Annotated in this window: 49 protein-coding genes and 1 pseudogene (1 of these 50 cut by a window edge); 21 read left to right on the forward strand and 29 right to left on the reverse strand. The window is 56.7% G+C overall.

Features of this window, described 5'->3' with window-relative positions; all coding sequences use genetic code 11:
- Together BLV81_RS09710 and BLV81_RS09715 are read left to right on the forward strand one after the other, a co-directional pair.
- Positions 1-282: the 3' portion of a c-type cytochrome gene (locus tag BLV81_RS09710; protein ID WP_218134270.1), read on the forward strand. 1,173 nt of this gene lie to the left of the window's left edge; the window shows 282 of its 1,455 coding nt (coding positions 1,174-1,455); its start codon lies off the left edge, out of view; its stop codon occupies positions 280-282.
- A gap of 40 nt (positions 283-322) precedes the next feature.
- Complete coding sequence (locus BLV81_RS09715; protein ID WP_092354886.1) at positions 323-808, forward strand: asparaginase domain-containing protein; 486 nt, start codon at positions 323-325, stop codon at positions 806-808.
- Between the two features lie 77 nt (positions 809-885).
- Here BLV81_RS09715 and BLV81_RS09720 read toward each other — a convergent pair whose 3' ends face one another.
- From BLV81_RS09720 to BLV81_RS09745, 6 genes are all read right to left on the reverse strand, one after another.
- Positions 886-3,087: a M3 family metallopeptidase gene (locus BLV81_RS09720; protein WP_255365085.1), complete on the reverse strand. Its 2,202-nt coding sequence runs from the start codon at positions 3,085-3,087 to the stop codon at positions 886-888.
- Positions 3,088-3,302: 215 nt separating this feature from the next.
- Positions 3,303-4,376 (reverse strand): porin, encoded by a 1,074-nt coding sequence (locus BLV81_RS09725; protein WP_092354889.1) that lies wholly within the window; start codon positions 4,374-4,376, stop codon positions 3,303-3,305.
- A gap of 165 nt (positions 4,377-4,541) precedes the next feature.
- A complete protein-coding gene (locus tag BLV81_RS09730) occupies positions 4,542-5,633 on the reverse strand; it encodes an ABC transporter ATP-binding protein (RefSeq protein ID WP_092354892.1) in 1,092 nt (363 codons plus the stop codon).
- A gap of 27 nt (positions 5,634-5,660) precedes the next feature.
- Entirely contained in the window at positions 5,661-7,481 is a 1,821-nt protein-coding gene (locus tag BLV81_RS09735; RefSeq protein WP_255365087.1) for an ABC transporter permease, read from the reverse strand.
- A gap of 73 nt (positions 7,482-7,554) precedes the next feature.
- A complete protein-coding gene (locus BLV81_RS09740; protein WP_092354895.1) occupies positions 7,555-8,655 on the reverse strand; it encodes an ABC transporter substrate-binding protein in 1,101 nt (366 codons plus the stop codon).
- Between the two features lie 157 nt (positions 8,656-8,812).
- Positions 8,813-9,784, reverse strand: a complete 972-nt coding sequence (locus tag BLV81_RS09745) for a tripartite tricarboxylate transporter substrate binding protein (protein ID WP_092354898.1) — start codon at positions 9,782-9,784, stop codon at positions 8,813-8,815.
- 197 nt (positions 9,785-9,981) lie between these two features.
- On the opposite strand from BLV81_RS09745, the gene BLV81_RS09750 reads away from it, so the two are divergent.
- The 7 genes from BLV81_RS09750 (at position 9,982) to BLV81_RS09780 (ending at position 16,118) form a co-directional block, all read left to right on the forward strand.
- A complete protein-coding gene (locus tag BLV81_RS09750) occupies positions 9,982-10,671 on the forward strand; it encodes a response regulator (protein WP_092354901.1) in 690 nt (229 codons plus the stop codon).
- On the forward strand, positions 10,668-12,182 hold the full coding sequence (locus BLV81_RS09755) for a sensor histidine kinase (protein ID WP_092354904.1): 1,515 nt from the start codon (positions 10,668-10,670) through the stop codon (positions 12,180-12,182). The genes BLV81_RS09750 and BLV81_RS09755 overlap by 4 nt, the downstream gene beginning before the upstream one ends.
- Positions 12,183-12,274: 92 nt before the next feature.
- A complete protein-coding gene (locus BLV81_RS09760; RefSeq protein WP_092355087.1) occupies positions 12,275-12,586 on the forward strand; it encodes a metal-sensitive transcriptional regulator in 312 nt (103 codons plus the stop codon).
- A 123-nt stretch (positions 12,587-12,709) separates the two neighbouring features.
- The gene (gene pilV / locus BLV81_RS09765; RefSeq protein WP_092354907.1) at positions 12,710-13,252 is read left to right on the forward strand and encodes a type IV pilus modification protein PilV; all 543 of its coding nucleotides are present in this window, start codon (positions 12,710-12,712) and stop codon (positions 13,250-13,252) included.
- The gene (locus BLV81_RS09770; protein ID WP_092354910.1) at positions 13,249-13,767 is read left to right on the forward strand and encodes a pilus assembly PilX family protein; all 519 of its coding nucleotides are present in this window, start codon (positions 13,249-13,251) and stop codon (positions 13,765-13,767) included. Before pilV ends, BLV81_RS09770 begins: the two co-directional genes overlap by 4 nt.
- Positions 13,768-13,815: 48 nt before the next feature.
- Complete coding sequence (locus tag BLV81_RS09775; protein ID WP_176992810.1) at positions 13,816-15,684, forward strand: pilus assembly protein; 1,869 nt, start codon at positions 13,816-13,818, stop codon at positions 15,682-15,684.
- 11 nt (positions 15,685-15,695) lie between these two features.
- Entirely contained in the window at positions 15,696-16,118 is a 423-nt protein-coding gene (locus BLV81_RS09780; protein WP_176992811.1) for a type IV pilin protein, read from the forward strand.
- Positions 16,119-16,173: 55 nt separating this feature from the next.
- Here the strand turns inward: BLV81_RS09780 and BLV81_RS09785 are convergent, their stop codons facing one another.
- Positions 16,174-16,491, reverse strand: coding sequence for a hypothetical protein (locus BLV81_RS09785; protein ID WP_092354916.1), 318 nt, complete (start codon positions 16,489-16,491; stop codon positions 16,174-16,176).
- Positions 16,492-16,744: 253 nt separating this feature from the next.
- Here BLV81_RS09785 and BLV81_RS09790 point away from each other — a divergent pair, with 253 nt between their 5' ends.
- From BLV81_RS09790 to BLV81_RS09800, 3 genes are all read left to right on the forward strand, one after another.
- Positions 16,745-17,320, forward strand: a complete 576-nt coding sequence (locus BLV81_RS09790; RefSeq protein ID WP_092354919.1) for a TMEM175 family protein — start codon at positions 16,745-16,747, stop codon at positions 17,318-17,320.
- A 163-nt stretch (positions 17,321-17,483) separates the two neighbouring features.
- Positions 17,484-17,921: a pilin gene (locus BLV81_RS24365; RefSeq protein ID WP_092354922.1), complete on the forward strand. Its 438-nt coding sequence runs from the start codon at positions 17,484-17,486 to the stop codon at positions 17,919-17,921.
- A 139-nt stretch (positions 17,922-18,060) separates the two neighbouring features.
- Positions 18,061-18,261: a hypothetical protein gene (locus BLV81_RS09800; protein WP_092355093.1), complete on the forward strand. Its 201-nt coding sequence runs from the start codon at positions 18,061-18,063 to the stop codon at positions 18,259-18,261.
- A 356-nt stretch (positions 18,262-18,617) separates the two neighbouring features.
- On the opposite strand, the gene BLV81_RS09805 is transcribed toward BLV81_RS09800, so the two are convergent.
- Positions 18,618-18,854, reverse strand: coding sequence for a hypothetical protein (locus BLV81_RS09805; RefSeq protein ID WP_092354925.1), 237 nt, complete (start codon positions 18,852-18,854; stop codon positions 18,618-18,620).
- Positions 18,855-18,955: 101 nt separating this feature from the next.
- Here BLV81_RS09805 and BLV81_RS09810 point away from each other — a divergent pair, with 101 nt between their 5' ends.
- Complete coding sequence (locus BLV81_RS09810; RefSeq protein WP_092354928.1) at positions 18,956-19,450, forward strand: AI-2E family transporter; 495 nt, start codon at positions 18,956-18,958, stop codon at positions 19,448-19,450.
- Positions 19,451-19,620: 170 nt separating this feature from the next.
- Here the strand turns inward: BLV81_RS09810 and BLV81_RS09815 are convergent, their stop codons facing one another.
- The 7 genes from BLV81_RS09815 to rpmH all read right to left on the reverse strand — a co-directional run bounded on the left by BLV81_RS09815 (position 19,621) and on the right by rpmH (position 25,663).
- A complete protein-coding gene (locus tag BLV81_RS09815; protein WP_092354931.1) occupies positions 19,621-19,839 on the reverse strand; it encodes a dodecin in 219 nt (72 codons plus the stop codon).
- 309 nt (positions 19,840-20,148) lie between these two features.
- Positions 20,149-21,351 carry an EpsG family protein gene (locus tag BLV81_RS09820; RefSeq protein ID WP_092354934.1) on the reverse strand — a complete coding sequence of 401 codons (1,203 nt, stop codon included), beginning with the start codon at positions 21,349-21,351 and terminating at the stop codon, positions 20,149-20,151.
- Positions 21,352-21,471: 120 nt separating this feature from the next.
- Complete coding sequence (mnmE, locus tag BLV81_RS09825; protein ID WP_092354937.1) at positions 21,472-22,869, reverse strand: tRNA uridine-5-carboxymethylaminomethyl(34) synthesis GTPase MnmE; 1,398 nt, start codon at positions 22,867-22,869, stop codon at positions 21,472-21,474.
- A gap of 113 nt (positions 22,870-22,982) precedes the next feature.
- A complete protein-coding gene (gene yidC, locus BLV81_RS09830) occupies positions 22,983-24,671 on the reverse strand; it encodes a membrane protein insertase YidC (RefSeq protein WP_092354940.1) in 1,689 nt (562 codons plus the stop codon).
- Positions 24,672-24,690: 19 nt separating this feature from the next.
- On the reverse strand, positions 24,691-24,975 hold the full coding sequence (gene yidD / locus BLV81_RS09835; RefSeq protein ID WP_092354943.1) for a membrane protein insertion efficiency factor YidD: 285 nt from the start codon (positions 24,973-24,975) through the stop codon (positions 24,691-24,693).
- 105 nt (positions 24,976-25,080) lie between these two features.
- Entirely contained in the window at positions 25,081-25,497 is a 417-nt protein-coding gene (rnpA, locus tag BLV81_RS09840) for a ribonuclease P protein component (protein ID WP_092354946.1), read from the reverse strand.
- 31 nt (positions 25,498-25,528) lie between these two features.
- Positions 25,529-25,663: a 50S ribosomal protein L34 gene (gene rpmH, locus BLV81_RS09845; protein ID WP_061535510.1), complete on the reverse strand. Its 135-nt coding sequence runs from the start codon at positions 25,661-25,663 to the stop codon at positions 25,529-25,531.
- Positions 25,664-26,261: 598 nt separating this feature from the next.
- On the opposite strand from rpmH, the gene dnaA reads away from it, so the two are divergent.
- From dnaA to gyrB, 3 genes are all read left to right on the forward strand, one after another.
- Positions 26,262-27,704, forward strand: coding sequence for a chromosomal replication initiator protein DnaA (gene dnaA / locus BLV81_RS09850; RefSeq protein WP_092354949.1), 1,443 nt, complete (start codon positions 26,262-26,264; stop codon positions 27,702-27,704).
- Positions 27,705-27,986: 282 nt separating this feature from the next.
- Positions 27,987-29,093 (forward strand): DNA polymerase III subunit beta, encoded by a 1,107-nt coding sequence (dnaN, locus tag BLV81_RS09855; RefSeq protein ID WP_038483788.1) that lies wholly within the window; start codon positions 27,987-27,989, stop codon positions 29,091-29,093.
- A gap of 165 nt (positions 29,094-29,258) precedes the next feature.
- Positions 29,259-31,742 (forward strand): DNA topoisomerase (ATP-hydrolyzing) subunit B, encoded by a 2,484-nt coding sequence (gyrB, locus tag BLV81_RS09860; RefSeq protein WP_092354952.1) that lies wholly within the window; start codon positions 29,259-29,261, stop codon positions 31,740-31,742.
- 59 nt (positions 31,743-31,801) lie between these two features.
- On the opposite strand, the gene BLV81_RS09865 is transcribed toward gyrB, so the two are convergent.
- A complete protein-coding gene (locus tag BLV81_RS09865; protein ID WP_092354955.1) occupies positions 31,802-32,296 on the reverse strand; it encodes a GNAT family N-acetyltransferase in 495 nt (164 codons plus the stop codon).
- A complete protein-coding gene (locus BLV81_RS09870; protein WP_092354958.1) occupies positions 32,293-32,565 on the reverse strand; it encodes a type II toxin-antitoxin system TacA family antitoxin in 273 nt (90 codons plus the stop codon). The genes BLV81_RS09865 and BLV81_RS09870 overlap by 4 nt, the downstream gene beginning before the upstream one ends.
- A gap of 198 nt (positions 32,566-32,763) precedes the next feature.
- Between BLV81_RS09870 and BLV81_RS09875 the strand changes: the two genes are divergently transcribed.
- Together BLV81_RS09875 and BLV81_RS09880 are read left to right on the forward strand one after the other, a co-directional pair.
- Complete coding sequence (locus tag BLV81_RS09875) at positions 32,764-33,288, forward strand: antitoxin Xre/MbcA/ParS toxin-binding domain-containing protein (RefSeq protein WP_092354961.1); 525 nt, start codon at positions 32,764-32,766, stop codon at positions 33,286-33,288.
- Positions 33,285-33,761 (forward strand): RES family NAD+ phosphorylase, encoded by a 477-nt coding sequence (locus BLV81_RS09880; RefSeq protein ID WP_255365091.1) that lies wholly within the window; start codon positions 33,285-33,287, stop codon positions 33,759-33,761. The genes BLV81_RS09875 and BLV81_RS09880 overlap by 4 nt, the downstream gene beginning before the upstream one ends.
- Positions 33,762-33,827: 66 nt before the next feature.
- Here BLV81_RS09880 and BLV81_RS09885 read toward each other — a convergent pair whose 3' ends face one another.
- The 8 genes from BLV81_RS09885 to BLV81_RS09920 form a co-directional block, all read right to left on the reverse strand.
- Positions 33,828-35,075: a type II toxin-antitoxin system HipA family toxin gene (locus BLV81_RS09885; RefSeq protein ID WP_092354967.1), complete on the reverse strand. Its 1,248-nt coding sequence runs from the start codon at positions 35,073-35,075 to the stop codon at positions 33,828-33,830.
- Positions 35,075-35,563: a helix-turn-helix domain-containing protein gene (locus BLV81_RS09890; protein WP_369823851.1), complete on the reverse strand. Its 489-nt coding sequence runs from the start codon at positions 35,561-35,563 to the stop codon at positions 35,075-35,077. Before BLV81_RS09890 ends, BLV81_RS09885 begins: the two co-directional genes overlap by 1 nt.
- 197 nt (positions 35,564-35,760) lie before the next feature.
- Entirely contained in the window at positions 35,761-36,315 is a 555-nt protein-coding gene (locus BLV81_RS09895; RefSeq protein WP_092354970.1) for a GNAT family N-acetyltransferase, read from the reverse strand.
- The gene (locus BLV81_RS09900) at positions 36,312-37,079 is read right to left on the reverse strand and encodes a cupin-like domain-containing protein (RefSeq protein ID WP_092354973.1); all 768 of its coding nucleotides are present in this window, start codon (positions 37,077-37,079) and stop codon (positions 36,312-36,314) included. The genes BLV81_RS09895 and BLV81_RS09900 overlap by 4 nt, the downstream gene beginning before the upstream one ends.
- Positions 37,076-38,065, reverse strand: coding sequence for a hypothetical protein (locus BLV81_RS09905; RefSeq protein ID WP_092354976.1), 990 nt, complete (start codon positions 38,063-38,065; stop codon positions 37,076-37,078). The genes BLV81_RS09900 and BLV81_RS09905 overlap by 4 nt, the downstream gene beginning before the upstream one ends.
- Positions 38,062-39,207: a JmjC domain-containing protein gene (locus tag BLV81_RS09910; protein WP_092354979.1), complete on the reverse strand. Its 1,146-nt coding sequence runs from the start codon at positions 39,205-39,207 to the stop codon at positions 38,062-38,064. The genes BLV81_RS09905 and BLV81_RS09910 overlap by 4 nt, the downstream gene beginning before the upstream one ends.
- The gene (locus BLV81_RS09915) at positions 39,204-40,133 is read right to left on the reverse strand and encodes an arginase family protein (RefSeq protein ID WP_092354982.1); all 930 of its coding nucleotides are present in this window, start codon (positions 40,131-40,133) and stop codon (positions 39,204-39,206) included. Before BLV81_RS09915 ends, BLV81_RS09910 begins: the two co-directional genes overlap by 4 nt.
- Positions 40,134-40,136: 3 nt before the next feature.
- Positions 40,137-40,331, reverse strand: a complete 195-nt coding sequence (locus tag BLV81_RS09920; RefSeq protein ID WP_092354985.1) for a hypothetical protein — start codon at positions 40,329-40,331, stop codon at positions 40,137-40,139.
- 564 nt (positions 40,332-40,895) lie between these two features.
- Here BLV81_RS09920 and BLV81_RS09925 point away from each other — a divergent pair.
- Positions 40,896-41,282, forward strand: a complete 387-nt coding sequence (locus tag BLV81_RS09925; RefSeq protein WP_092354988.1) for a hypothetical protein — start codon at positions 40,896-40,898, stop codon at positions 41,280-41,282.
- 845 nt (positions 41,283-42,127) lie between these two features.
- Here BLV81_RS09925 and BLV81_RS09930 read toward each other — a convergent pair.
- The 3 genes from BLV81_RS09930 to BLV81_RS09940 all read right to left on the reverse strand — a co-directional run bounded on the left by BLV81_RS09930 (position 42,128) and on the right by BLV81_RS09940 (position 45,042).
- Positions 42,128-42,619, reverse strand: coding sequence for a glycine zipper 2TM domain-containing protein (locus tag BLV81_RS09930; protein WP_255365092.1), 492 nt, complete (start codon positions 42,617-42,619; stop codon positions 42,128-42,130).
- Positions 42,620-43,445: 826 nt separating this feature from the next.
- Positions 43,446-44,438: an SLAC1 anion channel family protein gene (locus BLV81_RS09935; RefSeq protein ID WP_092354994.1), complete on the reverse strand. Its 993-nt coding sequence runs from the start codon at positions 44,436-44,438 to the stop codon at positions 43,446-43,448.
- Between the two features lie 67 nt (positions 44,439-44,505).
- On the reverse strand, positions 44,506-45,042 hold the full coding sequence (locus BLV81_RS09940) for a carboxymuconolactone decarboxylase family protein (protein WP_092354997.1): 537 nt from the start codon (positions 45,040-45,042) through the stop codon (positions 44,506-44,508).
- Positions 45,043-45,180: 138 nt separating this feature from the next.
- On the opposite strand from BLV81_RS09940, the gene BLV81_RS09945 reads away from it, so the two are divergent.
- The gene (locus tag BLV81_RS09945; protein ID WP_092355000.1) at positions 45,181-46,113 is read left to right on the forward strand and encodes an AraC family transcriptional regulator; all 933 of its coding nucleotides are present in this window, start codon (positions 45,181-45,183) and stop codon (positions 46,111-46,113) included.
- 744 nt (positions 46,114-46,857) lie between these two features.
- Entirely contained in the window at positions 46,858-47,271 is a 414-nt protein-coding gene (locus BLV81_RS09950; protein ID WP_176992812.1) for an NTF2-like N-terminal transpeptidase domain-containing protein, read from the forward strand.
- Between the two features lie 309 nt (positions 47,272-47,580).
- Here the strand turns inward: BLV81_RS09950 and BLV81_RS24080 are convergent.
- A pseudogene (locus BLV81_RS24080) lies at positions 47,581-47,731 on the reverse strand (IS5/IS1182 family transposase); the annotation flags it as partial.

Consider the following 47,731-nt stretch of genomic DNA (forward strand, 5'->3'; position numbering starts at 1 on the left):
AAGGATGACGAAGCTTTCATGCCCGGCTTCGCAGATCATCTGAACGACGTCCAGATTGCAACGCTGACCAACTACATTCTGAAGCAATACGGCCAAGCGGACGCGCCAGCCGTCACGCCTGCAATGGTCAAAACCCAGCGTCAAGGGGGACCGGTTTCCCCCATGCTATCTTTATTGCCCTGGGGGCTGGCGGCGGCAGCGCTGATCGTGGTATTTATACTGTTTTCGTTGTTCGCGCGTCGTCGCTCGGTTCCGCATACTCCGCGCAATCCGCCGAAATGACCGCGAGCAACCATAATTATTGAAAAGGAAACGGATTCCCATGGCTTTACGTATCATCGCCACCGGCGGCACATTCGACAAGCATTACGACGAGATCGCCGGCAAATTGACTTTTGCCGCCAGCCACCTGCCGCAAGTGATCCAGCGCGCGCGCATCACCACCGAGATCGCGCTGGAAGAATTGCCTTTGCTGGATTCGCTCGACATGCAGGACATAGACCGCCGCCGCGTGCTGGCCTCTTGCACGCATGCTGCGGAACAGTCGATAGTGATCATCCACGGCACCGACACCATGCGCGAGACCGCCGCCGTGCTGGGTGCTGCCGCGCTGGACAAGACGATCGTGGTGACCGGCGCGATGATTCCCTACGCCATCGCCAATTCCGACGCGCTGTTCAATTTCGGCTTTGCTTGCGGCGTTGCGCAAGCCTTGCCGCCTGGCGTGTATGTCGCGATGAACGGCAAGATTTTTGCGTGGGATAAAGTCGAGAAAAACCGGGCGGCGGGAGTGTTTGAACCGCTGTAATATCGCATCGTAATACCGATTCGCAAGACGAAAAAAAACGGGGCAGATTTTCTGCCCCGTTTTCATGTTCATTCAGATTATTTAGCGGCCTCCGTCAAACCGCGTGCCTCCAGCAACGGGCCGACTTCCGGCCCGCGTCCGTAGAAATCCTTGAACAAGGCGCTCGGATCGGCGCTGAAGCCGCGCGACAGCACCTTGGAGCGCAGCAGGTCGCCATTGGCGCGTTTCAAGCCGCCGTGGATATTCATCCAATGCTCGGTATCCTTGGCCAGCACATCGCTCCAGATATACGCGTAATAACCGGCCGAGTAACCGCTGGCGAAGATGTGCTGGAAATACGCTGTGTGGTAGCGCGGCGGCACTACATAACCGTCGCCGCCCGCTGCCGTCTGCAACGCCTTCGCTTCAAACGCCATTACGTCCTTGGCTGCGGGAGTCTGGTCAGCCGGCAGCTGGTGCCAGGCCTGGTCCAGCATCGACGCTGACAGATACTCGGAGCTTTCGAATCCGGCATTGAACTTACGTGCAGCCAGGACCTTGTTGACCAGCGCCTTCGGCATCGGCTTGCCGCTCTTGTAGTGCTTGGCATAGTGCGCCAGGACTTGCGGATTGTGCGACCACATTTCATTGAATTGCGACGGATATTCGACAAAATCAGGCGGCACTTCGGTACCTGCGAAACGCGGATACTGGACATTGGAGAACATGCCGTGCAAGGCATGGCCGAACTCGTGGAACATGGTGTTGACTTCGTCGAAACTGAGCAACACGGGTTTGCCGGCCGGCGGTTTGACGATGTTGATATTGTTGGCCACTACCGGTTTGGTCCCGAGCAGCCGCGATTGCGCGACATAGCTGTTCATCCAGGCGCCGCCCTGCTTGTTTTCGCGCGCGAAAGGATCGAACAGGAACAAGGCCAATGGCGAACCATCCTGGTTGAACACCTCGAACACGCGTACGTCTTGCTGGTAGACCGGCAGATCGGTGCGTTCCTTGAAGCTCAAGCCATATAGCTCGTGGGCCGCGTAGAACACGCCGTCCTGCAGCACATGGTTCAATTCGAAGTAAGGCTTGATCTGGGATTCGTCGAAGCTGTAGCGCGCCTTGCGCACCTGCTCAGCATAAAACGCCCAGTCCCACGGCTGCAACTTGAATGGCTTGGTATGGCTGGCTTTAGCCTGGCGGTCGATCAGCTGTTGCATCACTGCCGCTTCCTTACGGGCGTTGGCTGCCGCCGCCGGCGCCAGTTGCGCCAGCATGCGGTTGACGGCGTCGGGCGTGCCGGCGGTTTCGTCTTCCAGCACATAGGCTGCGTGGCTAGGGTAACCCAGCAATGCGGCACGCTGGGCGCGCAGTTTGACGATCTGGGCGACAGCCGCGACATTATCGTCGCTGCCGCCATTGGCACGGGTGATCGAGGCGGTATAGATGCGTTCGCGCAGCTGGCGGTTCTTGAGCTGGGCCAGCAGCGGCTGGTCGGTCGTGTTCTGCAGCGCGATCAGCCACTTGCCGTCGAGCTTGCGGCTGCTTGCGGCCTGTGCGGCGGCGGCGATGGACTCGGGCGACAAGCCGTCCAGATCGGCCAGTTGGTCGACCACCACCGCGCCGTCGTTAGTCGCTTTCAGCACGGTTTGCTGGAATTGCGTGGTGAGCGTGGAGATCTGTTGGTTCAGCTTGCGCAGCTGGTCCTTGTCGGCGGCCGACAAACGGGCGCCGGCGCGGACGAATTCGGTGCGATAGCGCTCCAGCAGCCGCAGCGCTTCGGGATCGAGGCCAAGGGTGTTGCGTTGCTGATATAGCTGTTCCACGCGGGTGAATAGCTGCGGATCCAGGAAGATGGCGTCTTTGTGCGCAGCCAGCTGCGGCGCAACATCTTGTTGGGTCTGGTCCAGCTCAGGGCTGGTATTGGCGCTGACCAGGTTGAAAAACACATCCGCGACGCGTGTCAGCATCTGGCCGGAACGCTCCAGCGCGAGGATCGTATTGTCGAAACTCGGCGCCGCCGGATTGGCTGCGATCGCGTTGACTTCCTGGCGTTGCTGCGCCATGCCGGCATCGAATGACGGTTTGTAGTCGGAGTCCTTGATCTTGTCGAACGGCGGCAGGTTGTAAGGCAGGGAACTGATCTGGGCGAAGGGCGAATTTGCAGCGAGCGCCGCAGCGGTGGCGGTTTGCGACGCCTTGGTTGGCGTATTGCCAACGGCAGTGCATCCCATCATTCCTGCAGCCGCGGTCAACATCAATCCGCATAGCGAGATACGTCGTGTAGAAATTTGCATCAATTCTCCTTATATATTGGTTCTGGGAATTATTTTTTTGACGAAACATTCTACGCCAGCATTCCGGGTCAGGGGAATGACGGATTTTTTTGATAAAAGCCGGAATCGTAAAAGCACGAAAGACATGGAAAAATACCCCCATGTCTTTCGTGAAAAAAAGCAGCGCAGCGAAGGCGCGATGTGTACTGCCCCTCGCCAGGCTTTAATAACGGTCTTTAGAAGCGGTGCTGAATCCCGCCGATGACGCCGGTCTGGCTGCCGCCGTAGGCAACATCGTCACGCGACACGCCAACCAGCTGCTGGTTCTTGGCTCTGGCGTAGGCCGCGCTCAGATACAGGTCGGTGCGTTTCGAGAGTGCGTACTTGCCGCGTACCGAATACATGATCGGATCGGCATCCTTGCCGCTGGCCACGTTCTTGATGTTCTGATAGTAGACAGCGCCGATCAGCGTCACTACCGGCGTCACCTTATAGCTGGCGCCGCCCCAGAAGAAATCGCTGCGCAAATCGGCCGCATTCGATGCCAGCGTCTTCTTGTAGTTGCGATAACCCAGGTTCAGATCCAGATTGCTGCCGATCTGGTAGTCGCCGGCCAGGTGGATGCTGGTGGCTTTGTCGTAAGCGCCGCCGGCGGCTGCCGCAGTGCCGTTGACCCGGTCAAATGTCGCTGCAACCCGGAACGGTCCGTTTTCGTAAGCGGCGCCCAGCGCGTATTTCGCCGTGTCGCCGGTGCTGCCGGCAACTTCACCGAAGCCGTAGGTTGCGCCCAGCTTGAAGCTGCCGAATTTCCCCGTGTACTTGAGCATGTTCGGCAGATTGGTCAGCATGCCGTCTTTGCGGCCGCCGGTAGCGCCGGCCGAAGTCACCCATGAATACTGGCCGGAATACCCCATAGGGTCGAACGGCAAGATGAAATCATAGGTGGTGGAATAGGAGCGGCCCGCAACGATGCGTCCGAAGCTGCCTTCCAGGCCCACATTGGCTTGGCGCCCGAACAGCAGGCCGGCGCTGTCGAATTCGCCGGTATCGGTCTTGAAGCCGTTCTCCAGCTGGAATACCGCCTTCAGCCCGCCGCCCAGATCCTCGACGCCGCGGAAGCCGATACGCGAGGTATTCATGGCCCCGGAACTCAAGCGGACTACGCCATCCTTGCTGGCATTGGCGTTATTCACATATTCGACGCCGGTATCGACGATACCGTAGACGGTGACGCTGGACTGGGCATAAGCGCCGGATGCCAGCAGGCCGAGTGCGGCGAGGGTTGCCGCCGCCAGGTGTTTTCTTTTCATTGTTGTGACTCCGTTGTGTAATATTTTTCTGTGGATTGCGTCTTCTTTGTTGACTGTGCGGTGATAGTTAAGCTGCACAAAGGCTGTTGTCGGATATCGATAGAGCTCCCCTTTTATAACTCCCCCCTTTCCTGTTTCTATATCTCTACATCTATACATCTCTGGCTAGAAGGCCCACAGCGAGACTTGCGGCAATTGCAGCCAGTACTCGCCCGGCGCCAGCCTTTGCCTTGCATAGGCGCGCAAGACGGTGCCGTCGGCGCCGCTTGCGGCGGTGTCGCGGAACACGCATTCCCAACGGTCACCCAGGTACATGCAGGCCGCCAGCGGCAGCTTGATGGCGTTGTCCACAGGCGTGTCCGAGATGTGGACTTGCTCGACGCGGATAATCGCGACCGCAGCCTTGCCGTCCTTATCGATGGCCTGGCCACGCAGCGTCGCCTTCACATTGCCGCCCTCGACCTGCAGCAAGGCTAGCTCGCCGTCGCGCTGCAGCACCTTGGCCCGCAGGCGGTTGTTGCTGCCCATGAACTCTGCTGTAAACAGCGTGTCCGGCGTTTCATACATGCGTTGCGGCGTGCCCTGCTGTTCTATCTTGCCGTTGTTGAGCAACAGGATGCGATCCGAAATCGCCATCGCCTCGGCCTGGTCGTGCGTCACCATCAACGCCGACAGACCTAGCCGCACGATCAGTTCACGCAGGAAGGCGCGCGCTTCTTCGCGCAGCTTGGCGTCCAGGTTGGATAAAGGTTCGTCCAGCAGGATTACCGGCGGGTTGTACACCAGCGCGCGGGCAATGGCGACGCGCTGTTGCTGGCCGCCGGATAACTGATGCGGGAAACGGTCGCCCAGATGGCCGAGGCCGAGCTGGTTCAACACCGTTTTGACGCGCTCGGCAATGTCGCTGCCGTTCATTTTCCGCAGCTTCAAACCGTAGCCGACATTGTCGAACACGGTCTTGTGCGGCCACAGCGCGTAGGACTGGAACACCAGGCCCAGATTGCGTTCTTCCGCCGGGATTTCCAGCTTGCGCTGGCCGTCAAACATGGCGCGTTCGCCGATTTGTATGTTGCCTGACTTCGGCGATTCCAGGCCGGCTACCGCGCGCAGCAAAGTGGTCTTGCCGCTGCCGGATGGCCCCAGCAGCGCAACCACTTCGCCGCGCTGCAAATCCATCGACACACCTTTGAGAATCGGATTGGCGCTGGCGCCGCTGCCGTAGTCGAGATGCAAGTTATTGACGCTTAATTCGCTCATGATGATTTCCTGATTGTGTGTTGCAGCTTAGTCGTGCAACTTGACGCCAAAGCGCAGTGCGATGCCAAGGCCGATGGCCACCAGCGTGATGTTGATAAAGGAGAGAGTGGCTACCAGATCGACCGAGCCCGAGGCCCACAGCGAAACGATCAGGGCGCCGATGACTTCAGTGCCGGGCGATAGCAGGTAGACGCCGGTCGAATATTCGCGTTCGAAAATCAGGAACACCATCAGCCACGCACCGAGTACGCCGTAGCGCACCAGCGGCAAGGTGACATCGCGCGTCACCTGCGAACGGCGCGCGCCGACCGCACGTGCCGCCTCTTCCAGTTCCGGACCGACCTGCAGCAGCGCCGTGGTGATCAGGCGCAGGCCGTATGCCAGCCACACCACCGAGTACGCCAGCCACACCGAGAAAATGGTGGAACGCAGTTCACGCAATTGCGGAATGAAATTCTGCACCAGCCATTGCGCCGCTACGTTGTCGTAACCCTTCAACATGCTGTCGAGGAAGGACGGCACGAACAGGAACACCCACAGGAACGACAGGCCGGCCAGCAAGCCAGGTACCGCACGCGGGATCAGCACGCTGTAATCGAGGAAACGGGTGATGCCATCCGATTTGCGATGCATGGCCAGCGCAATACAGCAATAGCAAGCCACCGCAAGCGCACCGCCGATGACGCCGATCATGACGGTGTTGACGATGCCGCGCACCAGCGCCGGCTGGTCCCAGATATCGCGGAAGTGCTGCAAGGTCAAGGTATCCAGCAGCGATACGCCGTATCCCCAATGCGAGACAAACGCACGCAAGGCGATGCCGGATAAGGGAATCGCGATTGTGAAAATCAGCCAGGCTGCGATCAGGCTGAACGCCAGCCATTTCCATTTACCCAGCGGCAGCGCTTTCTGGCGTGCGCCCTTGCCCTTGATCGATACATACTTGTTGGCCGAACGCAGCAGCCAGCGCTGGATCATCACCAGCGGCAAAGTGACCGCCACCAGGCACACCGCAACCGCAGCCATCAGATGATAGGAAGGCGTGCCAAGCTTGTTGGTCAGCTTGTACAAATAAGTCGGCAGCACCAGATGGCCTTCCGGATCGCCCAGCACCAGCACCAGGCCGAATACTTCGAAACCCAGGAAAAACACCAGCACGCCGGCATACGCCAGCGCCGGCATGATCATCGGCAGCGAGACATTCAGCGCTACTTGCAACGGCGAAGCGCCGGCCACGCGGGCAGCTTCTTCGACGTCGGCGCCCAGGCTCTTCAGCGCCGCCGAGGCGTACAGATAAACGTGCGGGACATGGGTCAGGCCGGCGATGACGATGATGCTGGGGAAAGCGTACACATTCCACGGCGTCGCTTCGATGCCGATCATCCGCAGCAGGTCTTGCACCCACACCGTATAGAAACCGACCGGGCCCATAGCTACCACATAGCCGAAAGCGATCACCATCGGCGATACGAAAATCGGCAGCAGCAGCATCGGCGCAATCCAGTTGCGGCCAGGCAGGTCGGTGCGCACCATCAGGAACGCCAGCGTGCCGCCTAGCGGTACGGCAATAAAGGCCAGGCCGCTGGCCAGCAGCAAGCCGTTAATGAAGGCCTGGCGGAAATCCGGATCGTCGAAGATGAAGCGATACGGTTCCAGGCTCAGGGTTTTGACCGGTGCGAAAAACGGCGCGGACAAAAAGCTTTGATAAAAAATCAGCGCCAGCGGCAGAAAAATGGCTATCGCCGCCAGCGTAACCACCAGTCCGCGCGGCCAGTTAAGGTGCGGCCGGCGCAGGCGCGCCAGCCGGGAACGGCCGGCCAGCGGATGGGGAGGAGAAATGGATGACATAGTTGTACCTTGCAGAAAACCCGGGTCTTGAAAATCCGTCCTCCCCCGCTTATGCGGGGAGGACGTTGTTGAGCTATTTTTTCCCTGCCGCGGCTTTCCATTGCTTCAGGAACGCCAGGCGCTTGGTCTGGTCCAGGTATTGCAGCAAGGCTGGTGTAATCGCGATTGGCTTGAGGGCGCCGCCGAGTTGGGCAGTCAGGCTCGCCAGCGTCGCATGGCCGCTGACGTCCGAACGCAATGAATACAATTGGGATTCATTCGAAATGATGCTCTGGCCGCGCTTGGACAGCAGATAGTCGATCCACAACTTGGCCGCATTCATGTTCTTTGCAGACTTGTTGATGAACGCCACGCGCGACAGCACCAGGTTGTAATCCTTGGTGAAAGCGACGCCGATCGACGGGTCCTTTGCAGCGCGGGCCTGGGCGTAAGAGCCGATCACGTTGTAGCCGATCAGGTTCTCGCCGGACGAAATTCTCTCCAGCATGGTGCCGGTGGACGATTGCACCCGGATGCCGACATCGCCGAAGGTCCTTGCCAGATCCCAGAATTGCGGATTGATTTGCGCATCTTCGGTAATGAAGGAAAAGCCGACGCCCGATTTTTCGATATCGTAGGTGGTGACCTTGTTGCGGAACTTGTCAGCCTTGGTGCTCAGCAGCTTGACCAGCTCGGCATGGCTTGCCGGCACTTCGTCGGCGCCGACCAGCCGTTTGTTATAGACGATTGCCAGCGGCTCGAAAGTTGTGCCGTACGCGCTATCCTTGTAATTGGCCCAGGCGGGAATCGCAGCGGCTTCCGGCGATTTGTACACCGCGCCATAACCTTCGCTGACCAGCTTGAATTGCAAATCCATCGCCGACGACCACAACACGTCGGCGGTGGCGCCGCCGGCAGCGGCTTCCGAGATGAAGCGGTTGTATACCTCGGTCGAATTCATGTCGTTGAATTCAACTTTAACGCCCGGATAAAGCGCGCTGAAATCCTTGATCAAAGGTTCTGCCGCCTTGGAATCGGTGGCGCTGTAAATCACCAGCTTGCCTTCCTTCCTGGCGCTGTCGACGATCTTGGCATAGTCGGCCGGGTAGCCGGCCGGCGTCTGCGCCGAAGCATTCAATGCCAAGCTCAAGGACAGGACGGCAAGTGCGCTTGCCAGAGTTTTTTTGATCAGCATGGGTGTCATTTCCTTGTAGTTATGAGTACTGCAAAAGGGTTGAGTAAAAAAGTCGGATCATTCAAAAGGCGCAGGCGAGCAGAAGCCAGCCATGTGATGGCTGTCATTTGGCATTGCTTGCGGGATTTTTTGCCGGACCTGTAAGCCGCGGCCGGATTTATCTAATCAAGCCGAGCTGGATCGATTGCCTGCGGTAGTCATCAACGGTTTTTCTGATATATGCAGTGAGCTTGTCGCCGCTCATCGCGAATGGATACAAGCCATTGCCGGCGCGCAGGCGGTCGAATTCGGGAGTCGCCGTCATTTTGTCGAAAGTGCCGACCCAGCGTTGATAGTCGGCATCGCTGACTTGCGGACCGACGTAGACGCCGCGTATGATCGGCCAGCTGACCGGCATGCCCTGCTCGCGCGCAGTCGGCACGTGGGCCAGCGCGCCCGGCAGGCGCTGATCGGATAACACCGCCAGCACGCGGATCTCACCGTCCAGAGAATGCAGGGTGGCTTCTGACGCATCGCCGGAAACCACTTGCACATGGCCAGCGTGCAGAGCCGTAAATGCCTCGCCGCCGCCTTCCAACGCCACAAAGCGCAGAATCTTGGGATCAATCCGCTTCTGTTTGACCAGCATGGAAATCTTCAACCAGTCCTGGCTGCCGACGGTGCCGGCAGCGCCGATGGTGATCTGGCCCGGATTTTTCTTGAGCGCGTCCAGCAAATCCTGCAAGGTTTTATACGGTGAATCGGCGCGCACCGCGATCATGCCGTAGTCGACGCCGACCGCCGCTACCCAGCGCACATTGCCGACATCGGCGTCGCCATATTTTCCTTGCGCCAGGTTCATCAGGGAGCCGCCGGAAAACACCACCAGCGTATCGGCTTCGGCACGCCGTTGCGTGACGATGGAATTCCAGGCCACGGCGCCTATGCCGCCCGGCAAGTAACTGATCTTGACGGGAGTATCCCGGGCCGCGCCCGCAGCCGGCAGTTGCAAGCCTTTCTGGATCAGCTTGCAAGTCAGGGCCATGCCGCCGCCGGGCTTGGCGGGAGCGATGCACTGCACCGGCGCTGCGTAAGCGCCGAGCGTGACACATGCACCGAGTGCACCAATCCAGTTGATAACGGAAGTCATTGTCTCCTACCCATTCTGTTGTTGTTTCAGCCGCCAGTGTGTCTGCGAGCGAATGCGAAACCAGGGCTTTATTCATTTTTTTACATCATAACGGCCGCAGTCTTTCATTTTCCTTTCACTCGGATTTTGCCAAGTGCGGCTTTCTGTGTGAGTATTGACGGCCGTTTTTGAATTTTAGCCACTACTCGCCTACAGCCATGCGGATTTTACTGATTGAAGACCATGTCGAGTTATCGCGCTGGCTGGCCAAGGCGCTGCGGGATGCGCATTGGTCGGTGGAGTGCGCCATGAACGGCGCCGATGCCGACAGTTTGCTGCACACCCAGCAATATGCCTTGGTGATACTGGACCTGAGCTTGCCGAAAATGGACGGACTGGAAGTCTTGAAGCGTCTGCGCGCCCGCGGCAGCAAAACGCCGGTACTGATCCTGACTGCGCGCGGCGGCTTGCAAGAGCGGGTGCAGGGCCTCAATCTCGGCGCCGACGATTACCTGGCCAAGCCGTTCGAGCTGGTTGAACTGGAGGCGCGCGTCAAGGCGTTGCTGCGCCGTGCGCAAGGCGGCGAGGCGCCGATCTATAGCTGTGGCGCCTTGCGGTTCGATACGGTATCGCGCATGTTCAGTTATGGCAATGCAGTACTGGCGCTGACGCCGCGCGAGCACGCGGTGCTGGAGGTGCTGATCAGCCGCAGCGGCCGTGTAGTATCCAAGGAAAAATTGTTCGACGAAGTATTTTCGCTGGTCGATGACGCCAATCCCGACGCGATTGAAATCTATATCCATCGATTGCGCAAGAAATTGCAGCGTACCGATACCGATACCGAAGCCGTCGCCATCACCACCCTGCGCGGCCTCGGTTATTTGCTGGAAGTTGTCGCGGAAAAATGACGGCGCCGCCAGTCCATCCAGCCGCAACCGAACTTAAGCCCAAGCTCAAGCCGGCAAGATCCTTGGGCAGCTTGCGCAGCCAGCTGTTGAGCTGGCTTCTGATTCCCTTGTTGCTGCTGGTAGCGCTGGATGCATTTTCCGTCTATCGCAACGCACTCGATGTCGCCGACCTGGCGTATGACCGCGCCCTGCTCGCGTCGACCCGGGCGCTTGCCGAGCGGGTCTCGGTGGTCGATGGCAAAGTGGTCGCCGATGTGCCATATGTGGCGCTGGACAGTTTCGAGACCGATACCCTGGGACGTATCTATTACAAGGTCACCGGCACCCACGGAGAATTTGTTTCAGGCTATGAGGATTTGCCGGCGTTGCCGCCGGACGTGCCGCGCTCGGAAATGTATCCGGCGCTGGTGCGCTTTTACCACGCCAGCTATCACCAGCAGCCGGTGCGCATCGCCGCCCTGTATCAACCGGTGTACGACGATTCGATGCGCGGCATCGCCCTGATCCAGGTCGGCGAAACCGTGGACGCACGCAGCGACCTGACCCGTAACATCCTCTTCAGCACCATGTGGCGCCAAGGTTTGCTGGTGACAGTGGCCGCTTTGCTGGTGTGGTTTGCGGTGCGCTTCGTATTGCGTCCGCTGATGCAATTGAAAGCAGCGGTGGAAGCACGCGCCACCACCGATCTGGTCGATTTCGAAGTCAACCAGGTACACCGGGAAGTGCGGCCGCTGGTGGTTGCCATGAACGGTTATATGGGACGGCTGCAGGCGCTGATCACCGGCCAGCGCCGTTTCATCGCCGATGCCTCGCATCAGCTGCGCACCCCGCTCACCGTACTCAAGACGCAAGCCGAACTGGCCCTGCGCGAATTCGACCGCAATCCCGACGACCCGCGCGCCTGGCAAGACCTGCGTGAAATCGTCGCCGGCATCGCCGGCACCACCGACGCCACCGTCCATCTGGCAAATCGGCTGCTGACGCTGGCGCGCGCCGAGCACGGCGCAGCCGAGAGCGGCGTCGAACCGGTGTCGCTGACCGACATTACACGCCAGGTCGGACTGGAGCAGGCGCGCAGCGCGGTGAAAAAGCAGATCGATCTGGCGTTTGACGCCACCGAGCAGTTGATCGTCAACGGCAATGCGCTGCTGCTGCATGAATTGATCAGCAATTTGCTGGACAATGCGATTCACTACACGCCGGCCGGCGGCAAGATCGTCTTGAGGCTGCGCCGCGACAACCTGGCGCAGCGCGCCATACTGGAAGTCGAAGACAGCGGCATGGGCATCGCGGAAGAAGATCGCGAGCGTGTGTTTTCCGCCTTCTATCGGGCGCCGTCGGCGCAGCAGCAAAACCCCGGCGGCGCCGGTCTCGGCTTATCGATCGTGCGCGATATCGCCTTCATGCATCAGGCGCAGATTGCGCTTTCTGCGGCAGAAGACATCAAGGATCAGGCGCCCGGCCTGAAGGTTACGCTTGATTTCCCCTTGCCTTTATTGTTGAATTCCTGATGATGTCAGGTATATTCGTCAGGCAAGATTAAAATCTTGCCCCAGCTGGATAAGCTATTCTGCAGAATATGGTTGGATCACGGAGGTTGGCTTTGAGCGATACCCCTATAAAAATCGTGCACGGCACAGCGCTGACGGATGTGCAGAAAAAGGATTTATTGCACCGTCTGGCGCGGGTCGAAGGCCAGATTCGCGGTGTGCAGAAACTGATTGCCAATGCCGCGGTGCCTGCCGATTGCGATGGCGTCGCCCAGCAACTGGCCGCCGCCCGCAAGGCGCTGGACCGGGCATTCATCACCCTGCTGACCGATGCCATCGTCACCCACACCGCCGCTGCAGCCGACCCTGAGCAAGCACAGCAAAGCGCCAGGCATCTGGCTGCTCTGCTGGATAAATTTGCCTGAAGTTCAGCTTGAAGTTTAGTTAGGTACTGCCTGCCGCCAACTTAGGCGCATAAGCTATTCCCTCGCCGACCTGCCGTTCCTATAATTCTTTTCAGAAGAGCTTGGACTGAAAGGAGGAAAGGCATGAGCTTGGCCCGCAATCACAGCGCCACGCAATCGGGGATTGGCATGATAGAAGTGCTGGTGGCGATCGTCATCATGGTCTGCGCCGTGTTCGCCTTGATCAGCATGCAGATCGTCGCATTGCGCTATCAGAAGGCGGCTCACCAGCGTTCCATGGCCAGCCAGTTCAGCGCCGACCTGGCCGATCGCATGCGGGCCAATATCCGCGGCGTCCATGACGGCGCCTACAATCTGCCGCAGCAGAAATATCCCGCGCTTGGCGAGCCTGCACCGTCCTGCGCTGATCCCGGGAGCTGTACTCCACGGGAACTGGCGGCAAAAGATATCCATGAATGGCGCACCGGCCTCAGCCATGCAATGGTCGGCGGCTGGGGCGAGATCGCCGGTTCGGTGGCCGACGGTTTTACGGTCAAGGTATATTTCCTGGATAAGCTTGCCGTGGCCGCCGGCGCCGCTCCGGCCGCGGGAAATTGCCAGCCCGCGGCAGCCGATCCGGCATTGTATCCAGACGTGTCTTGCTACGCCGCGGCGGTTTCCCCATGAAGAATTGTCGTCGGCAATGGCATCCACAATCCGGTGTGGTCTTGCCCATGGTCTTGATTTGCCTGATGGTCATGATGTTTCTCGGCTTCACCGCATTGCGTGCTGCGCTGCTCGAAGAAAAAATGGCCGCCAATGCCGGCAGCCAGCAGATGGCATTCCAGGCCGCCGAACACGCCCTGCGTTTTTGCGCAAACCAGCTGCAGCTATCGCCGGTTGCCATCCCGCAGCTCAAGCAAGGACCGGTTCCGGCCGGTGAGGCCAATAGCAAAGCCTATTGGGAAATCGCAGATAGCTGGAGTAACAGCAATGTCTCGGTGGTCGTGCCGCGCATGGGCAGCGAAGGCGCGGCGGCTGCGCTGCCAGCGCGTTGCATGGTTGAGAAATTGCAGTTCGACGGCGATCTGCAATACCGGCAGCACCTTCCGCAACGACGGCCGGCGTACAGGATTACTGCACGCGGGATAGGCGCGAGCACCGCGGCAGTCGTGGTGCTGCAAAGTTATTTGCTCATGTAGTGCTGGTCAGCTTGATTCACGTTGTTCCTCATGGAGAAGGCGCCAAACATGCAAGCTGTCTTTCCCGGCATCTGCGCCGCCATGCTGATGTCTGTCGCTGCCCTGGCCGCAAATACGCCGGATGAGCAGCCGTTCATCTATACCAGCAGCTACCAAACCGCCACATGGCAAGGTCATGTCAAAGCCTATCCGGTCGGTAAAAACGGCGTTTCCGAAACGGCGCAATGGGATGCCGCCGACCTGATTCCGCCATGGCAGGCGCGCCGCATCCTGACCGCAGACGACGGCGCCGCTGCTCAAATGCTGCCATTTGAATGGCAGCATTTGAACGAGATGCAAAAATCCGTCTTGTCCTCGGAGGATGTCCTGCAATACCTGAGAGGGAATGACGCGCTGGAAACAAGGCATGGCGTCGGCCAGTTCCGCAATCGCAAGGGCAAGCTGGGCGACATCATCCATTCGTCGCCCTTGTATGTCGGCGTCTCCGATTCGGCTTATCAGCGGCTGCCTGCAACAGAAGGCGGCGGCAGTTACCGGCAGTTTGTCGACAGCAAGAGGCAGCGCCGCGCCATGCTTTACGTGGGCGCCAACGATGGCATGCTGCATGGTTTCGATGCGATCAGCGGCATCGAAAAGACCGCCTTCATTCCACGCGCCATCTTTGAACATTTACCCTTATTGAGCGGCGTCGACTATGTACACCGTCTATTCGTCGATGGCCAGATCACCGCCGGCGACGCCTATCTCGGCAAGAGCGGAAGCGCTGCATGGAAAACCATCCTGCTGGCTTCAACCGGCGCCGCTGCGAAGAGCCTGTTTGCGATCGATGTCAGCGATCCGGAAGCGCAGACGTCGACTCTCCTATGGCAAAACAGCGCGGAAGACGACGGCCAGGGAGTACCTGATGGCGACATGGGCTACCTGCCGGGCGAGGCCTTCGCGATTCGCTTGCGCAACGGCAGCTGGGCCGCGCTGTACGGCAATGGCTATCAGAGCGAGAAGCAACGCGCCGTCTTGGTTCTGGCCGACCTGGCTAGCGGCAGATCGATAAGAAAGCTGGCGGCGGGCGCCGTTGACTCCGTGCTTCCAAACGGCTTGGGGACGCCGGCCCTGGTCTTTAGCCAGCAGCGTGAAGCAATCACCGCCTATGCCGGCGACTTGCTGGGCAGTCTTTGGAAATTCGACCTCGGCGCAAGCGAGCCGGAGCGCTGGCAAGTCGCCTTCGACGGCCGCCCCCTGTTTGTGGCTGCCGATAGCGGCGGCAAGATGCAATCCCTGATGCAGCAAGCCCTGCTTGAACATCATCCCCAAGGCGGCGCCATGATCATGTTTGGCGCAGGTAACATGGAGAACGACGCGGAAGACGAGGCCAGGAGCAAGCCGCAAACTGCAAGCTTGTACGGCATCCTGGAAAAGCCAGGCGCTGCTCCTGCTGCGGACAGAAGCCAGTTGCAGAAACAAACCCTGACAGAAACGGCAGGGGACGCTGGAAAATGGCAATTGAGCAGCAATACCGTCAACTGGAGCAGGCAGCGCGGCTGGTACATCGACCTGCCCGCCAAAGTCGGCCAGGTAGTCGGAAAATTACAGATCGTCGATGGCGTGTTGTGGGCGCTGACCTACTCTTCCAGCACGGAAAAATCGTATCTGATCGCAATCGACTACACCACAGGCGGCGCTACAGCCGCAGCGGCGCTCGCCGATTTCCCGCAAGCTGTTTCAATGCTGGAAGTGGCCGGTTCAGCCGCGACGCCCGCCTTCATCACGTTGCCGGACGGCCGCCGGCAACTCGCCATAAGAGGCCGCGACGGCGGGCTGCAAACGCTGGCTCTGAATCCGGCCACGCGGCGCCCGGTAAGAACCTGGCGTCAATTGCCGCTGCCATCAGGCAGATCAGGTAGCGTCGATCCCGGCTAGGAATGAAGAGCATGGACAAGCAAACAGGCTACACCCTGGTCGAAATCATGATCGTGGCGGCCATCGCCGCTATCCTGAGCAGCGTAGCCTTAGCCAGTTATAGCGAGCATGTCCGGCGCAGCCAGCGCCTGGCCGCGCGGGCAGTCATGCTGGAAGCCGCTAACTGGATGGAGCGCCGTTTCTCCGTGCATCACAACTATCTCGGCAGCGACAAGCAGCCCCCTGTCCTGCCGGACGGCTTGAATCGTTCGCCGCCAAGCGGTACGGCCAAGTATGCGATCAGTCTGGCGACCGGGCAAACCCATGCCACGGCCTATCAGCTGCAAGCGGCGCCGCTGCTTGCCGACAAATGCGGCACATTCACTTTGGACCATACCGGCGCACGCGGATTGATCGGCAATACGGCCTCATTGGCGGAATGCTGGGGACGTTAAAAAGCCCGCTGGCAGCGGGCCGGGTTCTACAGGATGGAATTGACGAGATGTAATCTCAATCGTCATCATCGTGATGACGGTGGTGTTCACGCCATCCTTCACGACGCCGCCATTCTTCGCGGCGCCACTCGTCGTCGCGACGCTCCCGCCATTCGCGGTGCTCGCGCCAGCCGGGCTCCACATAGACCGGCTGCGGAGGGTAGTATGCCGGCGCAGGAACATAACGCGGCTCGTATTGCACCACGGGCGGGTAATATGGCTGCGGCGGCGGCTGGACAAAAATGCCAAGGCCCACATCCACGCGGGCTGCAGCGCTGCCGCAAGCACTTGCGGCGATGGCGCCAAACGCCAGACATGCTAAAAGTTTTTTCATTTTATTTCCTGTTTACCTGCACACCATTTGGCGACTTCGCCGTTTCATGATTTCAGTGTACGGACAATAATGAGTCGATGTTGTTCGTAGGGGCAACAAGTGTAACTTTAAGTAAATGAATGAAGCAAAATCAGAATGCAAAATCGCCTTCTCTTTTTCATTTGGCATGCTTATCCGTTCAAAATTCGGATTTATGCAACAGAATCTTAGAGAATAGATAATCAAGCCCTAGCTGTATGAAAGGAAATCTTGTATGGGAAAGAGCCGGCTGGAAGCATTCAGCGATGGCGTCATCGCTATCATCATCACCATCATGGTGCTTGAAATGAAAGTGCCGCACGAACCTAGCCTGGCTGCGCTGTGGCTGACACTGCCGGTGTTCATCAGCTACGTACTCAGCTTCGTGTATACAGGCATCTACTGGAACAACCATCATCACATGCTGCATACGGTGCAAAAGATCAATGGTGCGGTGTTGTGGGCCAATCTGCATCTGCTGTTCTGGCTCTCGCTGATTCCGTTCGCCACCGGCTGGATGGGTGAAAACCATTTTTCCGAAGTACCGGTAGCGCTGTATGGCGTGGTGCTGCTGATGGCCGGCGCCGCTTATAACATCTTGAGCCGCACGCTGATCAAGCTGCATGGGAAGGATTCGACCCTGGCGCAGGCGGTCGGCAATGACTTCAAGGGCAAGATTTCGGTGATTGCCTACGCGATCGCGATTCCATTCTCTTTCGTCAACCGCTGGCTGGCGCTAGCGCTGTATGTGCTGGTTGCGATCCTGTGGTTAATCCCTGATCGCCGTATCGAGCAAGTCATTAACAACTGAGGCAGGCAGTTGCAATCGGCGCTTTGTATTTTTGGCAATGAATGTATAAGATGTACCATAGGCAACACAAACAGCATCTCTTGCACGAACAGTAAGAACAAAACCGGCTTCCGGCTCTCTAACAGGAAGCTTCGCCTGCTTGATTACATCAGAGGGTGTCAAAATGAAAAATACATATCGCCTGCCTGCCAGGGTGGACCAAGGTTTCACGCTGATAGAGTTGATGCTGGTTGTCGCGATCATTGGCATTTTGGCAGCGGTTATCATACCGGCCTATCAAAACCACCTGAAGAAACAAAAATTTGCAGAAGTGATTGCGGCTAGCGTAGCGGCTAAATCTGCTGTCGAGGCTTGCATACAGCATTTGAACAGCAGCGCAGGCTGCGACGGCGGCAGCAACGGCATTCCCGCCGACGCCGCTGGCGATCCCGGCAGTCGCGTGGCTACGGTCAGCACCAAGAACGGCGTCGTCACAGTTGTTCCAAAAGAAAAAGACGGCATTCTTGCCACAGATACGTACGTGTTGACGCCGACCCCCGGCAATCCGGTCCAATGGTCGACTAGCGCAAGCGGCTGTCTCGCCACAGTGCTGTGCAATTAACGGAACGGGTCAAGCGATACGCCTGTCCAAATTTTTGTACTGTTTTTTATTCTGTTTAAGTATCTGGTTTCTATAATGAAAATTATAGGCATTACCGCTTCAAGATATGTATTTTGTAGCTGAACAGCAAGAGGCAAGCATGTACGGCGATATTGACTGGAGGCATGCGCCAGAGGGCGCGCATTGGTGGGCAATGGATGCAAGCGGTCATGCCCATTGGTTCATGGAGCCGAGATATAAACCCAGGACACATTTCTGGTACTCGCAGGCAATCCATGCGCCGACTTTCGCCTATTCCGGCGACTGGCGCGAGAGCCTGACCGAACGGCCAGCCCAATAGCCGTTTCCTTTCCATATCGGGCCGGTTATCTCGGGCGGAGTGAACGATACGCGCATTCAAGCGTCGAAATGGATATCCCTGAATAGTCTGGAATACATCATGAAACGTCTTGCTATCTTGTTTGGTTTGGCCGTGCTGCTCAGCGGCTGCGTAGTCGCTCCATACGGTCCGAGAGAGGGTGGTTACAGAGATGGCGGCGACCGGCACGAGCATCACGATGATCGAGGCGACGACCGTCGCAGGGATGACAACCCCTACCGCTATTAATCACTGATCGCAGGTGGCGGGCGCCAATTCCGTCAATCGCGCCGGACCTTGCTCATCGATATCGAGGGCGCGCGCGGCGCCTTGCTTTGTTATTTCCCAACGCAAATCTGGTACAGGTTTTTCGCCATATGGATGATCAAGGCAGCCATATGCGTCATCTTCAGCGTCAGGAAAAGAGCTATGACGGCAATGCCGATCTTAAGCGCCACGCTATCGACATGGGCGATGCCAAATGCGCTGCCTTTTAAAATGGCAAACATCATGGGTATGCACAACAGGCCCAGGTAGAGGTTCTCGTCGCGCAGCAGCCTGGAGAGGTGTTTCATAGATCCCTTTGTTAGGCGGTATATGGAATGTACACGTTTCAGTTACCATTGGAAACGGCTGCGGCAGGCCGGTACGCATATCAACTAAAAAAAACACCTCTATGATCCAACGCAAGTCTGGCGAGACCGAACCCGGCAACAGGAAAATCCAGCAAGCTGCATCAACCGCGCTCTACGCGGTGCTCGTCATACTCGCGCTGTGGGTGCTGCGCGATTTCATCCCGGCAGTTGTCTGGGCCGCCGTGATCGCGATAGCGTTGTGGCCCCTGTTGCTGCGCCTGGAGCTGTCACATGGATCGCGAGCCCGCACAACTCTCGTTGCATTATCGCTCACAGCCGCGGTCGCGTTGTTCGTCGTGCTGCCTTTCATACTCGTCATTACTCAGGCCGCGCACGAGACGCACGATTTCCTCGCCTGGTTCAAGCAGGCCGAGGCCAACGGCATCCCGCTGCCCGACCTGATCGGGCGCCTGCCTTTCCTGCTGGTCCTGTTCGGCATCCTCGGCGGCGCACAGACGTTCGGACTGCTGGGCCTGTTCATCGGCCCCGCGTTGATGACGGTGCTGATGGTGTTGTGGCGCGATTGGGTGAGGTAACTGCGTTACTTCCCGGTAATCCGTGAAGAAGCCAAAAAAAAGCCCGCCAGCCTTGCGGCAGCGGGCTAAGTCCAAAACTTAGGGAGATTTGGAGGAGACCAGGACAATATTGTGCCCCTCGACCAATTTTCAAGACCGTTATTTACTATTTATATATGGCAATCGCCCGCTCAGGACGCGCTATCCAAAAGTCTGAAACCGACTTTGAGCGAGACCTGATAGTGAGCGACCTTGCCGTCCGTTATATGCCCCCGGGTTGCAATGACTTCAAACCAGTCCATGTGTTTTACCGTAAGTGCTGCCTTGGAAATCGCGTTCTGGATTGCGTCGTCAGTACCAGTCGTGGACGATCCGACGAGTTCGACCACCTTGTAAGTATGTGCGGACATACGAATCTCCTTTGTTAATTGCTGTTTTAAGGAAGATGCACGTGCTCGTTCACTTTACTCCTGCTGCGCGCTAAAGCAATCCGCGATGAAGCAAAAAAAGCCCGCCAACCTTGCGGTTGCGGGCTAAGTCCAAAACTTAGGGAGAATTGGAGGAGAGCGAATCCATATTGTGCCCCTCAAGTAATTTTCAATACTCTTTTTTTAAGTTATTTATATCGGCGCAATAAATAGGCTTCCAACCAAATAAGGCAAAATTGGTCAGTCGCTTAAATTAGGGAGAAAAAAAGCGGAACTGTATGGGCGGAACAATCATTTGCTCAGGATATCCAACCTGCACTTTACTAAAGCGCACTCCCTTTCGCTAGCCATTAAATTGTAGTCCTCCAGTCTTTTTCGCCCGTCGCCCTGGTCATTCGTATATATAAAACGCATATTCGATTGATACGGAAAATACGGAAGTGCCGCCTCATTAAGCAAAGGTTTAACTAATGCCACGATGCTCAGTGCGAAAATCGCCGCCAGCTGGACCGCTCTATGCAATGGCCTTATTGTTTCCCATGTTTTGTATAACAAGATTGCCTGGGCAATTACTACAAAGTAGTGGGCCCGGACCCAGAGCACCGGGAATTGCCAGAAAACCGCTTCCAAAATGATTGTTAAAAGGATCGAAAGCATCAACGATTTTTCTAATCGAGAGCTGATATTTGCAATTTTTGAAAAATACAAAAAACTAAAAATGTTAATTAACAAATATATTGTTGTCCCTATACTTTTGGGAGATGGTCCAAGGCTGAAATAGTGTTGGAATTTTTCTGCCACGAATCTGAAGTGGGCATGCTCGGCGGCGAATCCGAGCATATCAAACACGCTAATTCCCGAAAGATAAAACGCTACTAACGCTAATAAAATCGGGATCTCGAATGCAATAATCTTCTTGTAAACTTTGGTGAGAAATATCGGCAGGAACATCAGCACTGAAGACTGGAAGCCAATTGCGATAAAGAAGAGAGCAAGCGCTGACGAATGCTTTGACTTATCGAGCCGGATTAGTGAAAGCATTAAGAACGACAAGGCAATTGATTGTCGGATAAGTGCCATCTGAGCCAATAAATATACCCAGCAAAAATAGATGGCAAAGACAAAAATAACGCTCGCTCTACAGTGCCTTACGAAAATATAGAACGCGATTCCATTGAAAAGCGCAACAATCAAATAAAGCGCTTGCATCGTGCCGCCAAATGTCTTTATTGTTGAAAGCAAAATGACGAATAAAGGCTCCATTGGCTTGACGGCATCTGGCAAATGCGTAAAGGACAAATGTAAAAGCGAGGGCGCGGCTGTAAGCGCTTGCTCGTAAGCTATCCAATCATATCCCGTCTCCCACCGAAAACCCGCGAGCATCACAAAAGCAATGATGACAGCGGCGACCAGTAATTGATGCAGATCTTTGCGATGCTCAGCGATAAGAACAAAAGCCCAAAAAATAAGCGCAAGAGATAAATAAAAGATCAAAATTTCACCAGGCTCCCAGAATCGAAGCGATATTGAGTCGGATTGTGTTCTATAGTGGATCAATTTTCGATGTAATTGTCCAGCTAAGTGGGGCAGCTTCAGATGGAAATCAACGGATGTTTATTTTCCGATACAAAACCGCGAAAAAATCACCCCCAGCAAATCGTCCGGCGTAAATGCCCCGGTAATGCTGCTGAGCCTGTCCTGCGCCAGCCGCAACTCTTCCGCAAACAAATCAAGCGACTGATCGTTGACGCGGTTGTCGAGCGAGGCGTGCTGATCGGCAATCTCCAGGTGATCGCGCGCCGCCTTGAGCGCAATCAGATGCCGTTCACGGGCCAGGTAACGCGATTCGCCGGTTTGCTGCCAGCCGGCGATGCGCAGCAGTTCCGCGCGCAGCAGGTCGATGCCGAGGTGGTCGGTGGCCGACAGGTAGATATGGGTGGCGTCGTTCATCACATCGACTGCGGGCCGGTGGCCGGACTGGTCGATCTTGTTCCAGATGCGGATGATAGGCGCGCTGCTCGGGAAGCGGGCGACGATTTTTTCATCCGCCAGCGATGGGCCGTGATTGGCGTCCAGCATGTGCAGGATCACGTCGGCGCTGGCCACCGCGGCCCAGGTGCGCTCGATGCCTATCCTTTCCACTTCGTCATTGGCGTCTTCGGCATCGCGGATGCCGGCGGTGTCGATGATGTTGAGCGGGATGCCTTCCAGCTGGATGGTTTCGGTCACCTTGTCGCGCGTGGTGCCGGCGATCGGTGTAACGATGGCGACATCGGATCCGGCCAGCACGTTCAGCAGGGATGATTTGCCGACATTCGGCTGGCCCGCCAGCACGATGTTCAAGCCGTCGCGCAGCAAAGCGCCTTGCGCGGCCTGGCTGAACACGTTGTCCAGCGTACTGCGGATAGCCGCCAGCTGGCCGCGCGCATCGGATTTCTCCAGGAAGTCGATTTCCTCTTCCGGAAAATCCAGCGTCGCTTCAACCAGCATGCGCAGATTGGTGACCTGCTCCACCAGCGCGTGGATCACCTTGGAAAACGCACCGGACAGCGATTCCGAAGCCGATTTGGCAGCCGCCTCGGTGGACGCTTCAATCAAATCGGCCACCGCTTCAGCCTGGGCCAGATCCAGCTTGTCGTTGATAAACGCACGCTGCGTGAATTCGCCCGGCTCCGCCATCCGCAGTCCGATATCCTGGCCAGCCGCCAGACAGCGGCTCAGCAGCATCTGCAACACCACCGGGCCGCCATGGCCCTGCAGCTCCAGCACGTCCTCGCCGGTGTAGGAATGCGGCGCCTTGAAATAGATCGCCAGGCCCTGGTCGATGACGCTGCCGTCGGCATTCTTGAAAGGCAGATAAGTGGCGTGACGCGGGATCAGCTTGCTTTCCGGGACGCCGCAAACGGCTTCGATCACGGAGCCCAGCTGCTTGCCGGAAATACGGACTACGCCGATGCCGCCGCGCCCGGGTGCGGTGGCAATTGCGGCGATGGGAGAGGAATCGAAAGACATGGAATTATTCTACGAGGGTTGTTGGACAATAGAAACAACGACAAGCAAATGGGCAGAAAAAAACCCGTGAATTTTTGATTCACGGGCTTTTTTACGACAATCAGTATTACTGATTAAGCCTTGGCCGGACCTGCACCGATCTTGCGGGTAATCACCCACTGCTGCGCAATAGACAGCACGTTGTTGGTGACCCAGTACAGCACCAGGCCGGACGGGAAGAAGAAGAACATGACAGAGAAAATCAGCGGCATGAACATCATCACCTTGGCTTGCATCGGATCCGGCGGCGTCGGGTTCAATTTGGTCTGGATGAACATCGAAATCGCCATCACCACCGGCAAGATGTAGAACGGATCCGGTGCGGCCAGATCGTGGATCCAGCCCAGCCACGGCGCGTTACGGATTTCCACGCTGGCCAGCAACACCCAGTATAGCGAGATGAACACCGGAATCTGCACCACGATCGGCAGGCAGCCGCCGAGCGGGTTGATCTTCTCGGTCTTGTACAGCTCCATCATGGCCTGGTTCATCTTTTGCGGTTCGGATTTGAAACGCTCGCGTATCGACGTCATCTTCGGCGTGACCAGCTTCATCTTGGCCATGCTGCGATAGCTGGCGGCCGACAATGGGAAGAACGCCAGCTTGATCAGCACGGTTAGCGCGATGATGGTCCAGCCCCAGTTGCCGAGGACTTTGTGGATCTGCGTCATCAGCCAGAAAATCGGCTTGGCGATGATGGTCAGCCAGCCGTAATCCTTGACCAGTTCCAGGCCAGGCGTGATCGCTTCCAGGTCAGCCTGCACTTCCGGACCGGAATACAGGCGCGCATCCATGGTCACGCTGGCGCCCGGTGCAATGGTGCCCAGCGGCAGGATGTTACCGACTGCATACAGGTTGCTAGCGATCTTCTTGGTGAAGATTTCGCGCGGCGCCTTGTCTTGCGGAATGAAGGCCGAGACAAAGTAATGCTGGATCAGTGCAAACCAGCCGTCGTCAGACTTGGTGGCATGGTCGGCCTTGCCGCTTTCGATCTTGTCGAAGGCAAATTTCTGAAACTTGCTGGCCTCGGTATACACCGAAGCGCCGGTGAAGGTGTGCACAAAACGCTGTTCGCCTTCAGGCGCATTGCCGTCACGCACCAGTTGCAAATACAGCGAAGGCGAGACTGGCGCACCGCTGTTGTTGGTGACCGTGTGCTTGATGTCGATCGAATAATCGCCGCGTTTGAAGGTGTAGGTCTTGCTCAGCTTGACGCCGCCTTCGGTCGATTCCAGCACCAGTTGCACCTGGTTGCCGTTGTCCAGAGTGCGAACACCCGGCAAGGCCGTGAATGGCGACTTGTGGTTAGGGAAAGGACCGCCGATCAGGCCGCTTTCAGCCAGATAGGTACGGATAGCGCTGGAATCGAACAACACCAGGTTCTTGGTCGGATCGACCGTGTCCTTGTGGTGCAGCAGTTCCAGGCGCTTCAGTTCACCGCCAACGGTATCGATGTCGGCTTTGACGACATCGGTAGTGATGGTGATGATTTCGCCCTTGGCTTCCGCCGCAGTGCCAGGCACGGCGCTAGCCGATGCACCGGCAGTTGCGCCGGCGACAGCGGCAGCTTGCGGCACCGCGGTGCTGGCGCCGGCTGACGCAGCAGCGCTGGCGGAGCCGGCAGGACCGGTGGCGGCAGGCACAGTCTGGTTGGCGCTCGGGAAGAACAATGACGGCTGGCCGTTATGGCGCTGCCATTGATCCCAAAGGAACAATAGCGAAACCGAAAATACAACCCACAGGACGGTACGTTTGATATCCATAAGAGTATTTATCTATGATTCAGGAATGGCCGCAACCACACGATCGGGTAACCGATGCGGGTTTGGTTGCAGAGGGGGATGTGGATGACTGGAGCGGCGGAACCGGATCGAGTCCGCCCGCATGCCACGGATGGCATTTGCACAGGCGACGTCCGGCCAGCATGCTGCCCTTCAGGGCGCCATGCGTGCGGATAGCTTCGGCTGCGTAATCGGAGCAGCTGGGATAAAAACGGCAATTCTGTCCCAGAAACGGGCTGATGCCCAGTTTGTAGAGGCGCAACAGGAACAGTAGAGGCATTTTCATGACAGCTTTTTCCTTCTTCTTCCGGCCTGGACTATGGGCCAGGGCTATCTATAGCCAGGCTGGAACAATACAAGCCCTGAAACACAAGGATACAAGGCTGCACCGCTAAGGCGTGCCAGCCGCCAGACGTTGCGACGCGAACAGTTGTTTCAGTTCGCCATGCAGCTCTCGCTTCAAGCGCGCAGTCGTAGCCGGGCCTGCTTTGGTGTTTACCGGTTTGGATAAACGCACAACGCAGTCGATCGGCGGCAATGGCGTCAGACGAAACAACTCACGCGTAACCCGTTTGACCGTGTTACGCGTCACAGCACGTGGTGCCAGCCGTTTTGCCGCCACCACGCCCAGGCGGGCATGCGGCAGTGCATTAAGGCGGGTATACAACACGAAATGCGCCGTTCTAAAGACAGGGCGCAAACGAAAAACGGATGAAAACTCATCCGTTTTAACGATGCGCCGGTCGCGTGAAAAGTCTTGGACGCAGTTCTCGCAGCTGTCTAAACGGACGTCTGGATTCTCTGTCACGCAAGCAACGCTTTAAGCGTCAGGCTTGAGATTAAGCTGCCAGACGCTTGCGGCCTTTAGCGCGACGTGCATTGAGCACAGCGCGGCCACCGCGGGTTGCCATACGGGCGCGGAAGCCGTGAGTACGCTTACGGCGCACGACGGAAGGTTGGTAAGTACGTTTCATGTTGGTCTCGCTAATCAGCAAAAATAAATCGGATCTTCACACTCAGAGCGCTGGGTTTTTACCCTTTCGCCATTGGATCTGAGCCTGGTCGCCACGGTATCGAACAACGAAATCGGGACAAGTACAGAGAGCAGTCAACGCGCAAACCGGCAATTCAGCGGACAGTGAACCTTGAATTAGAACCCATTTTCTGCTTGTTTGTCAATCACTTAGCGGTCTTTTGCACACAGGCTTTTTAGTTTGATCGCCAGCAATAATTGGCCGTGCCTGTGGATAACTTGCGCCGGCAAGGGTAGAATAGCGGCTTATGTGTGGCACGCCCGCCAGTTATGCATTGCTCAGTAGTACGGAATTCATTACTGAATCCAGCGTGCAATAAAAATAGCGGGGGGTTGTTGGATTTAGGTAATCGAAGCGAAAAAATAGCTGGGCGAGGCCAGATTTTGCCGTGATCGAAGCGTCAATAGCGGGCTATTGACCGAGAGCGCGGTGAAATATGGACCGGTCAGCTATTTTTGCAGCCGATTATCCTAAGTCCAACAACCCCCTCAGCCAGGGCGTAGAACCTCATCCCGCACACCTTCACATAGAACGATTCATGGAAAATTTCTGGCAGAGCTGCTCTACCCAGTTGGAGCAGGAATTGACGCCTCAACAATTTAGCGCGTGGATAAAACCACTGGCGCCACTCGATTACGAGGACGGACGATTGCGCATAGCTGCGCCGAATCGCTTTAAGCTGGATTGGGTCAAAACGCAGTTCGCAAGCCGCATCACGACTCTGGCGCACCAATATTGGGAGGCGCCGATCGAAGTAGTATTCGTGCTCGATCCACGCAAGTCGGCGGCGGCGCCGGCCAGCTCCAGCATGCCGGTCGCCATCAGTAACGGTCATCATAATAATAGCGAGCAGTCGAGCGGCCAGTCGTCCGCTGCCGGCGGCGGCAGTTATGGCAACAGCAACTTCGATCGCCTGCCGGAAGTGCAGACCGAGAACAGCGCCGTCAGCGCCAGGCGCGATCAGTCGCGCATCAATACCGCCCTCAGTTTCGACAGTTTCGTGACCGGTAAAGCCAACCAGCTGGCACGGGCGGCAGCCATCCAGGTAGCGAATAATCCCGGCATTTCCTACAATCCGCTGTTCTTGTATGGCGGCGTCGGGCTCGGTAAAACCCATCTGATCCACGCCATCGGCAACCAGCTGCTGGCCGATAATCCGAACGCCAAGATTCGCTATATCCACGCAGAACAGTACGTTCGCGACGTAGTGACTGCTTACCAACGCAAGGGTTTTGACGATTTCAAACGGTATTACCACTCGCTAGATTTGCTGCTGATCGACGATATCCAGTTCTTCGGCGGCAAGAGCCGCACCCAGGAAGAATTCTTCTACGCCTTCGAAGCATTGATCGCGGCCAAGAAGCAAATCATCATCACCAGCGATACCTATCCGAAAGAAATCACCGGCATGGATGACCGCCTGATTTCGCGTTTCGACTCCGGCCTGACGGTGGCCATCGAGCCGCCGGAACTGGAAATGCGGGTAGCGATCCTGCTCAAAAAAGCGGCATCGGAAGGCGTCACCTTCTCCGATGACGTCGCGTTTTTTGTTGCCAAACATTTACGTTCCAACGTCCGTGAGCTGGAAGGCGCACTGCGCAAGATTCTTGCTTACTCACGTTTCCACGGCAAAGACATCAGCATCGATGTTGTCAAGGATGCATTGAAAGATCTGCTGTCGGTACAGAACCGCCAGATCTCCGTCGAGAACATCCAGAAAACCGTGGCCGACTTTTTCAACATCAAAGTTGCCGATATGTACTCGAAAAAGCGGCCGGCCAATATCGCCCGTCCGCGCCAGATCGCGATGTATCTGGCCAAAGAATTAACCCAGAAGAGTTTGCCGGAAATCGGCGAATTGTTCGGTGGCCGCGATCACACCACGGTGCTGCACGCCGTCCGCAAGATCGCCGGCGACCGCACCAAGAATCCAGAGTGCAACCATGAATTGCACGTGCTGGAACAAACGCTGAAGGGCTGATTTCAAGGTCGCCTTATCGACCGCCCGGGTTGCCTGCAACCCTGTGGATAAGTTTGGATAAGGCAATGTTGAAAATGGCGGGAAAGTGTGGTTTTTTTGCCGCTGCGCCAAAATAAAGTTGTTCGGCGGAAACTGTAAAAAAACCTGAAACCTGCGCAGATTTACCCGCTTTATGAGTCGTTGGCAGTCGAATTAAGTTACATTTATAGACTGCTTGGAAGTATTCAGCAAAGCATGCCAGCAAGCGGCAATATTTGATTTTTAAATAACAAGGATATAGCTATGCAATTGGTCAAAACCAACCGAGATACCCTTCTCCGGCCACTGCAGATCGTGAGCGGTATTGTCGAGCGTCGGCACACATTGCCGATTCTGGCCAATATCCTCATTCGCAAAGACGGCGAAAAGGTCTCTTTCCTGTCGACCGACATCGAAGTGCAAATCACCACCAACGCCAAGGTCGGCAGCGGTAGCGAAGTTGCGGCGACGACTGTTGCAGCGCGTAAGCTGCTCGATATTCTGCGCGCCCTGCCGGACACCGGCGAAGTCTCGCTGACCCTCAGCAATAAACGCATGACCGTGCAATCGGGCAAATCCCGTTTTGCGCTGCAAACGCTGGCCGCCGAAGAGTTTCCGACAGTAGCCCAGGCCGATCATTACAACGCCACCGTCACCCTGCCGCAAAAGACCCTCAAGCATTTGTTCAACATGGTCCATTTCTCGATGGCCCAGCAAGACATCCGCTATTACCTGAACGGTCTGTTGCTGGTGCTCGACGGCAAGAACGTGATAGCCGTCGCCACCGATGGCCACCGCCTGGCGTTTTGCCAGGTCGCCACCGAGCAGGAATTTGCGCGCCAGGAAGTCATCATCCCGCGCAAGACCATCATCGAACTGCAGCGCCTGCTGGAAGAAACGGACGAGCCGGTCCAGCTCGAAATCGCCAACAACCAGGTCAAGCTGTCGTTCGCCGATATCGAACTGATCTCCAAGCTGGTAGAAGGCAAGTTCCCCGACTACACCCGCGTGGTGCCCAAGGGCTACAAGAACGACTTCACCATCAGCCGCGACCAGCTGCTGCGCTCCCTGCAACGCGCCGCCATCATGACCAGCGACAAGTTCAAGGGCGTGCGCTGGGTAGTTACGCCAGGCAGCCTCAAAATCAGCTCCACCAACGCCGACCAGGAAGAAGCGATTGAAGAACTCGAAATCGATTACGGCGGCGATAGCGTCGACATCGGCTTCAACGTCACCTACCTGCTCGACGTGCTCAACAACCTGAAAGGCGACAACGTCAACATCGCCCTCGGCGACGCCAATTCCTCCGCACTGATCACCGTGCCGGAAAACGCCGATTTCAAGTACGTAGTCATGCCGATGCGAATCTAGCTAATTGCGGGACAGCCGTAGGGTGGGCAAGCTTTTTTGGCCCACCCTACGGTATCCGGCATAGCGCGTGGGCACGGGTGCCCACCCTACGACCCTATTTGCTTGCAAAAGTAGCATCCAGCCCCAATATATGTAGTTCCGAAGTAAGCTTTTCAGAAGGTAGCCATGTCATCAGCCCCTCAAGACAACACCAATCAGCCGCAACCCAATGCATACGGCGCGTCCTCGATCCAGATTCTCGAAGGCCTCGAAGCGGTGCGCAAACGCCCCGGGATGTACATCGGCGACACCTCTGACGGCACCGGCCTGCACCACCTGGTATTCGAAGTGCTGGACAACTCCATCGATGAATCGCTGGCCGGCCACTGCACCGAAATCCACGTCACCATCCATGCCGACAATTCGATCTCGATCACCGACAACGGCCGCGGCGTGCCGACCGGCATCAAGTTCGACGACAAGCACGAACCGAAGCGCAGCGCAGCCGAAATCGTCATGACCGAGCTGCACGCCGGCGGCAAGTTCGACCAGAACTCCTACAAGGTATCCGGCGGCTTGCACGGTGTGGGCGTGTCTTGCGTTAACGGCCTGTCCAAACTGCTCAAGCTGACCATCCGCCGCGACGGCAAAGTGCATTACATGGAATTCGTGCGCGGCGTACCGCAAAATCGCGAAACCGAAATGCAGGAAGGCGTGCTGGTCTCCCCGATCAAAGTCATCGGCGACACCGACAAGCGCGGCACTGAAGTCCACTTCTGGGCCGACGAAGAGATTTTCACGCACGTCGAATTCCACTACGAAATCCTGGCCAAGCGCATCCGCGAACTGTCCTTCCTCAACAACGGCGTGCACATCAAGCTGACCGACCAGCGCACCGGCAAGGAAGAAAACTTCGCCTTCGAAGGCGGCACCCGCGGTTTCGTCGAATACATCAACAAAGCCAAAACCGTCCTGCACCCGACCATTTTCCAGGCCACCGGCGAAAAGGACGGTGTCTCGGTCGACGTCTCCATGCAATGGAACGACGCCTACAACGAACAAGTACTCTGCTTCACCAACAACATCCCGCAACGCGACGGCGGCACCCACCTCACCGGCCTGCGCGCCGCCATGACCCGGGTGCTCAACAAGTACATCGAAGAACATGATTTCGCCAAGAAAGCCAAGGTAGAAACCAGCGGCGACGACATGCGCGAAGGCCTCACCTGCGTCTTGTCCGTCAAAGTGCCGGAGCCGAAATTCAGCTCGCAAACCAAAGACAAGCTGGTTTCCAGCGAAGTCCGTCTGCCGGTGGAAGAAATCGTCGCCAAGACGCTCAACGACTACCTGCAAGAACGCCCGAACGACGCCAAGATCATCTGCGGCAAGATCGTCGAAGCCGCCCGCGCCCGCGACGCCGCCCGCAAAGCGCGCGAACTGACGCGCCGCAAAGGCGTGATGGACGGCCTCGGCCTGTCGTCGAAGCTGGCCGATTGCCAGGAAAAAGATCCCGCCCTGTGCGAACTCTACATCGTCGAGGGTGACTCAGCCGGCGGCTCCGCCAAGCAAGGCCGCGACCGCAAGTTCCAGGCCATCCTGCCGTTGCGCGGTAAAGTGCTCAACGTCGAAAAAGCCCGCTTCGAAAAAATGCTGTCGTCGGAACAGATCACTACCCTGATCGCCACCCTCGGCACCAGCATCGGCGCCGATGAATTCAACGCCGACAAGCTACGCTACCACCGCATCATCATCATGACCGATGCGGACGTCGACGGCGCCCACATCCGCACCCTGCTGCTGACCCTGTTCTACCGCCAGATGCCGCAACTGGTGGAACGCGGCCATATCTACATCGCCCAGCCGCCGCTGTACAAGGTCAAGCACGGCAAGGACGAGCGCTACCTGAAAGACGACGCCGAAGAAGTCAGCTACATGATGCAGGTTGCGCTGAACGACGCCGCCCTGGTGCCAAGCGAAGGCGCGCTGCCGATCAGCGGCCCGGCCCTGGCCGAATTGGTGCGTCAGTACAATATGGCGAACTCCATCATCACCCGCTTGACGCGCGCGATCGACGGCGCTGCGCTTACCTCCATCATGACCGGCGTCACGCTCAAGCTGGATACGCTGGCAGATGCAGAAGCATCCGCCCAGGCACTGCAAGCATCGATCAACGAGCCATCGGTGCAAGTCATCGTCAAATCCGACGAGCTGTCCGACAAGCACGCGCTGCGCATCCACCGCCGCTACCACGGCAACATCAAAGCCAGCGCGATCGACAGCGATTTCGTCGCCAGCCCTGACTACACGGTGTTGGTCAACGCTGCAGAAACCTTCAAGGGTTTGATCGGTCCTGGCGCGATGATACGCCGCGGCGCCGGTGAAAAGGTCAAAGAATCAGCCATCATCGATTTCCATCAAGCCATGGCCTGGCTGCGCGACGAAGCAGAACGCGGCGTCAGCAAGCAGCGCTATAAAGGTCTGGGCGAGATGAATCCATCGCAATTGTGGGAAACCACGATGGATCCGACCGTGCGCCGCTTGTTGAAGGTGCAGATTGAGGATGCTATTGCTGCGGATCAGATCTTCATGACCTTGATGGGGGATGATGTTGAGCCGCGTCGGGCGTTTATCGAGTTGAATGCGCTGCAGGCGGGGAATATTGACGTCTGATTTGTAAAGTGCCGGTTCTCGTCCTTGGCGAAACCGGTATGCTCCGATCGATGAACCCATCAGGCCTTCACGGTATTCAAGCGCAGCATCAGCGTCATTGGATGCTGCGGCGATTCTTGAAAACCATAGTGCCCGTAGAATTCCTTGGCGCGATCGTGAAGCGCATGCACCAGCAACGCTCGGACACCGGCGTTCTGAGAAACCATCACAGCCCGGTTGACCGCGTCTTGCAATAGGGATGCGCCAAGTTTGATGCCTTGGGCGCGACGGTCAACCGCGAGCCGAGCTAGAACCATCACCGGTATTGGATCTGGCATGTTACGGCGCACCGAGCTGGCTGCCGTCTGGTGCGAGACCGCGCCCGCAGCCATGGCGTAGTAGCCGTAAACACGGCCGTCATGATCCGTCACTACAAACGTGCGGCTGGCACCGCTCATTTGGTTGCTCATTGCGCGGCGCTTGAGCCACTCGTCGAGAACGGTCTCGCCGCACTCAAATCCATCCAGAAGGTGGGTGGCCGCGAGCGGCTGAGGTGCGTTGAGTTGCAAGCTCATGCCTCGGCAGCGACCCAAGGAGCCGTCACGGCCATGAGACGCTCAAGCCCTGGATTGTGACTGGGTGGGGCGTCGAGCATTGCAGTGAACTGCTGGAATTTGTCGGTATTCAAGCTGAAAAAAACCTGATCAAGCACCACTGCCTGTGCTTTGTCGCAGGCGGCCTCAAGCATGAAGTCCGAACGGTTCTTGCCCAGCAGGGTTGCAGCGTGATCAATCAAGTCTCGCTGCTCGGGCAAAGCCCGCAGATTGATGGCGGCGTCACGCATGAAATTCCCCTCTCGATGCATACACAATAGATATACGAAATATAGTCAGATGTGTAGCCGTTGTCAATACACACCTTGTCTTGTCCAGCGCCTATCGTCCCGAGATCGGAGCATACCGATCAGGCAGCGGCGATGAAGAATCTGGCCCTTGGCTTTAATGCTCATTTGATCTAATATTATTGCTCAAGGGAGCACATCATGACAATTTCAACTGAGAAACGCCCTCAAGCCAAAAAAGCACTTCGGGCAACAGCGTTTGCACCAAAACAAGCAGCTGAGTCTAGCCTGATGTCGCTGACTGACTTTCGTAACGTGTACGGCTCTACCCCGGCTTTTCGTGTGAGGTTGATACGGCAAGGTGTGCGGGCGGTTGAGGTAAAAGACATGGTGCGCATGATGGATACTCCCCAGGACAGGGTTTTCAAGTTCCTGAGGCTGTCAACGGCCACCGTCAATCGCAAGGCGAGCAGGGATGAGGAGCTTTCCGCGGAAGACAGCGAGCGTGTGGTCGGCATGTCCAATTTGATCGGCCAGGTGCAGACAATGGTAGAGCAATCCGGCAACCCGGAAGGATTTGATGCCGCAAAATGGCTTGCGCACTGGCTGGAAGAACCGATTCCCGCCTTGGGCGGTGAATGTCCTGCGAGTTACATGGACACCATGGAAGGTCAAAAACTGGTTTCCAATCTTCTGGCCACGATGCAAAGCGGAGCCTACGCTTGAGCAAAGTGGTGTGGCGCATTGCTGCCGACACGCCTGACTATACCGCTGACGACCTGACTGGCGCCGGTGCCAAGGTCACCGGCGGGCGCTGGAATCGCCCCGGAACTGCTTTACTTTACTGTGCAGAAAACATTGCTCTGGCTTGCCTGGAAACATTTGTCCATGTGAAATCAGCCGGGCTGCCTTTAAATCGTTACCTGGTGCGCATCGAGATCCCTGACGCTGCATGGAAAGCGGCCGTACAGGTAACGGCGACAAGCGCGCCAGTCGGATGGGATGCCCTCCCAACAGGCAAGGTAAGTCTTGACGCTGGCGATGCCTGGGCTGCCAGTGGTGTTTCTGCCTTGCTGCTGGTGCCGTCTGTCATTGTTCCAGAGGAACAAAACGTCCTGATTAATCCCTTGCATGCAGATGCCAAAGGCATCACGGCAAGCAAACTTCGGAAATGGCTTTATGACCCAAGAATGGGTTAAGGTCATCACTAATAGAACGCGCCGCGATATCGAGCCTGACTTAGACGTTTGTTATTGGCCTTCGCCCTACTCCAGCTCCGTTATAAAAAGATCTTCCATCTCTTCAACATCCGCAATGGAGATGTGCAACGCCTTGGCACGGGCTCTCCACGTGGCCACCACAGCTAACACCTCCTCGATGACCTCTATCGCATCCGGCTCGTTTAAATCGTAGTACGGCGCCGTCTCCAACAGAGTTTCCAGCGACGGTCCATGCAAACCCTCGTCTATACCCAACACATGCTCAGGCTTTTTCACCGACGGATTCATGTCGTATGCCTTCGAAAGCCGCCATCCTGAAAGCGTGCGCATGAATCCATGATTGCGTAAGTGGTCGTCGCGATTGGCTACTGCGATGTTAAAGGCCACCCTCCTGAACAACTGCTTCAGGTCCTCGGCGATATGGGCGGGACTTCCCTGTTCCGCGATGAATTGGGCAAGGTCGATATAGGTCGCCTCTTCCTTGTCTGTCTTGTTCAGGAGAGTCATTGCGGAGGTAAAGAATTTCCTTTCTCCGTTTTCCCGGTCGAATCGCTGAACCATGAAAGTGTGATATTCATGGCCCACTCGCTCGATACGCGACTTAGGCACCGCTATCCCGCAGGCAGCCGCCATGTCATGCACCAGCTTTTCCCATAACGCCACGTCCCTGTCGTCTTCAACTGACGGAAATTTCGCAATCCAAAGTTCATTTGCCTCTGACAGGTTCGCTTTTGGCCGAGCGCCACCCAGTGACGCACCTGGAGCGACGAGAATTTTGAGCCATTGCTTCAGCTTCGGCATGTCGTCGAATTTTTTTCGCGACAGCTCCAACGCAACAGCCTGCAGCTCGGCCAAGCTCGTCATCGGCGGGGCCGCGAGCAGTTCGCGCGCCAGGAAGATGTCCTCATCTTCAGCGCTAAATCGTAGCGCACCCATCCGCGTATGGTCCTGCACTCCGCAAAGAAATTCCCACGCCCCAAGCGTCACCTTCGTCCGGCCGGCTTCTTTCGCCTCGATAGTTTCCCGGCGCTGCATCAGAACCTGCCCCCATCTGTCCGGGCACGAATCCATGAACACGCCGAAATTCGAGTTTGCAGGGAAGAAGTCGTTCGCATCAAGCGTCAGGGCCGGGTCGAGCTTGAACGCTACCGGATTTTTAAGCCATGCGTCGGTGTACGTGAAGCGGACACCGCCGTGCCCGACTTTATGAAGATTTCCAATTTGCTGAAGCGGCCCAAACGCCGGGTCATCGAGCCAGACTTTCAAGCGAGGTTGCGGTTTCTTCGTAGCCATCACTCGCCTTTTTTATCGTCGCCAAGAGGGGAGATTGCGGTAGTCGGATCGAGCTCGCTTGCGCCATCCGACAGGGCTGCAGCATCTTCTTTCATTTGAGCGGCGGTTCTCCTTGGAGCCCGCTGCCGCTGTGGAAGCTCTGCATCTTGCAGGCGACGGCCGAGGACGTCGTCGCTCGCTACCGAGTTCATATCCTTGTCCAGTCCGAGGACGACCAGGACTTGAAAATAATTGCCCATCGTGACAGAGGCAGCTCCCGACTCGATTTTCGTCAGTGTTTGTCGAGTGATTCCGGCGCGCGCCGCGACCGTCTCCGCAGAAAATCGGCGTCGCAGGCGAGCATCTTTCATGCGTCTACCCAAGGCCAGCAAGGCTCGGGCTGAGCTTGGATACAGGATTGTGGCTGGTTTCGGCATAATGTAATCTATTTTGTACAAAAAACTTGAGTTTTGTTCTTTATAGCATACGTTATGTGCCACTAGCAGCATTATATTGAGTATAGACAGAACAAGCAGAGAGAGTAAATAACGTATCTTATTTTATACAAAAACAGTAATATTTGTATGAAATGGTATGCGTTATCTTATTTTTGAGTGTGACGATTGTAGTGGCAATGAGCTGTCCGAGTCCACGTATTCGGAAGTGAAGAAGAAACTTTCGCTAGACCCTTATCTTCGCCAGCTCTTTAGAGCCCATGGCGGACATACTCGATGTCGTCAACAACAACGCCGCGCACCGTGTCGTTGCCAGGCAATATGCGTTTCCGCAAGAACCCCGCGCGCTCCAGCACACGGGTCGATGCTTCGTTTCCGAAGGTGACCGTCGCCACCTGCTCCACGATTCCTTCGCGCGACAAATGTGCCGCTAATGCCCGAACTGCCTCGGTTGCGTATCCCTGTCCCCAGAACGGCGGAAAAAACAAGTACCCGATGTTGGTCGCGACATTGGCCGAATTGATTTCCGCGTCCATCTTGCCCACCCATGCACCGTCCGATCTACGCCGGACCGCCCAGTTGAGATAGACATCCTCGTGGTCGGCAAGCAATCGAGCTGCGGCGCGAGTCCAGGCATCCTCAAGTGCCGCCACGCTTGCCGGAGGGACGGATGAGATCCAGGTGTAGATTGCCGGATCTTGCATGGACAAGAACAGAAGCTGTGCATGCTGCGGGCCAATAGGTTCAAGGCATAGGCGCCTACTCTCGATCGCCACGTTAAGTGCGGTGACGTGTGCAGGATTCATGGCATGCTGCCGCTTTTCTGAGCAAGGATTTCAGTCCAGGTACGGATCCAGACGTCCCGGCGCGGGGAGTCGCTGAACCGGGCTTCAGCCAGCGCGGCTTCGGCATCCGCGAAACAACAGAAATTGCCCGAGATTGCCAATGTCGAAGTTTGATTCTGTACCTGGTGCCACCAATCCGGGGGGAGATAAATGAGGTCGCCAGCCGTCAGAAACGCCTCGTAGATCTCGCAGTCCGCAACAACCTCGGATGGCGAGACGTCGATGTCGGGCGCGCACAGGCGCCAGATTTTCTCCCCGCGCAACTGCGCGAGCCAGGTGTGGGTGGAGAAGATGTCCTGGTGCCATGCCGTAGATGTCCCCGCCGGTCCGGCATAGAGCGAGATCCACTCGGCAAAGGGGCCGCCTCGACGCAGCGGAAACGTGGCGTCGGCCGCAAGGGTCTCGCAACGGCTGTCGCCGAAGCTCGGTTTTATGTAAAAGTCCGTGAGATATATCGATCCGTGCGACGAACTGAACATGTCGGGAGCGGCGAGGTAGTCGATAAAACTCTCGACCGGAATTCGCCCCAAGCGGCCGTCCTCGAAACGGACCATGGGACGAAGTCCTGCCAGCGTCGTTCGCAGGTGCATATCGGTCCATCTGGAAAATGCTCCCATCCTGCGCGCCGCACCGGCGACGACCACCGGCCTGCCCTTCATGAAGAAGTCCTCGTAGAATTCATCCTGATCGGCGATGCATGCGAGTTTTGTATTGTGCGTAGTCATGGCAGGCTGGCAGTGCAACCGAGAACGGCGTCAATGGCGGGCGGGAGGATCTCCTCGATCAGGGTCCCGCCCGCCAGATAGGATTCCAGCGGCTCGGCACGAACCGCTTCGAGCTCGTGCTCAAGCCCCAGACAGGAATAAAAATTGTTCTGGGTATGGCCTCGGAATTCGTAGTCGACGTGAAACCCGATCGAAGTCAGGTGCTCGGCATCTGTTGGATCCATCGACGGCAAGCCCGCATAAGCGGCAAGCTGCTCCGCAAGACCTGGCAACCCGGCGACGGCTGTGGGACGAAGCAGAGCAACCAGATGCGCATTCAGCAGCATTGTGAGCATCTGGGCCGGCGCCTCAAGCGCTAATCGTCCGAGGCGCCCGACTGCGCCAGGGAAGCCATGGTCAAGCCGCTGATTGTCGAGCGGGTTGGCATAGGCGTTGAGCGCCAGGAACAATCTCGTCGAGCGCTGCCCTTCGACCATGGCGAGCAGCGCCACGTATTGCTCGAAGGCCATGGCGAAGGCCTCGCTGCCAAGCACCACTTCCACCAGCCGCCGCCCTTGCGGGATGCCTTCCTGTGCGCATGCCGTCTCGTAGAAGATCGCGTGAGCCCCCTCATGAAACGAATAACTTGCAACGCAGATATCCCTGAATAGCGAGTCAGGCATGCTAAGGTCCGGCCGATCGGCCAGCACCTGCTCGGCCGCAAGCGCAGTTCGGCGGAAAGGGATGGTCCGTGTCCGGAAGATTTCCGTCAGTTCGAGGATGGGAAACATGGCGTGGATGCCGGCGATCTGAGAGGCAGGCATAAAGATGTAGCCGAAGTCCTTCAACGCGCGCCGCATGTGCGCAAGCGGAGGTAATCGATTGAGGAGAGCGCCATCGCCCAATGTGTCGGGCAGCTGGAGTTCATGGTGCTCGCGCAGGTGGATGGACATCAAGGCAGCGAGGCGGAACTCGGGCCCGCTGCCCAGCTCGTCGTTGATGCTCACGCCACACGCTCCACGAGGCCAAGGTGAATCAGTTGCTGAACATAGGTGTCGGCCAATTCGGGATCGATCAAGGGCAAGTCATGTGCGAGATCGCGGGAAGAAAATGCACTTCGGCCAGACGCCCATCCGAGCATGGCCACAGGCATTTCGTCGAGCGAAAAGGTACGGGCCGCGCCTGCCCCGCGCAGGACAATGCAGGTTGGGCCCACCGGTTCGGCGGTGAGCCCGGGGCGGAGCCGGAACCTCGCTTCGGTGTTACGCCAATCGGGAGACTCAATCGCGTCCACAAGGCAACGAAGTGCGCCTGCGGCCACGCGTTTATCTTGCTCAATATCTTGAAACTGGGCGCCGAAGCGCGCCGCGCGCAGCATAGGAATGCCTTGGAGAGTGCCGCGGATCTCCTCGGCAATAATCCCCGCCAGGCTCTCCGTGCGCTCGATGGCAAAACCGATCGCGTAGCTTCCAGTCCTGGTGTGCGTCTCGTGAAGGACTCCTGGAGGCAGGAACACAACGGTTCCGGGCTCAGCCATGAACGTAACGCCGCCCTCTATCGCATCAGGCAGGGGTTTGGTAAGCAGCCGAGCCAGCTCAGGTTCGGGCGTTCGGCCCAGGAACATCCCGGTGGGTGGAAAACGCACTGCCTCATGGCGGGCGAGGCGCCACGTCTTGCTTCCCTCAAGCTGGCAATTGAAGGTGAAGCTGGAGTCGAAATGGGCTCGTCCGTGACCAGAGCCGCGGGCGCAGAATGCCTCCACGTTCACTCTCCCTGCCCCGATATCGAGGTCGCGTTCGAGTGCGCGACAGAGCGGCCTGAGCCCGGGCACGAACCGTTCGACCCCCTCTAATACAATCGTGCAGCCGGCATCGTACAAGGCTCGCAGCTGTTCGCGAACGGGAAATATCTCATATGCAGGACCGTCGGCCGGCGACCAGGCGCGCGCGGTCCGAGAGGCGCCGTCCCATGCGTCCAGCACTGCCGATGCGGATCGGAGCGTTGGCAGCTCCGCGAAAGCCGCAAGGCGCTGAACGCTTCCGTGCACCACGATCGGCGCTTCAAGTGGAGCAGTCGACGCAAGTTCGGATGCCTCAGCGCCAAGCAAGGTCTGGACACCGAAGTCCTCATTGCTTCCGCCTGTGCTCATGCGGGCTCCTCGGAAAGGTAGCGAACAATGTGCGCGAGTCCGTGAAGGATGAAGCGTCCGGTCAGGCAGTTGGCCGGATCGAGTGCCGGGCTGTACTCGGTCCAGTCAGCGCCCGCCCCCCGCAGGCCCTTTTCACGGAAAATCGCTAGCACTTCCCCAAGTGCAGAGAGCGTCAGTCCTCCCGGCTCCGGATACTGGACGGCGGGAGCCACCGACGGATCGAACGCGTCGGTGTCGACCGTCAGGTACACATCCACTCCAGGAAGCAACGCGTCCCTAAGATCGGAAAGCTTAACGCAGGCCACGCCTTCAGGCATGGGCGGAACTCCCCAAGAGAGCCCGCGAATCCCGATTTGCAATACTTTCTCGGCCAATTCCTCCGCTACGATGTAGGAAACGAAAGTCGCATGAGTCGGACGCTCGCCGCGCTCGATGACGTCAAAGTCGTGGTGTGCATCGAGTTGGACGATTTGCACGCGCCGGCCGGCCCGGGCGAGCCCGCGCAGCACCGGCAGGGTGACCAGGTGATCGCCTCCAAGCACCAGCGGCCGCTTGCCTTCACGCGCCACCAACGAGATCGCGTGAGTAACGAACTCAAGGTAATCGTCATCCGACTGATTCGGCCGATATTTCAGGTCGCCAAGATCGCTGATAACCGAGCCCGGAAAAATAATCTCGCGTCGTGCGAGGTCATAGATCGCACCTTGCTTCACACGCAGCACCTCTGGCGCCGATAGCCGGCGCACGGCTTGCGGCGCCGCAGCACAACCCGCATGCTCCGGCGCGGTGCCGCGATCATACGGCAGCCCGATCACCACCACATGTCCGCCCGCGCCTTGCTCACAGCCAAATAACGTAGGATAGTCTTTGGAAACAGGGCGCTCCTCATGCTGCCTGGACGGAGAGGAAGTGCCGCCTTCGAGCATCAACTACTTCCGTTCTATGCCTGCGGGCTGGCCCTTGGGGCGTATCATTACCGTGACGTTACGCAGGTCGTCAGCGTTGAGGAGTTCAATCAGATCATCCAGGTTAGCCGGAGCTTTGTGTACCTTCTCGCTCTGGACGATGTTCTTCAACTTTGCGACCGCAGCCTCACGATCAAGATCCTTCTTTGCGATGCTCATGCTTATCCTCCTTCATGGAGTGGTGTTGAGGGAATCCGAGCGTCCGCTTCTGATCCAGGCTGTGTAAAAAACGTAGAAAAAAGTTGGCCGAAAAGTCGCCCCATCAAAACATGCAAACGCTATCCAGTCTCAGGATGAATTTATACTAGTCTATTTTTTCCGTATGGCAACTAATCTTTTGGTCTTGATGGTGTCTTTGCTTGCGAAATTGCCCCATCTTGCTGATCCAGCCGCCGCTATCAGGCAAAGGCCGCTGCTCGCTCATAAGACCTCTCGAAAACCAGTGTGCATAGATCAACATGGATCTGTTTTAAGCCAGGATGAAGGCGCAAAGGCATGCTGATCAAGAGCACTGGGGGCACGTCGATCTGGATCAGCCGGCTCTATGGCCTCAGAGCGTAGATAGCGGGGTGGCGCTGAGTGCGCGACCGGCTCGTTTCGGCGCTTCATGTACATAGTTGTAACCGTGTGTAATGTGCGTCAACAATCCCTGTGCCGCCCTCGTTAATTGCTCAGGTCCTCAGGAATTACCCGGGGTAATCAAGATAACGTAAAGGTGCACAAATGAACAAATTAATCGCTACTCTGATCGCTGGCTTGTTTGCTACTTCTGTTTTCGCCCAAGGCACTGCACCAGCTGCTCCAGCCGCACCGGCAGCAGCGCCTGTCGCAGCCACTGCTGCCGCTACCCCGGCAGTCAAGACTGATGCAAAGACGGAAGCAAAGGCCGCTGGCACTGAAGCCAAGGCCAAGACCGCGACAGGCAAGACGCACCACAAGGCTGTCAAAGCCAAGTCGAAAGCCGTAGTCAAATCGGAAGCAAAAGAGCCTGCCGCAAAAGAAAAGGCAGAAGCGCCGGCGGCCAAGGTAGATGTCAAGGCGCCTGTCGCCAAGGCAAAAGCCGAAGCGCCTGTCGCCAAGACCGATGTGAAAGAAGCTGCACCTAAGTAATCAGCATCACGCCGTGAACGCCACGGCTGCAACAAGATGGTGGCCATGCATGCGGGGAATGACGCATCCATGGCCACTATTCCTTTCTATAGCGACGGATGCTGGCGCCGGCAGTGACTGCGGCGTTCACGGCGCCAGCGATGTGCCCGATACATCCCGGCAAACTTCCAGCCGGGCGCGCGCCGCCGAAGCGGGGCCATGTCTTGCAATGACACATTTCATGTTCCAGCGCGAACGAATTATGTCCAGGCCGCGTACTCAAACGGACGCAGACCATAGCGCGCCAGTACGCCCTCGTGCAGCCGCCTGAGCTCTTCGACGATCAGTGCCTGCACGTTGGGCTGCTCGGCTCTGGAACACGCTCCGTCACCGAATGCTGAATGTTGTTCAGTAAGTCAGTGCTGGATGACATCGCAGTGTTGGCGCCGTTTGAGAGAGTTGTGGCGCAGTTATGGCGCAGTTCTATAAACTGCGCCACTGGAGGTGGCGGCTGGAGCGCCTTGTTATGCATGCCCTTCGGGGCGCTGCGACAAAAACACCCAAGGTCCGTAACAGGGTGTGCGCCAGACGTTCGATTGAGACAAAATCGCGGAAGCTAAATGCTCGCTTCCGGCCGACTGCGGCCCGTCGCGGCTAACGGCGAGTCTTGGGTCGTCGGGTACGAGCAGACTCGCCTTGGCGATGAAGAACGACCAGACCTCATTGAGAAAATTGATACGGTGCAGTAACCAGTATTGGATTAGGGCTCCCGGTCTAAGTAATCATGGCTTTGACTGGTTCCTAACGCAGCATCGACAAACAACCATGCGCAAGATTTGCGCATGGTTTCTGACAATATGTGAGCTCTAGTAACCGTATTTCTTGCCAACTACGTCGCCCAGATAACCGCCGCCAACTGCAGCTGCTATGGTCGCAAGCGTACGTCCGTTTCCGCCTCCAACTTGGTGACCGAGTAGGCCGCCAATCACGGCGCCGGTCGCAATACCGACAGTACTGTGTTCCGCGGCTGGTTGCTGAATTGGTTGCTGAATTGGTTGTTGAGCCGGCTGCGAATACGGTTGACTATAATTCGAATCCCCTTGAGCGTATTGCACCGGTGGCGGCGCTTGGGAGTAGGCTGGGGCTACGTGATGTACGACACGTTTGTGATGCACAACCGGCGCTTCATCAAGCTGGGCCGGTGCGGCGTACTGAACCGGAGTGGCGGTAGCTGCAACCACGCTTCCCGCAACCGGCAACGCAGTTGGCGCCGCAGTACTTGCCAACGGTGCGACGCTGCTGTGCGAAGTAGGTAACAAGCCCGTAATAGCGGCCGCAGCAATCAAGCTAACAAGCATGACTGATGCTGCAGCGCCTGCCATCAAAGGGTGAATGCGAGACGACGTTTGATTCATTTCCATTTTGAGCTCCCATATGCCGCCGTGAATGTGGCGTATGGGTAGATTAACGTTCAATGCGTCGACCGGTTAGCGGGAAAAGTGTATCAGGCGTAAGTGACTGTAACGCAAAACCCGGAGAATGAAAGCCATCGGCATTCGGTCATTTCAAACGGTATTGTTTCTGGTCTTCGTGGGAATCGCTGGCTCATAGACTGAAGGCTTTGCACCTATGTAATGGCGGCGACGTATCCGCAGGTACGACACGCTGCTCGCCTGCTTTCTTTGCTTGACACTTTGCCGTCTCAGCGAGGCGAAGAAAATCCTGGCCGCTACGACCACAACCCGGATACCGGAAAGCAGTTCTCGCGTGCTATCCCAGGTCAATACGTAAAGTCGGCGTCATAGTGAGCATTTGGGAAAAGCTTGAACTTACATTGTTTATATAAGCCCTTGTCCTCTGAACTCACTAAACGCGCAAGTTCTTGGAAATAAGGAGCCAACATGGGAGCACCGGTGACGTGGGAAATTGCCCCAGAAGCCAGCGAACGATAGGATATGACTGCATCTACTCTTGTCTGTACATCGCAGATGCTTGTACATTCTAAAGTGTTGCATCGACCAGTTGAATCCGCCACTGGTTGCGGTCACTGGGCTTCGATGAAACTCCGATGGTCAAGCATAGAGACTCCTAACAAAATGAATGTAAATAGAATTATTTTCATAAATATTTCTAATAAAAATTCGCGCGCTGAAAAAAGTGTTTTTCAGTTGAAGCTTTTCAAGCTTACGAACTAATCGCCCGTAGTTCGCCGTTAAAAATTCCAGCTAGAGTTCGAGCGAACAATGCAGCGATTGTGATCGTAGCTAAAGCAAGAAGCCCTATAGCAATGCCTTGGGCCGCAATGTTTCTTTCATAGGAAAAAAACTTCAAGGCTGACACTGCGGACGCTGCCAGCGGAAAGCTAACTGACCACCACGAAACCCGAAATGGACAGCAACGCGCAAGACTCCGAAGGCGAACTAGCAATACAGCCAATATGAAAATAGCCAGGAAAAACAATGCTTTCGCAAACAAATCGATTTGTTCCGTCGTTGTCACATAAGCGGAAAATCCCACTGAAAATGGCGCCACCAAAATGAGCAACGAAGGCTCCATAGCACTCGGCATTGGCGTTTGGAAAAGCAGCCTTGAAAAGATTAACGTGAACAGGGGAATCGCGAAAAAAAGACCAACTGCCAGCGCAAAAATCATCACGTCATGCAAGGCGGGCAGATCCAGCACAGGCAATCCAAGCGGCACGTCGAGCATGCCAACAACCGGAACAATCCATGCCGGAGTTGCATGTTCGATCTGCTGCTGCTGTCCCATCCAGCGACTTACCGTCCACAAGGCAAAGACAGTCATGGCGAGGGCGCCGGTAATCCAGAGAACCCTGGCTAGCACCAGGTTCCAATCCGCCAGAATGATCGGCAACAGCAACAGACTGATCCAGATCGTACCAAACAGGCTGCCCGCAATCGGGTGCATGAATTCATTCCGAACCACTTCCGGCGCCGTAACAAGCTTGGTGATATAGGAAAAAACAAGCGCAATAAAAGCGACAACTGCAAGTACGCCAATTATCAGGGATATCCATTCCGGCGCATTAAATAGGGAATGCGCCAACTTCCACGCGATACTCAATCCGCTCAATCCCATGACCGAACCAAAAAATCCCACCGGCAGATATTCAAAGCGCGGGGCAGCAAATTGCGCGTTCAGAGCGGTGCTTTTCATGTCATTCTCCATACGGTTTTTAGCGGGACTCAGTGTCGGTCAGCTTCAGATTGACACGCGTGGCGGATCAATCCGCAGCAGGGAAATCGACTGTTGTATCGTTTATCCGGTTAACCAGATTGGTGAAGGTAATGCTAGCAACAACCAGTGCGGTGTCGACAATTTGCGCGTCCGTGAAACCGGCTGTCTTGACCGCATTCAGCACCTCGGACGACACGGTGCCGCGTGTTGAGACCAGGTTGCGTGAAAAATTTGCCAATGCATCGTTATGAACATCGCCGGATGGCTGACCGTGGCGCAGATTCAAGATGGCTTCGCGGCTCAAGCCGACTTTCTTGCCGATCAGCGTATGCGCAGCTAGGCAGTAATCGCAGGCTACAGCTTCACTGACCGCAAGCTTGACGATTTCGATTTCTTTGGCGCTGAGGCTGCCTTTTTTCAAGGCAGCATCCAGGTTGAGGGCCGCTTCAAGGGCTACCGGGCTGTTGCTGCCAATCGCAATATATGCGTTTGGCACCATGCCGACGGCTTTTTTGATGGCGCCGAACAATTGTGCCGCTTGGCCGGTGGCTTCGGATACTGCTTGGGTGTAAAGGCGGGTCATGATAATTTCCTTATGGTTAATTGAGGGGTTCTTATGCCTGCGTCGAAGCGGCATGAAATGAAGTATAGTCGGGCGAGTTGGGTTTATTAATGCTTAAAAACTACTATAATTTGCTTATTCGTCTCAATCAAAAGCACCATGGATGCCCTCAGCCGCCTGCTATCACTCTATCCGCTCAGCACCGCGCTTGATATCCGCTGCCACTTCGGCGCGCCGTGGGTGCTTGACCACGCCGCCACCGCGCGCGGCATCGCCCCCTATCATCTGGTCGTCTCGGGGAATGCATGGCTGGATGCAGCGGGACAAAAAGGGGTCGCCCTGCAGGCGGGCGACATCATTGTGTTCCCGAAAGGCAGCGCGCATCGCCTGTACACGGAAGGCGACGACGAACTCACTCCGTTGCGCGACTTGTCCGAGTCGCAAGGGGTGCAAGTGGTGCAAGTCAAGGGCAATGGTGGCGACGGTCCAGTCACCGACATCTTGTGCGGCCAGTTTGAATTCGATCCTGGCGAGTCAAACACCTTGCTGGACGCTTTGCCGGAGATGATCCTGGTGCGCACCGAGGGTCGCCCCGACTTTGCGGGGCTGAAAGCCTTGATAACGATGCTGCGGGTCGAAACGGAAATCATGCGGCCAGGAGCGAGTGCGGTGGTGTCGCAGTTGTCGTCCGCCCTGTTCGCGCTGGTGATCCGGGCGTGGCTGGAGCAAGCCGACGCAGTACCTGGCCTGTTTGCGGTATTGGCCGAACGGCGTTTGCAGGCGGCGCTGCAAGCGATGCTGGCCGCGCCGGAAAAACCATGGTCGCTGGATGATATGGCGGCAGCCTGCCACATGTCGCGCGCCACTTTCGCCCGCCTGTTCCGCAGCGTGGCCGGCACCACGCCCGCCTCCATGCTGATGCAGACGCGCATGGCGCAGGCCGCGCGATGGCTGACGCAAGGCAAGCGTTCAGTCGGCGACATCGGTGAAGCGGTCGGCTATCAATCGGAAGCCGCTTTCAATCGCGTGTTCAAGCGCTGCTTCGGTGTCGGCCCGGGCCAATACCGGCGCAGAGCGCTGATAAGTAGCTAAACTATTCGCATGGTGGATCCTTTTTACACCTTGCGGCGCCAGCCTTGGCAACATTGATGTGTTTTAAAGGTTGGCGTTAGCCCCCCCCCCGTTACTATATTCATACCCCTCATTCTGAGGTATGAATATAGTAACGGGGGGGGCTACGCTCTGCACTCACACTTAAAGGGAGTACTCCATCGCGATTTCGCAGATTGCTCTCTACTTGCTGGGACGCTCAGCCCACACAGTTAGGTTGCCAGGAAGCGGGCACTGTCCATCGGCAGCTAACGCTGCATTTCTGCCGTTGGACCCGCGAGCCGTGACAGGCTGCTTGGGGTCGAAATCAACCAGTAGCGACCAGTTGAATCCGCCGCCAAATCCGGTCATTCGGAAATACCCTGCAAAGCCGACATTGCAACCGATAAATATGAAAAGTCAAATTGAAGGATAATTTTCAACACTACCGGAAACATAGCCGACGCCGTAAAGTGGTGCCATGTCTGAATCATCAGACCGTCAGTTCCCACGGTGAGCATTCTTTTTCAGTACCGGGTGATGCACCCATTCATCGTATCCTGCTGTCGTATTGTTGCCAATGCTGCTATTGGCTGGCTTACTATCCTGATAGCGACCGTTCGGGATGGCGCATCAGTTCAACAGCGTTTATCCGCCATCGGTATTTCGCGGGTTTTATTTTTGCGTTTCCGGGGCGGCGGATAAATGCTATTCGTTAGGGCTCACATTTCACATCTGGGGAAGAAAATGAAGATGAGATTTTTGCTGGTCGTAGTCGGCCTACTGCTCGCAGGGTGCTCGATGTCAAAAGATACGGAACTAGCGGAAGCACAGGTTCCGTCTTTCCACGAACAATGGAATTCAGGCAGGTTCGACGATATCTATTCCTTGTCGTCGCAGGATTTAAAAGCGGCGACATCCCAACAGGATTTCGTATCCCTACTAGAGGCGATTAGTCGCAAACTTGGCAAGGTAAAGACTTCTAGCAAGGCAACGTCGAACACCGATTACAACCACATCACTGGAACTTTCGTAAACCTCACCTACAAGTCAGTGTTCGACAATGGCCCAGCCGACGAGCAGTTTATTTATCGCCTCGATCATGGTGCACCAAAGCTGGTTGAATATCACATAAATTCAATCGCGCTCGTTACTAGGTGAGCCTTAACAATTCATTCAAGCCGAAACCGCTTCGCGGCTCAATTCAGGCGCTGAAGGTCTAATCGTCACAGGCCGCTTTGGGGCGAAGCCCGCGTTTCACGAATGGCGCGGTTCGGCCCAGAGTGTGTAAAAACATAGAAATTCGTTGGCACGATCAATAACGTGTTCAACGACCGCCATCCAAGTCACGAGAGCGGTTTATTCTGACGAGTTTTTCCGTCTGCGGCACGGAATATTTTTTGAGTGGCAGTCTAAAAACCGCCGCAATCCGCTCCAAATCACGTTCATTTTCACAGCAAAAAGAGCCCTTCAGGCCCGGATCTCTCGCATCAATCGGTCGACACCCAATATCTGCATTACACGTTTCAAATTGTAGGCAAGTACGTGCAGACTCATCTCGGTTTTGACCCGTTTCAAAGTCTTCGTCAAGAAGTGCGCCGATCCCATCCACAACTTGATC

The organism is Collimonas sp. OK242, from assembly GCF_900107095.1.
GTDB lineage: Bacteria > Pseudomonadota > Gammaproteobacteria > Burkholderiales > Burkholderiaceae_D > Collimonas.

Bases quoted from the DNA above. Each gene is read 5' to 3' on its own strand.
- BLV81_RS09945 (WP_092355000.1), top strand. From the start codon at position 45,181: ATGGATGCCCTCAGCCGCCTGCTATCACTCTATCCGCTCAGCACCGCG.
- yidC (WP_092354940.1), bottom strand. From the start codon at position 24,671: ATGGATATCAAACGTACCGTCCTGTGGGTTGTATTTTCGGTTTCGCTA.
- BLV81_RS09715 (WP_092354886.1), top strand. From the start codon at position 323: ATGGCTTTACGTATCATCGCCACCGGCGGCACATTCGACAAGCATTAC.
- BLV81_RS09925 (WP_092354988.1), top strand. From the start codon at position 40,896: ATGAACAAATTAATCGCTACTCTGATCGCTGGCTTGTTTGCTACTTCT.
- BLV81_RS09910 (WP_092354979.1), bottom strand. From the start codon at position 39,207: ATGAGCACAGGCGGAAGCAATGAGGACTTCGGTGTCCAGACCTTGCTT.
- BLV81_RS09745 (WP_092354898.1), bottom strand. From the start codon at position 9,784: ATGACTTCCGTTATCAACTGGATTGGTGCACTCGGTGCATGTGTCACG.
- yidD (WP_092354943.1), bottom strand. From the start codon at position 24,975: ATGAAAATGCCTCTACTGTTCCTGTTGCGCCTCTACAAACTGGGCATC.
- pilV (WP_092354907.1), top strand. From the start codon at position 12,710: ATGAGCTTGGCCCGCAATCACAGCGCCACGCAATCGGGGATTGGCATG.
- BLV81_RS24365 (WP_092354922.1), top strand. From the start codon at position 17,484: ATGAAAAATACATATCGCCTGCCTGCCAGGGTGGACCAAGGTTTCACG.
- gyrB (WP_092354952.1), top strand. From the start codon at position 29,259: ATGTCATCAGCCCCTCAAGACAACACCAATCAGCCGCAACCCAATGCA.
- dnaA (WP_092354949.1), top strand. From the start codon at position 26,262: ATGGAAAATTTCTGGCAGAGCTGCTCTACCCAGTTGGAGCAGGAATTG.
- dnaN (WP_038483788.1), top strand. From the start codon at position 27,987: ATGCAATTGGTCAAAACCAACCGAGATACCCTTCTCCGGCCACTGCAG.
- rpmH (WP_061535510.1), bottom strand. From the start codon at position 25,663: ATGAAACGTACTTACCAACCTTCCGTCGTGCGCCGTAAGCGTACTCAC.
- BLV81_RS09805 (WP_092354925.1), bottom strand. From the start codon at position 18,854: ATGAAACACCTCTCCAGGCTGCTGCGCGACGAGAACCTCTACCTGGGC.
- BLV81_RS09895 (WP_092354970.1), bottom strand. From the start codon at position 36,315: ATGAATCCTGCACACGTCACCGCACTTAACGTGGCGATCGAGAGTAGG.
- BLV81_RS09800 (WP_092355093.1), top strand. From the start codon at position 18,061: ATGTACGGCGATATTGACTGGAGGCATGCGCCAGAGGGCGCGCATTGG.
- BLV81_RS09775 (WP_176992810.1), top strand. From the start codon at position 13,816: ATGCAAGCTGTCTTTCCCGGCATCTGCGCCGCCATGCTGATGTCTGTC.
- BLV81_RS09730 (WP_092354892.1), bottom strand. From the start codon at position 5,633: ATGAGCGAATTAAGCGTCAATAACTTGCATCTCGACTACGGCAGCGGC.
- BLV81_RS09725 (WP_092354889.1), bottom strand. From the start codon at position 4,376: ATGAAAAGAAAACACCTGGCGGCGGCAACCCTCGCCGCACTCGGCCTG.
- BLV81_RS09735 (WP_255365087.1), bottom strand. From the start codon at position 7,481: ATGTCATCCATTTCTCCTCCCCATCCGCTGGCCGGCCGTTCCCGGCTG.
- BLV81_RS09885 (WP_092354967.1), bottom strand. From the start codon at position 35,075: ATGGCTACGAAGAAACCGCAACCTCGCTTGAAAGTCTGGCTCGATGAC.
- BLV81_RS09940 (WP_092354997.1), bottom strand. From the start codon at position 45,042: ATGACCCGCCTTTACACCCAAGCAGTATCCGAAGCCACCGGCCAAGCG.
- BLV81_RS09785 (WP_092354916.1), bottom strand. From the start codon at position 16,491: ATGAAAAAACTTTTAGCATGTCTGGCGTTTGGCGCCATCGCCGCAAGT.
- BLV81_RS09810 (WP_092354928.1), top strand. From the start codon at position 18,956: ATGATCCAACGCAAGTCTGGCGAGACCGAACCCGGCAACAGGAAAATC.
- mnmE (WP_092354937.1), bottom strand. From the start codon at position 22,869: ATGTCTTTCGATTCCTCTCCCATCGCCGCAATTGCCACCGCACCCGGG.
- BLV81_RS09750 (WP_092354901.1), top strand. From the start codon at position 9,982: ATGCGGATTTTACTGATTGAAGACCATGTCGAGTTATCGCGCTGGCTG.
- BLV81_RS09770 (WP_092354910.1), top strand. From the start codon at position 13,249: ATGAAGAATTGTCGTCGGCAATGGCATCCACAATCCGGTGTGGTCTTG.
- BLV81_RS09815 (WP_092354931.1), bottom strand. From the start codon at position 19,839: ATGTCCGCACATACTTACAAGGTGGTCGAACTCGTCGGATCGTCCACG.
- BLV81_RS09870 (WP_092354958.1), bottom strand. From the start codon at position 32,565: ATGCGTGACGCCGCCATCAATCTGCGGGCTTTGCCCGAGCAGCGAGAC.
- BLV81_RS09930 (WP_255365092.1), bottom strand. From the start codon at position 42,619: ATGCTTGTTAGCTTGATTGCTGCGGCCGCTATTACGGGCTTGTTACCT.
- BLV81_RS09740 (WP_092354895.1), bottom strand. From the start codon at position 8,655: ATGCTGATCAAAAAAACTCTGGCAAGCGCACTTGCCGTCCTGTCCTTG.
- BLV81_RS09755 (WP_092354904.1), top strand. From the start codon at position 10,668: ATGACGGCGCCGCCAGTCCATCCAGCCGCAACCGAACTTAAGCCCAAG.
- BLV81_RS09780 (WP_176992811.1), top strand. From the start codon at position 15,696: ATGGACAAGCAAACAGGCTACACCCTGGTCGAAATCATGATCGTGGCG.
- BLV81_RS09875 (WP_092354961.1), top strand. From the start codon at position 32,764: ATGACAATTTCAACTGAGAAACGCCCTCAAGCCAAAAAAGCACTTCGG.
- BLV81_RS09890 (WP_369823851.1), bottom strand. From the start codon at position 35,563: ATGCTGCTAGTGGCACATAACGTATGCTATAAAGAACAAAACTCAAGT.
- BLV81_RS09720 (WP_255365085.1), bottom strand. From the start codon at position 3,087: ATGCAAATTTCTACACGACGTATCTCGCTATGCGGATTGATGTTGACC.
- BLV81_RS09920 (WP_092354985.1), bottom strand. From the start codon at position 40,331: ATGAGCATCGCAAAGAAGGATCTTGATCGTGAGGCTGCGGTCGCAAAG.
- BLV81_RS09950 (WP_176992812.1), top strand. From the start codon at position 46,858: ATGAAGATGAGATTTTTGCTGGTCGTAGTCGGCCTACTGCTCGCAGGG.
- BLV81_RS09790 (WP_092354919.1), top strand. From the start codon at position 16,745: ATGGGAAAGAGCCGGCTGGAAGCATTCAGCGATGGCGTCATCGCTATC.
- BLV81_RS09915 (WP_092354982.1), bottom strand. From the start codon at position 40,133: ATGCTCGAAGGCGGCACTTCCTCTCCGTCCAGGCAGCATGAGGAGCGC.
- BLV81_RS09865 (WP_092354955.1), bottom strand. From the start codon at position 32,296: ATGAGCTTGCAACTCAACGCACCTCAGCCGCTCGCGGCCACCCACCTT.
- BLV81_RS09935 (WP_092354994.1), bottom strand. From the start codon at position 44,438: ATGAAAAGCACCGCTCTGAACGCGCAATTTGCTGCCCCGCGCTTTGAA.
- BLV81_RS09900 (WP_092354973.1), bottom strand. From the start codon at position 37,079: ATGACTACGCACAATACAAAACTCGCATGCATCGCCGATCAGGATGAA.